55 protein-coding genes and 2 pseudogenes (1 of these 57 cut by a window edge) are annotated in these 56,011 nt (G+C 51.3%); 26 read left to right on the forward strand and 31 right to left on the reverse strand.

Annotated features, from left to right (window positions below; genetic code table 11):
* Positions 1 to 126, forward strand: a pseudogene (locus PsAD37_RS29075) (IS30 family transposase); the annotation flags it as partial.
* On the opposite strand, the gene PsAD37_RS08875 reads toward PsAD37_RS29075, so the two are convergent.
* Positions 78 to 326, reverse strand: a complete 249-nt coding sequence (locus tag PsAD37_RS08875) for a hypothetical protein (RefSeq protein ID WP_208991785.1) — start codon at positions 324 to 326, stop codon at positions 78 to 80. The pseudogene PsAD37_RS29075 and the gene PsAD37_RS08875 overlap by 49 nt on opposite strands.
* Positions 327 to 595: 269 nt before the next feature.
* On the opposite strand from PsAD37_RS08875, the gene PsAD37_RS08880 reads away from it, so the two are divergent.
* The 3 genes from PsAD37_RS08880 to PsAD37_RS08890 all read left to right on the forward strand — a co-directional run bounded on the left by PsAD37_RS08880 (position 596) and on the right by PsAD37_RS08890 (position 3,179).
* Positions 596 to 1,519, forward strand: a complete 924-nt coding sequence (locus PsAD37_RS08880; RefSeq protein ID WP_063295911.1) for an alpha/beta hydrolase — start codon at positions 596 to 598, stop codon at positions 1,517 to 1,519.
* A gap of 12 nt (positions 1,520 to 1,531) precedes the next feature.
* Positions 1,532 to 2,461, forward strand: coding sequence for a nuclear transport factor 2 family protein (locus tag PsAD37_RS08885; protein ID WP_063295838.1), 930 nt, complete (start codon positions 1,532 to 1,534; stop codon positions 2,459 to 2,461).
* Positions 2,462 to 2,531: 70 nt separating this feature from the next.
* On the forward strand, positions 2,532 to 3,179 hold the full coding sequence (locus PsAD37_RS08890) for an SDR family NAD(P)-dependent oxidoreductase (protein ID WP_063295839.1): 648 nt from the start codon (positions 2,532 to 2,534) through the stop codon (positions 3,177 to 3,179).
* Positions 3,180 to 3,205: 26 nt separating this feature from the next.
* Here the strand turns inward: PsAD37_RS08890 and PsAD37_RS08895 are convergent, their stop codons facing one another.
* Positions 3,206 to 4,201 (reverse strand): UDP-glucuronic acid decarboxylase family protein, encoded by a 996-nt coding sequence (locus PsAD37_RS08895; RefSeq protein ID WP_063295840.1) that lies wholly within the window; start codon positions 4,199 to 4,201, stop codon positions 3,206 to 3,208.
* Between the two features lie 290 nt (positions 4,202 to 4,491).
* On the opposite strand from PsAD37_RS08895, the gene PsAD37_RS08900 reads away from it, so the two are divergent.
* Positions 4,492 to 5,688: a benzoate/H(+) symporter BenE family transporter gene (locus tag PsAD37_RS08900; RefSeq protein WP_063295841.1), complete on the forward strand. Its 1,197-nt coding sequence runs from the start codon at positions 4,492 to 4,494 to the stop codon at positions 5,686 to 5,688.
* Positions 5,689 to 5,690: 2 nt separating this feature from the next.
* Here the strand turns inward: PsAD37_RS08900 and PsAD37_RS08905 are convergent, their stop codons facing one another.
* From PsAD37_RS08905 to PsAD37_RS08930, 6 genes are all read right to left on the reverse strand, one after another.
* Positions 5,691 to 6,098, reverse strand: coding sequence for a GFA family protein (locus PsAD37_RS08905; protein ID WP_063295842.1), 408 nt, complete (start codon positions 6,096 to 6,098; stop codon positions 5,691 to 5,693).
* 131 nt (positions 6,099 to 6,229) lie between these two features.
* Positions 6,230 to 7,090, reverse strand: coding sequence for an ATP-binding cassette domain-containing protein (locus tag PsAD37_RS08910; RefSeq protein ID WP_063295843.1), 861 nt, complete (start codon positions 7,088 to 7,090; stop codon positions 6,230 to 6,232).
* A gap of 2 nt (positions 7,091 to 7,092) precedes the next feature.
* A complete protein-coding gene (locus tag PsAD37_RS08915) occupies positions 7,093 to 7,947 on the reverse strand; it encodes an ATP-binding cassette domain-containing protein (protein ID WP_063295844.1) in 855 nt (284 codons plus the stop codon).
* 11 nt (positions 7,948 to 7,958) lie between these two features.
* Positions 7,959 to 8,888, reverse strand: a complete 930-nt coding sequence (locus PsAD37_RS08920) for an ABC transporter permease subunit (protein WP_193778238.1) — start codon at positions 8,886 to 8,888, stop codon at positions 7,959 to 7,961.
* An 11-nt stretch (positions 8,889 to 8,899) separates the two neighbouring features.
* Positions 8,900 to 9,823: an oligopeptide ABC transporter permease OppB gene (gene oppB, locus PsAD37_RS08925; protein WP_063295845.1), complete on the reverse strand. Its 924-nt coding sequence runs from the start codon at positions 9,821 to 9,823 to the stop codon at positions 8,900 to 8,902.
* Positions 9,824 to 9,917: 94 nt separating this feature from the next.
* The gene (locus tag PsAD37_RS08930; protein WP_063295846.1) at positions 9,918 to 11,546 is read right to left on the reverse strand and encodes an ABC transporter substrate-binding protein; all 1,629 of its coding nucleotides are present in this window, start codon (positions 11,544 to 11,546) and stop codon (positions 9,918 to 9,920) included.
* Between the two features lie 499 nt (positions 11,547 to 12,045).
* Here PsAD37_RS08930 and PsAD37_RS08935 point away from each other — a divergent pair, with 499 nt between their 5' ends.
* A complete protein-coding gene (locus tag PsAD37_RS08935) occupies positions 12,046 to 13,524 on the forward strand; it encodes a UbiA family prenyltransferase (protein ID WP_084407705.1) in 1,479 nt (492 codons plus the stop codon).
* Entirely contained in the window at positions 13,524 to 13,973 is a 450-nt protein-coding gene (locus PsAD37_RS08940; RefSeq protein WP_063295847.1) for a GtrA family protein, read from the forward strand. Before PsAD37_RS08935 ends, PsAD37_RS08940 begins: the two co-directional genes overlap by 1 nt.
* An 8-nt stretch (positions 13,974 to 13,981) precedes the next feature.
* Here PsAD37_RS08940 and PsAD37_RS08945 read toward each other — a convergent pair whose 3' ends face one another.
* Positions 13,982 to 15,223 (reverse strand): hypothetical protein, encoded by a 1,242-nt coding sequence (locus PsAD37_RS08945; RefSeq protein WP_063295848.1) that lies wholly within the window; start codon positions 15,221 to 15,223, stop codon positions 13,982 to 13,984.
* Positions 15,224 to 15,527: 304 nt separating this feature from the next.
* Here PsAD37_RS08945 and PsAD37_RS08950 point away from each other — a divergent pair, with 304 nt between their 5' ends.
* Positions 15,528 to 16,790 carry a multidrug effflux MFS transporter gene (locus PsAD37_RS08950; protein ID WP_063295849.1) on the forward strand — a complete coding sequence of 421 codons (1,263 nt, stop codon included), beginning with the start codon at positions 15,528 to 15,530 and terminating at the stop codon, positions 16,788 to 16,790.
* Between the two features lie 29 nt (positions 16,791 to 16,819).
* Here the strand turns inward: PsAD37_RS08950 and PsAD37_RS08955 are convergent, their stop codons facing one another.
* On the reverse strand, positions 16,820 to 17,206 hold the full coding sequence (locus PsAD37_RS08955) for a hypothetical protein (RefSeq protein WP_057463865.1): 387 nt from the start codon (positions 17,204 to 17,206) through the stop codon (positions 16,820 to 16,822).
* Between the two features lie 112 nt (positions 17,207 to 17,318).
* Entirely contained in the window at positions 17,319 to 17,657 is a 339-nt protein-coding gene (locus PsAD37_RS08960) for a VOC family protein (protein WP_063295850.1), read from the reverse strand.
* Between the two features lie 130 nt (positions 17,658 to 17,787).
* Between PsAD37_RS08960 and PsAD37_RS08965 the strand changes: the two genes are divergently transcribed.
* A complete protein-coding gene (locus PsAD37_RS08965; protein ID WP_063295851.1) occupies positions 17,788 to 18,354 on the forward strand; it encodes an invasion associated locus B family protein in 567 nt (188 codons plus the stop codon).
* 8 nt (positions 18,355 to 18,362) lie between these two features.
* Here PsAD37_RS08965 and PsAD37_RS08970 read toward each other — a convergent pair whose 3' ends face one another.
* A complete protein-coding gene (locus tag PsAD37_RS08970) occupies positions 18,363 to 18,596 on the reverse strand; it encodes a hypothetical protein (RefSeq protein ID WP_063293025.1) in 234 nt (77 codons plus the stop codon).
* 113 nt (positions 18,597 to 18,709) lie between these two features.
* Between PsAD37_RS08970 and PsAD37_RS08975 the strand changes: the two genes are divergently transcribed.
* Entirely contained in the window at positions 18,710 to 19,807 is a 1,098-nt protein-coding gene (locus PsAD37_RS08975; protein ID WP_063295852.1) for an IS1595 family transposase, read from the forward strand.
* A gap of 273 nt (positions 19,808 to 20,080) precedes the next feature.
* Positions 20,081 to 21,862, forward strand: a complete 1,782-nt coding sequence (locus tag PsAD37_RS08980; protein ID WP_063295853.1) for an ABC-F family ATP-binding cassette domain-containing protein — start codon at positions 20,081 to 20,083, stop codon at positions 21,860 to 21,862.
* On the opposite strand, the gene PsAD37_RS08985 is transcribed toward PsAD37_RS08980, so the two are convergent.
* A complete protein-coding gene (locus PsAD37_RS08985) occupies positions 21,859 to 22,452 on the reverse strand; it encodes a TetR/AcrR family transcriptional regulator (protein ID WP_063295854.1) in 594 nt (197 codons plus the stop codon). The two genes, PsAD37_RS08980 and PsAD37_RS08985, sit on opposite strands and share 4 nt — an antisense overlap.
* Positions 22,453 to 22,522: 70 nt before the next feature.
* On the opposite strand from PsAD37_RS08985, the gene PsAD37_RS08990 reads away from it, so the two are divergent.
* Entirely contained in the window at positions 22,523 to 23,683 is a 1,161-nt protein-coding gene (locus PsAD37_RS08990) for an SRPBCC family protein (protein WP_063295855.1), read from the forward strand.
* Positions 23,684 to 23,757: 74 nt separating this feature from the next.
* Here the strand turns inward: PsAD37_RS08990 and PsAD37_RS08995 are convergent, their stop codons facing one another.
* A complete protein-coding gene (locus PsAD37_RS08995) occupies positions 23,758 to 24,594 on the reverse strand; it encodes a ferredoxin--NADP reductase (RefSeq protein ID WP_063295856.1) in 837 nt (278 codons plus the stop codon).
* A 375-nt stretch (positions 24,595 to 24,969) separates the two neighbouring features.
* Between PsAD37_RS08995 and PsAD37_RS09000 the strand changes: the two genes are divergently transcribed.
* Positions 24,970 to 25,815 carry a GyrI-like domain-containing protein gene (locus tag PsAD37_RS09000; RefSeq protein WP_208991786.1) on the forward strand — a complete coding sequence of 282 codons (846 nt, stop codon included), beginning with the start codon at positions 24,970 to 24,972 and terminating at the stop codon, positions 25,813 to 25,815.
* Positions 25,816 to 25,844: 29 nt separating this feature from the next.
* Here the strand turns inward: PsAD37_RS09000 and PsAD37_RS09005 are convergent, their stop codons facing one another.
* Positions 25,845 to 26,198, reverse strand: a complete 354-nt coding sequence (locus tag PsAD37_RS09005; protein ID WP_063295914.1) for a hypothetical protein — start codon at positions 26,196 to 26,198, stop codon at positions 25,845 to 25,847.
* 214 nt (positions 26,199 to 26,412) lie between these two features.
* Here PsAD37_RS09005 and PsAD37_RS09010 point away from each other — a divergent pair, with 214 nt between their 5' ends.
* Positions 26,413 to 27,651 (forward strand): serine hydrolase, encoded by a 1,239-nt coding sequence (locus tag PsAD37_RS09010; RefSeq protein ID WP_063295858.1) that lies wholly within the window; start codon positions 26,413 to 26,415, stop codon positions 27,649 to 27,651.
* Between the two features lie 88 nt (positions 27,652 to 27,739).
* Here PsAD37_RS09010 and PsAD37_RS09015 read toward each other — a convergent pair whose 3' ends face one another.
* A complete protein-coding gene (locus tag PsAD37_RS09015) occupies positions 27,740 to 28,462 on the reverse strand; it encodes an SDR family oxidoreductase (RefSeq protein ID WP_063295859.1) in 723 nt (240 codons plus the stop codon).
* A 121-nt stretch (positions 28,463 to 28,583) separates the two neighbouring features.
* Between PsAD37_RS09015 and PsAD37_RS09020 the strand changes: the two genes are divergently transcribed.
* Positions 28,584 to 29,483 (forward strand): LysR family transcriptional regulator, encoded by a 900-nt coding sequence (locus PsAD37_RS09020; RefSeq protein WP_063295860.1) that lies wholly within the window; start codon positions 28,584 to 28,586, stop codon positions 29,481 to 29,483.
* Here the strand turns inward: PsAD37_RS09020 and PsAD37_RS09025 are convergent.
* On the reverse strand, positions 29,480 to 29,974 hold the full coding sequence (locus PsAD37_RS09025; protein WP_063295861.1) for a hypothetical protein: 495 nt from the start codon (positions 29,972 to 29,974) through the stop codon (positions 29,480 to 29,482). The two genes, PsAD37_RS09020 and PsAD37_RS09025, sit on opposite strands and share 4 nt — an antisense overlap.
* 768 nt (positions 29,975 to 30,742) lie before the next feature.
* Between PsAD37_RS09025 and gshA the strand changes: the two genes are divergently transcribed.
* A complete protein-coding gene (gene gshA, locus PsAD37_RS09030) occupies positions 30,743 to 32,347 on the forward strand; it encodes a glutamate--cysteine ligase (protein ID WP_063295862.1) in 1,605 nt (534 codons plus the stop codon).
* Positions 32,329 to 32,859 carry a GNAT family N-acetyltransferase gene (locus tag PsAD37_RS09035; protein WP_084403632.1) on the forward strand — a complete coding sequence of 177 codons (531 nt, stop codon included), beginning with the start codon at positions 32,329 to 32,331 and terminating at the stop codon, positions 32,857 to 32,859. Before gshA ends, PsAD37_RS09035 begins: the two co-directional genes overlap by 19 nt.
* A 120-nt stretch (positions 32,860 to 32,979) precedes the next feature.
* On the opposite strand, the gene PsAD37_RS09040 is transcribed toward PsAD37_RS09035, so the two are convergent.
* Positions 32,980 to 33,687, reverse strand: a complete 708-nt coding sequence (locus tag PsAD37_RS09040; RefSeq protein WP_208991787.1) for a GntR family transcriptional regulator — start codon at positions 33,685 to 33,687, stop codon at positions 32,980 to 32,982.
* Positions 33,688 to 34,532: 845 nt separating this feature from the next.
* Here PsAD37_RS09040 and repA point away from each other — a divergent pair.
* From repA to repC, 3 genes are all read left to right on the forward strand, one after another.
* Positions 34,533 to 35,753 (forward strand): plasmid partitioning protein RepA, encoded by a 1,221-nt coding sequence (gene repA / locus PsAD37_RS09045; protein ID WP_063295863.1) that lies wholly within the window; start codon positions 34,533 to 34,535, stop codon positions 35,751 to 35,753.
* A complete protein-coding gene (gene repB / locus PsAD37_RS09050) occupies positions 35,750 to 36,823 on the forward strand; it encodes a plasmid partitioning protein RepB (protein WP_063287828.1) in 1,074 nt (357 codons plus the stop codon). The genes repA and repB overlap by 4 nt, the downstream gene beginning before the upstream one ends.
* 255 nt (positions 36,824 to 37,078) lie before the next feature.
* Positions 37,079 to 38,380 carry a plasmid replication protein RepC gene (repC, locus tag PsAD37_RS09055; protein WP_063295864.1) on the forward strand — a complete coding sequence of 434 codons (1,302 nt, stop codon included), beginning with the start codon at positions 37,079 to 37,081 and terminating at the stop codon, positions 38,378 to 38,380.
* On the opposite strand, the gene PsAD37_RS09060 is transcribed toward repC, so the two are convergent.
* The 8 genes from PsAD37_RS09060 to PsAD37_RS09095 form a co-directional block, all read right to left on the reverse strand.
* Positions 38,359 to 38,871 carry an NUDIX pyrophosphatase gene (locus PsAD37_RS09060; RefSeq protein WP_063295865.1) on the reverse strand — a complete coding sequence of 171 codons (513 nt, stop codon included), beginning with the start codon at positions 38,869 to 38,871 and terminating at the stop codon, positions 38,359 to 38,361. The two genes, repC and PsAD37_RS09060, sit on opposite strands and share 22 nt — an antisense overlap.
* Before the next feature lie 131 nt (positions 38,872 to 39,002).
* Complete coding sequence (locus tag PsAD37_RS09065) at positions 39,003 to 39,623, reverse strand: histidine phosphatase family protein (RefSeq protein ID WP_063295866.1); 621 nt, start codon at positions 39,621 to 39,623, stop codon at positions 39,003 to 39,005.
* A 49-nt stretch (positions 39,624 to 39,672) separates the two neighbouring features.
* Positions 39,673 to 40,182 (reverse strand): NUDIX pyrophosphatase, encoded by a 510-nt coding sequence (locus PsAD37_RS09070; RefSeq protein ID WP_063295867.1) that lies wholly within the window; start codon positions 40,180 to 40,182, stop codon positions 39,673 to 39,675.
* A 105-nt stretch (positions 40,183 to 40,287) separates the two neighbouring features.
* Positions 40,288 to 41,337 (reverse strand): ACR3 family arsenite efflux transporter, encoded by a 1,050-nt coding sequence (gene arsB / locus PsAD37_RS09075; protein ID WP_063295868.1) that lies wholly within the window; start codon positions 41,335 to 41,337, stop codon positions 40,288 to 40,290.
* A gap of 45 nt (positions 41,338 to 41,382) precedes the next feature.
* Positions 41,383 to 41,709 carry a helix-turn-helix transcriptional regulator gene (locus PsAD37_RS09080; protein WP_063293012.1) on the reverse strand — a complete coding sequence of 109 codons (327 nt, stop codon included), beginning with the start codon at positions 41,707 to 41,709 and terminating at the stop codon, positions 41,383 to 41,385.
* A gap of 130 nt (positions 41,710 to 41,839) precedes the next feature.
* Entirely contained in the window at positions 41,840 to 42,442 is a 603-nt protein-coding gene (locus PsAD37_RS09085; protein ID WP_063295869.1) for a peroxidase-related enzyme, read from the reverse strand.
* Between the two features lie 126 nt (positions 42,443 to 42,568).
* Positions 42,569 to 43,177 carry a sulfite oxidase heme-binding subunit YedZ gene (locus PsAD37_RS09090; RefSeq protein ID WP_063295916.1) on the reverse strand — a complete coding sequence of 203 codons (609 nt, stop codon included), beginning with the start codon at positions 43,175 to 43,177 and terminating at the stop codon, positions 42,569 to 42,571.
* A gap of 700 nt (positions 43,178 to 43,877) precedes the next feature.
* Positions 43,878 to 44,138 (reverse strand): SHOCT domain-containing protein, encoded by a 261-nt coding sequence (locus PsAD37_RS09095; protein WP_153039703.1) that lies wholly within the window; start codon positions 44,136 to 44,138, stop codon positions 43,878 to 43,880.
* Between the two features lie 252 nt (positions 44,139 to 44,390).
* Here PsAD37_RS09095 and PsAD37_RS09100 point away from each other — a divergent pair, with 252 nt between their 5' ends.
* The 3 genes from PsAD37_RS09100 (at position 44,391) to PsAD37_RS09110 (ending at position 45,922) form a co-directional block, all read left to right on the forward strand.
* Entirely contained in the window at positions 44,391 to 44,756 is a 366-nt protein-coding gene (locus PsAD37_RS09100; protein WP_063295871.1) for an STAS/SEC14 domain-containing protein, read from the forward strand.
* 31 nt (positions 44,757 to 44,787) lie between these two features.
* Entirely contained in the window at positions 44,788 to 45,204 is a 417-nt protein-coding gene (locus tag PsAD37_RS09105; protein WP_063295872.1) for a thioesterase family protein, read from the forward strand.
* Positions 45,205 to 45,313: 109 nt separating this feature from the next.
* Positions 45,314 to 45,922 (forward strand): hypothetical protein, encoded by a 609-nt coding sequence (locus PsAD37_RS09110; protein WP_063295873.1) that lies wholly within the window; start codon positions 45,314 to 45,316, stop codon positions 45,920 to 45,922.
* Here the strand turns inward: PsAD37_RS09110 and PsAD37_RS09115 are convergent.
* Complete coding sequence (locus tag PsAD37_RS09115; RefSeq protein ID WP_063295917.1) at positions 45,919 to 46,962, reverse strand: AraC family transcriptional regulator; 1,044 nt, start codon at positions 46,960 to 46,962, stop codon at positions 45,919 to 45,921. The two genes, PsAD37_RS09110 and PsAD37_RS09115, sit on opposite strands and share 4 nt — an antisense overlap.
* Before the next feature lie 78 nt (positions 46,963 to 47,040).
* Entirely contained in the window at positions 47,041 to 49,434 is a 2,394-nt protein-coding gene (locus PsAD37_RS09120) for a plasma-membrane proton-efflux P-type ATPase (protein WP_063295874.1), read from the reverse strand.
* A gap of 232 nt (positions 49,435 to 49,666) precedes the next feature.
* Between PsAD37_RS09120 and PsAD37_RS09125 the strand changes: the two genes are divergently transcribed.
* Positions 49,667 to 50,653 (forward strand): NADPH:quinone oxidoreductase family protein, encoded by a 987-nt coding sequence (locus PsAD37_RS09125; protein WP_063295875.1) that lies wholly within the window; start codon positions 49,667 to 49,669, stop codon positions 50,651 to 50,653.
* 2 nt (positions 50,654 to 50,655) lie between these two features.
* A complete protein-coding gene (locus PsAD37_RS09130) occupies positions 50,656 to 51,447 on the forward strand; it encodes an SDR family NAD(P)-dependent oxidoreductase (RefSeq protein WP_063295876.1) in 792 nt (263 codons plus the stop codon).
* A 156-nt stretch (positions 51,448 to 51,603) separates the two neighbouring features.
* Here PsAD37_RS09130 and PsAD37_RS09135 read toward each other — a convergent pair whose 3' ends face one another.
* From PsAD37_RS09135 to PsAD37_RS09145, 3 genes and pseudogenes are all read right to left on the reverse strand, one after another.
* Positions 51,604 to 52,719: an acyl-CoA dehydrogenase family protein gene (locus tag PsAD37_RS09135; protein WP_063295877.1), complete on the reverse strand. Its 1,116-nt coding sequence runs from the start codon at positions 52,717 to 52,719 to the stop codon at positions 51,604 to 51,606.
* Between the two features lie 11 nt (positions 52,720 to 52,730).
* Positions 52,731 to 53,910: pseudogene (locus PsAD37_RS09140) on the reverse strand (acyl-CoA dehydrogenase family protein).
* A 64-nt stretch (positions 53,911 to 53,974) separates the two neighbouring features.
* Positions 53,975 to 55,234 carry an acyl-CoA dehydrogenase family protein gene (locus tag PsAD37_RS09145; RefSeq protein ID WP_244272505.1) on the reverse strand — a complete coding sequence of 420 codons (1,260 nt, stop codon included), beginning with the start codon at positions 55,232 to 55,234 and terminating at the stop codon, positions 53,975 to 53,977.
* 347 nt (positions 55,235 to 55,581) lie between these two features.
* Here PsAD37_RS09145 and PsAD37_RS09150 point away from each other — a divergent pair, with 347 nt between their 5' ends.
* Positions 55,582 to 56,011, forward strand: partial view of an SDR family oxidoreductase gene (locus PsAD37_RS09150; protein ID WP_063295878.1) — the 5' portion only. 404 nt of this gene lie beyond the right edge of the window; 430 of the gene's 834 nt are visible here — the first part of the coding sequence; its start codon is at positions 55,582 to 55,584; its stop codon lies off the right edge, out of view.

Here is a 56,011-nt window from a genome sequence, read left to right on the forward strand (position 1 = left end):
TTATCTGTACACACGCAGCCTGAACTTGATGCAATAGCAAGGCAACTCAACCAACGACCCCGCAAGACCTTGCAATATCAAACCCCAGCTGAGAAGTTCTCACAGTGTGTTGCCGCGACCAGTTGAATCCACCGTCCATAGCCCGCAGCGTGCAGTATGCTTATCAATTTGGAAGCGCCACCGCCCACATCAATGAAGGTTTCGCCAAGTTTGAGATCCTGGGTGATGAGCTGATAGGACAGTGTTGGCTGGGTTTCATACCAGGTCAGATACTCTTCTTCACGAGCATCATAAACCGCATTCCAGTGCGCGACTTTCTCGTTCATCTCAGGCCTCGTTTATGCAACACGGCTTATATGGAAGTAGCCGGCTAAGAAAGCAATATATAATTTAGATGACTCTAAACTACAATCAATGGACTGCGCGAATGACCTTGCGTCCGGCTCTGATCCGCTAGGAGTTTAAGCGATTTTGCAGTGTTGGCGCAGCTACGTTTTTACGATGCGGACAAGCCCATGTTGCCTGTTAAAGGCCTGTTCTGGTCTTTGGTTGATCCTAGTCTATGACAGTTGCGCAAAGAACCAAGGATCAGCCAATGCCTGAGAGGAAGAAGCTCGGTAATAATCTGGACAAGGTTGAAGTACGGCCCGTGGAGTTTGAGTGTCACGGTGAAGTCTTGCATGGAGATCTCTACCTCCCGAAAAAAAGACCGCCCAACGGCAAGCTTCCCGGGGTTGTGGTCACTGGAGCATGGACTTCGGTGAAAGAGCAGATGGCTGGTCTTTACGCCTCTGAGCTTGCCATGCGTGGCTTTGTAGCGCTGGCTTTCGATTTTCGGGGTTGGGGTCTTTCTGCACATGATGGCAAAACCAAGTATCTGGAAGACCCTGTCCGCAAGACGGATGATATTCGCGCGGCTATTGATTTCATGGGACGATGCCCGGATGTGAATCCGGACAGGATTTGCGGATTGGGGATTTGTGCTTCAGCAGGGTACATGAGCGCTGCAACAGGTGGAAACCGGCACGTTCACTCACTGGCACTTGTTGCTCCATGGCTTCATAATTCGGAAATTATCTCAGAGGTTTACGGCGGTGTGGAAGGCGTCAGCAATTTGATGAAGGTGGGCCGCGATGCGCTGACCCATGATGAGCTGCGCTACATCGTAGCCGCGAGTAAAGTTGATGACACCGCACTGATGTTTGACGTGGAGTACTACACTGAGGAAGACCGCGGTCTAATCCCGGAGTTTGACAACAAGTTCAATCTGGCCTCGTGGGAAGCATGGCTGACGTTTGATGGTGTGCACACGGCGGACAAGCAAAATCAACCAACCCTGATTGTGCACAGTGAGGCTGCCGCGATCCCCAAAGGTGCCAAGGAGTTTGCGCGGCGTATGGGTGATCGGGCGACCACGTTGTGGTTTGAGGATGTCAGCCAGTTTGACTTTTATGACAAGACCCAACCCATTGATCGGGCTTTGGAAGCTGTCGCTGAACACTTCCTTTCCACGCTTTGAACAGGATCTTTGATGAGCGACCCGTCCGACCTTGAAACAGCAAAAGACACCGCCGCCATAACCACGGTGCTGGAAGGCGTTGTGAACTGTTTTGATCGGGGGGATTATGAGAGCCTTGGCCTGCTTTATAGCGACCACGTGGAGATGGATTACAGCTCGCTGCTTGGTGGCACAGCGCATAAGAAGACACGGGAACAACAGTTGATGGACTGGGCAGAGCTGCTGCCGGGGTTCGATCTGATGCGCCATTCTCTCAATGATTTCAATATCCGCATCGAGGAAGGCATCGCCAACGCCTCGTGCTCGGTTGCGGAGCAGCTGTATGTTGGTGACAAGGTTTGGGAGGTCGAGGGCCTCTATCAGTTCCGCCTGCATAAGCGCAGTAATCACTGGCGTATCTTCAAGCATAGTTTTGTGCTGAAGAGTGAGAATGGCAATGGCGATATATTGGAGACAGCCAAGAGCAGAGCCAAAGCTCATCCACCTGCTTTCCTGAAACGACGCAAGGCGCAAGCTGCTGTCGTTAAATTCCTTAAAGCCTTGGAAAATAAGGATATGGAGGCGCTTGCCGATGTCTGGTCGGAAAAGGCAGTGCAAGATATGCCCTACTCGCCTGATGGCTTTCCGGATGTGGTGGAAGGCAAGGCCAACCTGATCAAGCACTACAGCGCGTGGCCGGAAAATGCCGGAGAAGCGGATTTCACCTCCAATCTGAAATTCTACCCGATGATGTCGCCTGAATGGGTCTTTGCGGAGTTTACGGGGGAGGTCGAGATTCTGACTACAGGACGGGAATACAACCAGATTTATGGCGGCTTGTTCCACGTACCTCATGGCAAAATTCAGTATTATCGCGAGTACTTTAATCCAGAACCCTTCCGCTTTGCCTACGACTTTGATGAGGGAAAAGACCCAGATCATTTTCTGATTGGTGAACCTTGATGGTAATATGAAAATGAATTACTTATTTAATTCCAAGTGAATGTTGGTGTGAACTGAACAGAGGTGCCAGATGGCCAGACGTGCGTTGATTACCGGTGGTAACAGGGGCATTGGGTATGCCATCGCGAAAGGACTGAAAAAAGAAGGCCTTGAGGTCATTATTGGCTCGCGGAATGCGGAGGCTGCCAAGCAGCTTGACTGCGGGCATGTGCATCTGGACGTGGCAGACTTGCGATCCATCGAGCAAGCCTTTGATGATATTGGAATTATTGATGTTTTGGTGAACAACGCGGGAGTGCTCTATGAAGAGCCAATGCTGGAAAACCCTGCACAGTTTGAACAAAGCATGCAGGTGATGGTGCATGGTCCCTATCACCTGATCCGTCGCGCTGCTCCAGCTATGATCGACAGGCAATACGGGCGCATTGTGAACATGAGCTCCAACTGGGGGTCTTTCACTGAAGGATTAGCTGGCCCCGGCGCTTATGGGGTGGCTAAAGCAGCGCTCAATGCCTTAACCCTTGCGCTTTCACGCGAACTGCCGTCCTGCGTAAAGATCAACTCCATGTGCCCTGGATGGGTCGCAACCCGAATGGGCGGCGAAACTGCGCCACGGACACCGGAGCAAGGTGCCGAAACTGGGATATGGCTGGCCACACTGCCAGAAGCCGGACCAAACGGCGGCTTCTTCAGCGACTATCACCCGATGGGGTGGTAGAAAACTACATTTGCCAAAGAGCTACCCTACTCCGCAGGCATAAGCTTCTTTGCCTCTGTCTCTCCTTGCTTGGACATAAGCTGTTCAAAGAATTGGATTGTTTTGACCAGGCCCTCGCGCAGCTCTGTGGTTGGGCGCCAGCCCAGATAATCCCGGGCGCGGGTGATGTCAGGTTTGCGCTGGAGCGGATCATCCTGAGGTAGAGGCTCCCTGATGATCCGGGATTTGGACCCGGTTAGCTCCAGCACAAGCTCTGCGAGTTGCTTGATGGTGAATTCCTTGGGATTGCCGATGTTGACCGGCATGGAAATGTGGTCTGGCGCGTTCATCAGTTTGATCATCCCGTCCACCAGATCATCGCGGTAACAGAAAGAACGGGTTTGCATGCCGTCGCCGTACAGTGTGATCGGCTTGGTCGTCAGTGCTTGCATGATGAAGTTGGAAACCACGCGCCCGTCATTAGGGTGCATGCGTGGGCCATAGGTGTTGAAGATCCGCATAACCCTAATGTTGATGTTGTTCTGGCGGTAGTAGTCGTAAAACAGCGTCTCTGCGCAGCGTTTTCCCTCGTCATAACAAGAGCGTACTCCAATGGGGTTCACGTTGCCCCAGTACTCTTCTGGTTGCGGGTGAACCTGCGGGTCGCCATATATTTCTGAAGTGGAAGCTTGCAGGATCTTAGCCTTAATCCGCTTTGCCAGCCCCAGCATATTGATGGCACCGAGCACGCTGGTCTTGGTGGTCTGCACAGGGTCAAACTGATAGTGAACGGGAGAAGCCGGACACGCCAGATTATAAATTTCATCGACCTCAACAAACAGTGGCTGGCACACATCGTGTCGTAAAAGCTCAAACCGTTTGTGGTCCAGCAGGTGTTCCACATTCATGCGGGTGCCAGTGAAGAAGTTATCGAGGCACAGCACTTCGTGGCCCGCCTCCAAAAGTGTCTCACTGAGATAAGAGCCCAGAAAGCCTGAACCTCCTGTCACAAGAATTCTGCGCCGATCATCAAGTGAGAACATGAGGCCAATCCGCAATACCGCCAAAGATTGGAAAAGCCTATCAGCCTGCCTTCTGACGTAAATATTGAAAAACCTCTCCCGAAAATTGGGCCCCGATAAATTGCAATGTTTTCAACGGTATGAAAGCTCACAGGTGTTTGTTGAGCAAAATTCAAATAAATGTGCTGGTTGAAGGTTTGCTCACAGCGGCATGGCTGTTAGCATTACCCGTAGATCTTCTCACGCCTCGCGCGGCTTCTCTGTTCCCCAAATTTGAGAGGTTCACGCCAACAGCTTGTTGCAGGGCCTTAATGTCTTCCTCCCTTTCAGCTAGTGCGACCAGCGCTGGTATTCTTTCTGCTTTTGTTGGGTTTGCCAGTTCATTTGCCATTGTGTTGCATGGATTGAGCGGTGTTGGTGCAAGCGCGGAACAAGCCACCTCTGGCCTTATGGCACTTGCCATCGCCATGGGGATTTGCGGTATCGGCTTCAGCTTGTGGAAGCGTGTTCCCATTTCCGTCGCCTGGTCCACACCCAGTGCCGCGTTGTTGGCGACCTCCGGTCTTCCAGAAGGCGGATTTGCAGCAGCTGTCGGTGCTTTTGTGTTTGCAGGTGTACTTGTGGTCATAACTGGGCTTTGGAAGCCCCTGGGCCGCATTGTTGGCCTGATCCCGGTTACTCTGGCCCAAGCCATACTGGCAGGTGTCATTCTGCCGCTATGTCTCGTTCCCTTTGAGGCGGTGGCTGAGATCCCAGCTCTAGCTTTGCCTGTTGTATTGGCATGGTTTGTTGCGGGACAGATCAACAAGTTACTGGCCGTTCCTGCGGCGCTTTTAGCGTTCCTTGTTGTGCTTTATTTCCATGCAGATACCTCCAGCCTTAGCTGGCTGAAACTGGTGCAAGCTCCCGTGTTCGTCATGCCGGAGTTCTCACTCTCTGCTTTGATTGGGATTGGAATACCGATCTACATCGTGACGATGGCCTCCCAGAATATTCCGGGTGTCTCGATCCTGCGTTCCTTTGGGTATCAACCTGTTCCCGGACCACTGTTCAGTTGGACAGGCGTTGGTTCAGTCCTCAGCGCACCATTTGGTGGGCACGGGATCAGCCTTGCTGCCATCACAGCTGCCATATGTGCCAATGAAGATGCTCACAAAGACCCTGCAAAGCGGTATTGGGCCGCAGTGATTGCAGGAGTTGTCTATATCATCTTCGGCATCTTTTCTGCCGGGTTTGTCGGTGTGGTTGAACTGGCACCGCGCATTTTGATTGGCGGAGTTGCCGGACTGGCGTTGATTGGAACACTCACCGTCTCGGTTCAGGGCATGCTGAAAGACGTGCCAAGTCGTGAGCCCGCCATTCTGACCTTCCTGATCACTGCGTCCGGCCTATCCTTCTTTGGCATTGGGGCAGCATTCTGGGGGCTTCTGGTCGGTATGGGGCTAATGTTCTGGATGGACTGGAAGCAGAAAGGCCTGCAGAGTGAACAGGCTACAGACAAAGCCTAGGATTACTCAGGGAACTTATCAAACTTCGTGACGTCTTCCAGATGATCATCCCAGCTCGCCTTGCTGGCCATGAAGATGTGCGCAGTCGGCTGGGTATCGACAGGCGTGTCCAGTGACCCGGCAGGCACAACGAGGAAGTTGTTTTCGCGGTCATGTGTCGGCACTGGAGAGCCGCATTCTTCGCAAAAGCTTCTGCGGTGCTGGGTGGACGTCACATTGTAGGACTTTATGGAATCCTCTCCACTGGTACAGGCGAAGTCTGCATCAAAGGAAAAGAGATTGGAGCCGTGAACGGAACTGCTTCCTTTGCGACAATAGCTGCAGTGGCAGAAATAAAACTTCTTGAACGTGGCTTGAATCTGAAATTGAACGGTCCCGCACAGGCAGGAGCCTTTATGAGTTTCGCGCATAATGATGGCCTTGAAGGGCAGATATAATTAGTTGGAGTCGCAATGTGGCAGCGTCAATCTTCAAATGCAAAACATAAAAAAACGGCGGAGCATTTGCCCCGCCGTTTGTTGTATCTAGGATACAAATTCTTTTAGGCTTTTGCCTCCAACGCACGACGTTCTGCGATGCGTTTGCGTTCCGCAATAGGGTCAGGGATCGGCACCGCATTGATCAGCTCTTTGGTGTAAGGACTCTGCGGATTGTGGATCACGTCGTGTGCTTCGCCGATCTCAGCGATGTCACCAAACTCAAGAACCATGATGCGGTTACTGATGTGCTTCACCACGCTCAGATCGTGCGCAATGAACAGCAGAGACAGACCAAGCTCTTTCTGCAGATCCATCAGCAAGTTCACCACCTGTGCCTGAACAGATACGTCGAGCGCAGAAACAGGCTCGTCGCAGATGATCAGCTTTGGATTTGTGATTAAGGCACGCGCAATACCGATACGCTGACACTGTCCGCCAGAGAACTCGTGCGGATAGCGGTTGATCATCCGTGCGGACAGACCAACTTTTTCCATCAGTTCACGCACTTGCTTCTTTACTTCATCCTTAGATGTGCTCGGATGATGCGTTTTCAGCGGTTCCGCGATGATCTGACCAGCGGTCAGGCGCGGGTTAAGCGATGCGAGAGGATCCTGAAAGATCATCTGGATTTCCTTACGGATCCCCAGCAGGCCTTTCTCGTTCATCTTCATCAGGTCGCGACCCTGCCAGAACACTTCGCCGCCCTGAGACGGGATCATACGAATGATCGCGCGGGCAAGAGTGGACTTGCCACAACCGGATTCACCAACGATGCCGAGGGTTTCACCTTCCGCCAGATCAAAGGATACACCTTTGACCGCCCGCAGAATTTCCGGCTGATGCCAAGGCAAAGCATTTTGCTTTTTGATCTTGAATTCCACCCGCATGTCGCGAACGGATAAGATTGGCTCTTTCGTGCTCAAAATCAGCCCTCCGCCATTTGGGTTTCAAAGCTGCGGTCCAGCGTAACCAGACGTTCTTCGTCCTGGTTCAGACGTGGAACGGCGCTCAGCAGACCTTGCGTGTATGGATGGCTCGGTTTGCCGAAGATATCGACAGTTGAGCCCTGCTCCATCACTTCACCCTTGTACATCACCATAGTGCGCTCACAGGAGCCTGCCACGATGCCAAGGTTATGCGTGATGAGAACAATCGCCATGTGAAACTCTTCCTGAAGTTCCACCAGTAGATCCATAATACGCGCCTGAACGGTCACATCCAGTGCGGTTGTCGGTTCATCTGCAATCAGCAGCTTTGGACGACACAGTAAAGACATTGCGATCATCACACGCTGGCGCATACCACCGGAGAACTCATGCGGGTAAAGATGAATGCGGTTTTTTGCATTCGGGATCTTCACCGCTTCGAGCATCCGCACACATTCAGCAATCGCATCTTTCTTCTTCATGCGCTTGCCGTTTGGCGAGTTGTAAATGAGCGTCTCAGCCATCTGGTCCGAGATGCGCAAATACGGGTTCAGGGAGGTCATTGGGTCCTGAAAGATCATCGCGATCTCGTTGGAGCGAAGCTTGTTCATCTCCTCATGAGAAAGCCCGATGATTTCCTGTCCCTGGTACTTAATCGACCCGGAGACCTGCGCGTTGTGAGGCAGAAGCCCCATGGTCGCGAAGGCCGTCTGGCTTTTACCAGAGCCGGATTCACCCACGATCGCGAGGGTCTCGCCCTTGTCGATCTGCAGGTTTACGTTTCTTACGGCTTCTACTACTCCGTCCGGAGTGTCGTAGGTGATCCGTAGATTTTGGATATCCAAGAGTGCCACGATTTCACCTCCTACCGGTCTTTAGGGTCAAGCGCATCGCGCAGACCGTCGCCGATAAAGAAAAAGCTGAACAGAGTGATGATGAAGAAGAACATTGGGAATGCCAGCTGCCACAACGTGCCATATTGCATTGCTCCAGCGCCCTCAGCAATCATCGCACCCCAGCTGGTGTTAGGCTCCTGAACACCCAGACCAAGGAACGAAATGAAGCTCTCGGTCAGGATCATCTGTGGGACCAGTAGGGTTGAGTACACAACCACAACACCCAACAGGTTCGGGACGATATGGCGAAGGATGATCGTGATTGGCTTCACGCCAGTCGCGACTGCAGCTTCAACAAACTCTTTGTTTTTGAGAGTAAGAGTCTGTCCACGTGCGATACGAGACATATCGAGCCAGGAGATCAAGCCGATACCCACGAATAGCATGAAGATTGAACGTCCGAAGACAACCAGCAGCAGGATCAGAACGAACATGTAAGGAATTGACTGCAGAATATCGACGATACGCATCATCACGTTGTCGACTTTACCGCCGGTGTAGCCAGCAATTGCACCGTACAATGTACCAACGACCACAGCAATCAAGGCACCAACGATACCCACCATCAGTGAGACCTGTGTTCCTTGGACCACGCGAGCGAACAGATCGCGTCCAAGTTGATCTGTACCAAAATAGTGACCGTTTTCTATGCTTGGCGCACCGAGCTCAGCGATCTGTCCCAGAATGCCCCAATCGATCTCTTCGTTGGACCAGGCAGTAATCATGTGACCGAAGATTGAGAACAACAACACGGCGCACAAAATAATCAGGCTGACTACTGCAGCCTTGTTTTTGAGAAAGCGGCGGCGGGCATCCGCAAAGAGAGAACGCCCTTGCACTTCTTCTTGAACAGCCAGATTGTCTGCCAACTGCTCCATTTTTTGAACATCTACCATCATGTGCTCAGCCCTCAGTATCTAATCTTCGGGTCGACCCAAGCGTACAGGATATCGACAATGAGATTGAAGAGAATGGTGAGACCACCGATGAGGATCGTGATACCCATCATCACAGCGTAATCTCGGTTGAGTGCTGAGTTCACGTAGAACTGCCCGATACCACCGGTTGAGAAGTACATGTCGATGATAACGGAACCTGTGATCATGGAGACGAACGCAGGGCCGAGATAAGACATGACTGGCAGCAATGTAGGCTTAAGCGCGTGCTTAAAGATAATAACTTTATACGGCAGGCCTTTAGCCATTGCTGTGCGGATAAAGTTGGTATGCAACACTTCCAGCATGGAGGACCGCGTCAAACGCGCGACTGATGCCATGTAGCTGGTCGAAAGTGCGATCACCGGAAGGATCAGGTGGTTCCACTGTCCGTCGTTCCAGCCGCCACCAGGCAACCAGCCCAGCCACAGAGTGAACACGAGGACGAGGATAGGTGCCATAACAAAGTTAGGTAGCACTTGTGCACCGATAGAAACACCAACGGCAAAGTAATCAAGCCAGCTGTTCTGTTTGAGCGCTGCTGCGATACCTAGCGCGCCTCCAACAATGACTGCGACTGCAAACGACAGGAAGCCGTAAGTCAGTGTGACTGGGAAACCGTGTGCGATAATGTCATTTACACTTCGGTCCTTGTACTTAAAGGATGGGCCGAAGTCGAATTCTGTAATGATTCCACCAATATAATTGATGATTTGAACGTATATTGGATTATTCAGGCCATACTTGGCCTCAATATTAGCAAGAACCGCAGGAGGGAGCGGACGCTCGGATGTGAATGGGCCACCGGGAGCCGCATGCATGAGCAGGAATGAGATTATTATGAGCAGCAGCAATGTTGGTATTGCGATGGCTACTCTTCGTAGGATGTAGCTGAGCATTGTTATTAGTGTCTCGTATGAAGAACGGGTGTTTCAGCAACAAAAACATGCAAAAACACCGATGTTAGAAACACCGGTGCTCTTGATTGCTGGTTTACTTTGCAACTTTGTAAAGATTCTTCGCATACCAGTTTTGTTCAGCGTTTTTGATTGGCCAGTTCTTCAACTGAGCGTTCATCATGAACGTATTGGTGTAGTGATAGATCGGAATAACAGGCATTTCTGCAGCCATGATCTCCTCAATACGTGTGTAATTAGCCTGTGGCTGCGTAGAGGATTTTGCATCTGCCAACAACTTATCAACTTCGGCATTGTTGAATTTGCCGTCGTTGTAGCCAGACCCGGAATCCATCAGATCCAGGAAGGTCGACGCTTCGTTGTAGTCACCGCACCATGCACCACGAGCAAGCTCAAAGTTCTGGTTACCACGCTCATTCAGGAACGTTTTCCATTCCATGTTGTTCATGTTGACTTTAACACCGAGCTTCTGCTTCCACATCTGGGTCATCGCGATCGCGATTTTCTTATGGGCTTCAGAAGTATTGTAGACCATGTCGAACTCAAGCGGATTGTCTTTGGTGTAACCAGCTGCCGCAAGCAATTCCATCGCCTTTGCGTCACGCTCAGCTTGAGACCAGTCAGCAAAGTCCACCTTTGGAACTTCGAAGCCAGCAGTTACAGCAGGCGTAAAGGTGTAGGCTGGGAACTGGCCGCCCTGTATAACAGCGTCGGTGATCACACGGCGATCAATTGCGTATGCCAGAGCCTTACGAACCCGAACGTCTTTGAACTCTTCAGGACCTGAATCGGAAACATTGAACGTGTAGTAGTAAGAACAAAGGCGCGGGAAGACAACCGCCTGATCAGGGTATTCTTTTTTCAGACGTGGGAACTGACCAGCAGGTGCTTCTGTACGATCGGTTTCACCAGCAAGATAACGGGTCAATGCAACGTTTTCATCATTCATAACAAGGGCTTCAACCTTGTCGATAATGGTACTTTCATTATCCCAGTAATTGGTGTTGCGCACCATGCTGACAGTTTCCTGCGGAACGTGTGTTTCCAGTTTGTATGCGCCGTTGGATACGATGTTGCCCGGCTTGATCCACTCAGCTCCATGTGCTTCCACAGCCCACTTTGGTGAAGGGAAAGTTGTTGCATGTGTTGTCATTAAAGCGAAGTAAGGCAAAGGCTGTGTCAGTCTGACTTCCAATGTATGGTCATCAATCGCTTTCACACCAAGCTTGGAAACTTCCATATCTCCGGCAATGATTGCTTCTGCGTTTTCCAGAGACATGAGCTCCATGTACCAAGCATATGGAGAGGCATTCGCGGGATCAGCTGCACGTTGCCAGCCATACACGAAGTCTCCTGCTGTTACAGGCTTACCATCAGACCATTTCGCATTGTCACGCAGCTTGAAAGTGTAAGTCAGGTTGTCATCAGAAACGGTGTGGCTTAGAGCAACACCTGGAACTAGATTGCCAAGGTTGTCCTGGTTGTACAGACCTTCAAAAAGGTTGCGAACGAGTTCAGAACCAGAGACGTCCTCTACAATAGCCGGATCGACAGAAGAGTGCTCATCAAGAACGCGGTATGTAAATGTCTGGTCGTCGGCGAGTTTCTCGCCTGTTTCTGGATGAACACCCGCAGCAAATGCAGATGTAGATAGCAATGCGGTGCCGACCACGCTCGCCAAAAGAGAGCTTTTGCTGAATTTCATCTAGGAATCTCCTCACTACATCGGTCGCCTGTTCCCCAACAGCGCCGATTTGAATACATTATCTCAATAGGAATTGGAGTTCACCTCAACTGAAGGGCAAACCCAAAAAATTGCATATTTTCCTGAGAGCAACGCAAAATAGAAATTATTTCGCCCATTAGCAGCTCCCCACGAGTGGCTTTATGCTCAGTTCCCCTCACTGCTGGCAGATACGCATTTCCCGGTACGCACTCTAACGTAGTTTCTCTCTTATTCAATTGTATTCTTCGCAAGAAATGCTCGCTGCATCATATCCTGGGGGAAATGTAGCTAGATCGTTTGGCTAGGAAGCTTGCACAATCCTAGGCTTTGCAAGCTTTTTAAGTAGTTTTGCGTCCAATAAAATTTCCAAGGAAAAACATCTGAATCATTCGGAGTCACTATTAACCAAATTTGAGAGTAATTAGTTAGGTATTCATAACCCATACTCTTTGTAGGGCAGAGTCTTCGGGTGGGGCATATGGAAGATATTCAGAGACTTCAGAGGTCGGGGGAACCTGAATTACAACTCCCGCTTATATTAGATCTTGATCACACGCTGATACGGACGGATTGCTTTTTTGAAGCACTTATTCTGTTCCTCAAATCAAACCCTTTGAACCTATTCGTAGTTTTTTATTGGCTCATTCGCGGGCGTGCCTATGTAAAACAGCAACTGGCTATTCGTGTAGATTTAAAAATCGATAATTTACCATTGAACGAAGATGTTGTTGCCTATGCTCGTGCAGAAGCTGGCAAAGGACGTGACGTTCATATGGCGACTGCTGCTGATAACGTTCTGGCCATCGCAGTTGCCAGTCGGCTCAGCTTTGTTGATGAAGTTCATGCCAGCAACGGCAAGATCAATCTAAAATCAGGCAATAAAGCTAGCTATCTGGAACAAAGGTTTCCGGATGGTTTTGCGTATGCTGGTGATAATGTTTCCGATCTGCCTGTCTTTAAAAGCGCTGTCCGCTCCCTAATTGTCCACCCCTCCGACAGTTTATCTCAAAAAGCGATGCGATGTGGTGAGGTAGAAAAGACTTTTGTAAGACCTGATGGTTTTTTTCGGCCTCTCCTGAATAGTTTGCGCCTCCACCAGTGGGCAAAGAACACGCTGCTCTTTGTGCCTCTTATTCTGGGTGGTCAGGCTTTGAACCCTGAAGCATGGGCGAGTGCGGTACTGGGCTTTGTGGCTCTCGGCATTCTTGCAAGCTCCACTTATTTGTTGAATGACCTTTGGGATCTTGAAGCGGATCGCCAGCATTGGAGCAAGAAGGCAAGGCCACTGGCATCGGGCAAGCTGAAGATCGCCCATGCTATGTTGGCCATCCCTCTGGGGTTTGCTCTAAGCTTTGCCATCGCGGCGATGTTAGGGCCCTTCGTCGTACCGGGGCTTTTCGCTTATTTGGTAACAACGGTTGCCTATTCCTTTTATTTGAAGCGCGTACCATTGCTCGACACCGCTGTTCTGGCCGTGTTGTTCACAATGCGTCTTGGGGTTGGTGTAACGCTGGTTGATGTGCCGCCCTCCCCCTGGCTCTTTGTCTTCTCTATGTATTTGTTCCTCTCGCTGTCTTTGGCAAAACGCCATACGGAGCTTGGTCGCCATGTGGAGGCTGGTACAAATGGGGAGATGTCCGGGCGCGGGTATCGAAACAGAGATTTGCCGATGTTGCTTGCACTCGGCTCGGCAAGTGGATTGGCAGCAACGCTGGTTATGGTGCTTTACCTAACCAATGAAGCATTCAACGCCAACTTTTATTCTGCAGCTGTGCTTTTGTGGGGCATGCCACCCATTTTGTTTCTTTGGCTTGGTCGCGTCTGGCTGAAATGCCAGAGACTGGAACTGAACGATGACCCTGTGGTCTTCGCGTTAAAGGATAAGCAGAGCCTCGTGCTTGGCGGTATGCTGGCCATTCTGTTCTTGTTTGCCTGGTTCGGAGGCTATTTGATCTGATGGTTGCCGCTCGCCTTGCCGCGCTGAAATCTTCTTATGACACCAGCCCAGAGTTCAGGCAGATCATCCGCTTTTTGTTAGCTGGTGGTCTTGCTGCTTTTGTAAACTGGCTGTTGCGGATTGCACTGTCTGTGTTCATGCCGTTTTGGCTGGCGGTGTTGCTGGCCTATTTCATCGGAATGAGTGTCGGATACGCCCTCTATAAGCATTTTGTGTTTGTAGGGGCGCAGAAACCCGAAAGCATCAAACGACAGGTACTGATCTTTCTTGGGGTGAACCTGTTCTCTGCTCTCATCGTGCTTGGGCTGTCTGTTGGTTTAAATGCAATGCTTATGACAACCCTGCCGCTCTTTATCGCGCAGGCACTCGCACATGGTGTTGCCATCGCGGTTGGAGCGGTGACAAACTATCTGGGTCATAAGGTGATCACTTTCCGCCAAACTCGATAGAACCTGGTTCAACCGTTTGCCACAAAAGCAAGCGCTTGCATGGCGACGTTGAGAAACAAAGCTTGCGCCACAAGCATAGCGAAGATCCCCATGTTGTCTTGTCGCACGGTGCGCACAACGAAGAGCATCATGAGCGGGAGCCAGTCCAGCACGTAGCGCTGCACGGAATACTGAGAGAAGCCGTTGGAGTGGTAGAACAGTGTCATTCCTGCGATGAGAGCGATTGTTAGCCCTGCAAAAAGGTATTCCCGGTTCCATTTGGCGAGGAAGAAGTAAAGCAGGAACGGGGCGCCGATGAAGAGCGCTATGCCCTTGTCGCCAAAGCCGCTCATTTGCGTCAGGTATTTGCCTGAAAACTCTATATCCGGTCCTTGCACGAAGAAGTGGACCAGGTTGAAGAGCAGATAATCCCGATGGAACAAGCCCAGCTCTTGAACACGATCCTCAATCCATGACGCAGATGGATCACCCAGAGCATCCCATTCTGGTGGGAAAATGTATGCATACCCAGTTTGCATAGGATCGCCGAAGCGGGCGTAATTGTAAGCAAAGTAGATGCCAATTGCGATTGCAGGAAAGACTGCGAGTTTGAGCAGGCGCCCAATACTCTCAGCATTGATTGCAAAGATGGACCTGTCTGGTGGCGTCATCAAAACAAAAAAGAACGGCATGTAAAGAATGCTCATCTGCCGGGTGAGGAATGCGAGACCGATAAACAATCCCACAAGCCAAGCATTTCTCTTGATGAGCGCTGACCAGAGTGCCAGTGACGTCAACATTGCAGCAACGGCTTGCGCAAAGAACCAGACACCATCGGCGCGGAGCACAGTGTATTGCAGCGGTGTTGCAAAAAGAAACGCTGCGACAAGCAATAGAGCCAGTCGGTAGTCTGTCTGGTAGTTGCGCGTAATTTGCCACCACAACAGTCCGGTAATGAAAAAGCAAATCAGCCCCAGAGCAATAAAGTGATGAAACCCTACACCCAATACGGCCACAAATGGCAGAGCGATCAAGGCTGGTACAGGGGGGAATATGACAAAGATCTTGTCTTCGAAAAGCGCACAGTCCAGATCAAAGCAGCGCGAAGCCTCAAAGCGGCCTTGCAAAAAAGCCTCTGCAAGCAAGGCGTAAGAATTGCTTTCTGGCTGCTCCCCAATCATGCGGAAAACAATGACTGCCAGAAGAATGGAAACCAAACCAGCAAGAATTGTTGTGAGGAGTGCGCCTCTAAAACGTTCAATCGAAATCATAATGCCCCCCAAATATGGGAGAGTAATAACATCAAGAATCCTAGTGTCTTCTTAAAGGGGTGCAAGAGGACTAAAATTGGCACGAAGCTCTCGCAAAAGTAACCGAGATAAAAACATTCTCGGTGCTAACTCCTCAAAGAACATCATTGATTACAATTCATCTCATTTCTTGATTTCATGTTTGTTGCCTGATAGGTGAAAGGTGTTGCTCCCACAGACTTTGCCGCAATCGCGGTAGATCCATGGTGTTGGGTTTTTAAAAATAAACCCGCAAATTTGCCAGGATTGAAACAGGAATATCCAGATGTCGGACTCTCCGAAAACCGCAGGTGCGAGCCTGGGAACGGTTGAATTTGTTGCCCTCATGGCTACGTTGACCAGCTTGACTGCGCTTTCGATTGACGCCGTGCTGCCAGCGTTTTCAGTCATCGGCAAAGATTTAAATGTCGGAAATTCCAACAACGTCCAGCTCATCATTTCTGCGCTGTTTCTTGGATTAAGCTTGGGTCAGTTTGTTTTTGGTCCCGTCTCTGATCGCTTTGGCAGAAAGCCGGCGGTTTATGCAGGGTCTGTTGTTTTCGCAATTGGTGCCGTCCTTGCAGCCACGGCGACATCATTGCCAATGATGATTTTCGGGCGTCTGCTTCAAGGTGTCGGAGCCAGCGCTCACCGTACGGTCGTTATGGCAATTGTTCGCGACAAGTATGTCGGCGCGGAAATGGCCCGCATCCTGTCGTTTGTAACAGCAGTGTTTATTATTGTGCCCACATTAGCGCCGTTGATTGGTCAAGGCATCCTGTTTGCTGCGGGATGGCGGGCGATCTTTGTCATCATGCTGATTATGGCGTCTGTTGGCTGCATCTGGCTGGCAATGCGTCAGCCAGAAACACTGAAACCGGAAAACCGCCGGGTAATCACGCCCAAGGTGCTTTGGGAAGGTCTTGAAGAAGTCGTAAGCCATAAGGCGACGCTGTATTACACCGCGGCTTCAGGCTTTGTTTTTGGTACGATGATGACATATCTGAGCACTGCTCAGCCGATGTTTGCAGATATTTTCAACGTCCACGAAACATTCCCGCTCTATTTCTCCGGAATTGCCGTTGTGTTTGGCATGGCGTCCATCGTCAATGGCCGTATTGTCAGACGTATCGGCTTGCAGAACATGTGCCGTGCTGCGCTGACAATTCAGATTGTCACCAGCCTCAGCTTTGCGATGTATCTGCTCCTCATTGATACCACGCCTGATCTGTGGTTGTTCATGACCTATCTTTCGCTGGCATTCTTTTGTCAGCCGATGTTGAGCGGAAATCTGAACGCCATGTCCATGGAACCACTCGGGCATATCGCTGGCTTGGCTGCAACGCTGGTTGGCGCGACCACCACGTTTATTGCGCTCATCCTCTCTGTGATTGTTGGCCGTTTCTACGATCAGACCTTGCTGCCCTTGTCCTTTGCGTTCTGCGTTTTTGGCGGAATCGCACTTGTGCTGGTGGTTATTGGCGCAAGGGTGCAGAAAGCAGAAAAGATCGCGTTGTCAAACACGACCTCAGCTGAAGCCAACGCCTAAGCGCTGCTAAGATGTTCAAGAAATAGGGACTACTGTTTCTTCGGAAGCGTCCTGACCCAGGAGACAGTCGGCATTTCTACGCCTGCACCGGGGTACCAGTCATCGCGAACTTCCTCGTGGCCTTCCTTTGTGCACACGATTTGCGCGTCTTTGTATTCCTTTGGAATGACGAGTTGGCCGGGGCTTTTCACGTGCAGGTTTTCAGCAAACCCATCCAGGATGCATTGCGCGCCAGATGGCTTGGTTTCGATAGAAACAACATAAGCATCAGAAGGAGGGTTTGACGGATCAGGTCCAAAAACATTGGATTGGCATCCGGCGAGGAGCACTGCAGATGCAATGAGAACTCCGAGGGAAGCCCCTTTAGAACTGAGGGGGCTGAACTGACCGGCGTCTGATGCTTTGGCGAACCGCACGCGAATCTCCTGAGAAACTAGATTTCGCTTGGAAGCTACGCCTATTCATAGAGAAGGGTGAATCCCTCAATTCACTCCCACTAATATTGCAGGTCAGCGATGCCTTCGCCTGTTATTTGTCTGACCACACAGCAAGCTCGTTGTTGTTCGGGTCAAGAAAATGGAACCGGCGCCCACCCGGGAAGGTGAAGATCTCGCGGCAGATTTTTGCGCCGTTTTTCACCTGTGTGTCCTGCAGAGCTTCCAAATCTTCGGCATAAAGCACCACAAGCGCCGCACCGCTTGCGGTGGAGGACGACAGGTCTGCCTTGAAGAAACCGCCATTGAAGGCAGCGTAGTCAGGGCCGTAGTCCTCGAAAGTCCAACCGAGTGCATTGCTGTAAAATGTCTGTACGGCTTCCAGATCAGCAGCTGGCAATTCGATGTAATTGATTTTTCCAGATTTCATAATTTCAAATCCCTAAGGAAGCCGAGGGGCTCTTTCCAAAAGGCCTCCCGCAAATCTCCAATATTGCAACAAAATTAGATTAGTGAGATAGATAATTCAGTCCTATCGTTATAGTTGCAAGCAAGATATTCAAATGAAGATTTTTGGTTTTCTCCTTCGTACAATTGCAGCTCTTGCTCTGGGAGTTGTTGCTTTTCTTGGTGCTACGCCGGGCTTTGCTCAATCAGCCCCCAAAGGCGATGCGGCTGTTGCCAGCAGTCCCAAGGTTACCACGCAGCAACACGGAGACTGGATGCTGGAGTGCTATGACCCCGCCGTGAATGGCATGAGCTGCCAGATCAAGCAGCGTGTGGTTCATAATGAGAGTGGCCAGAATATTTTGCTGATGACACTCACCTATAGTCCGAAAGAAAAGAGCGATATGGTGCAATATGTATTGCCGCTCGACTTTCTGTTGGCTCCGGGTGTTGGGGTGAACATCGGTGATTTTCAGGCAGTTGCGCGGGTCAATCGCTGTATGGCGCAAGGCTGTGTGATTGAAGGCAAAACCGAAGAGGCCTTCATCAACGCGATGAAAGCTGCAAAAGATCAAGGACGATTTGTGATGATGTCCAGAGCAGGCAAAAAGGTTGGCATCAACTTTTCAGCCACCGGTTTTACAAAAGCCTACAACGAGATGCGAGCGCAGAACTCAAAGTAAGCTCGTGGTCACTGCGCAGCAATGCAGTTCCATTCACCGCGAAGACCCAAAACAGCTGTAGCGCCGGCAACGGTGCAATGAGAGACTTCAGTGTTGGCAAGATGCAGCTTTGAAGCCGGGTTCGGATTTGCAAGATAGGCAAGGCCAATTGCAGCTGTAAGAGCAAGAGCGGATGCGGCAACGGAGAATACCACTCCAATGCTCTGCTTGGGGTTTGATGAGGGTTGCATAGAGGTCGTCATGTAAGCTTTCTGTTCTTTCAAATGCTGGAAGGGCATTATCAACCAAAGACAGCTATTTCGCTATATTAGGCTATTTATGCTATCCTGTGTCAATCGTGAGATGAGAGGTATGCATGTCAGAAACATTGTCTTTAGTTCTGGAGTCCATTCGTACTTTAGATGATATGGTTCTGGCTTTTCAGAGCGAGGACAAATGCAGTCAGCTTGTTGAGAGCATGGTATGGCCTAAAGGGCGGATTTGCCCTGCATGTGGCTATAAGCATTCGATCTCACTTGCTGATCAAGATAGTGGCCGAGGACGATTACGACCAGGCTTGTATCAGTGCTCAAACAGTCATTGTCGCTTCCAGTTTACAGTCACCACGCGCACGCCGTTGCATGCTACCAAGCTCCCGTTGCAGATCTGGTTGAAAGCAATGTGGCTCATTTTACAGTCTGATAAGGGCCTGTCTTCCGTACGGCTGGCAGAAGCTTTAGGTGTTAGTCAGCCAACAGCCTGGCGTATGGGGCACGCTATTCGTTTGCTGACCGCGCAGGAGCATTTGCTGGATGGCACTGTCGAAACAGATCACTTTTATCTAGGTGGCAACCCTCCGAAAAAGCGGAATGTACCGCCTCCTGGACGTGGAAGAAAAGGGAAGAAGAAAACCGCTAAAACACCAATTCTTTCAATGGTTCAGAGGCCACAGTCAACAGAAGTTGGTAGCCCTGCAGGTCATGCCCGCGCAAGTGTCGTTGCTGATCTTTCAGCCGTGGAGGCAAGTCGTGTCTTTGGCCAGGAACTGGACCTGCAAGCGAACTTGATGAGCGATGACTGGACAGCCTTTGCAGCCCTTGGTCACAACTTCAGCGACCATCAAACAGTAAATCACTCAAAGGATGAATATGTTCGCGGAGCGGTACATATAAACTCCAGTGAGGGTTTTAGCTCCAGAGTCAGACGAACCGTATCCGGTGTTTTTCATCATATCAGCACGGCCCATGCTGATCTTTACATGCATGAAATTGGCTTCCGTTGGTCACAACGTGTTGTAAAGGGGCAGGCTGTCAGGCAAAGCCGCAATGGCAAGAAAAAACTTAGAACCATATGGTCACGTGTTCCTCCTGCCCTGCAAATCGCAAAACTGCTGCGCAATGCTGTTGGGCGTCAAATGCGACGGACCCAGCAAGGTGGTATTTCCGTCAGATCCGAGATAGCTGTCTTTGGTTGATAATGGCCTGCTGGAATTTATGGCAGTGACACGCCATCAGTCTTTTCTGCAATGTAGAACAGCTCTGCAAACCGCATGTGAGCAAGATCCCTAGTTTGCAGCGGTTATTCAAGGGATTTACACTGTTTTTTGTGATTATGTGTGACGTGAAATCCTCTGTTCTCGCCTAAGTTGAAGTGCCTTTGCTGTATTACACCTCTCGCCCTCTTGGAAGCTGCGTAATTTTTCTCTAATCCGTTTCCTAGTGTTTTATGTGTTGGGAGGCACGGTCCCGTGGCGAAGTCCAGTAGCAGTCCATTGATAACCGGCAGTGGTCTTTGGCAGCAGTCGCCTGAGCGTGTGTTGTTTGAAAATCTTTCCTTCGGGCTTAATACAGGCGACCGGATTGGGCTGGTAGGCCACAACGGATGCGGTAAGTCGACGTTTCTCAACATCCTTGCTGGTCGCGGTGAGCCTAGCGAGGGCAGCATCTCTGTCTCCCGTGCTGCTGTCGTTTCCTGTGTTGAGCAGCATCTTCCCAAACAACTGATGGAACTGACGCTGGCTGAGGCGATTCGTGAGGCGTTGCCGAAGGACAAGCGCGACTGGATGGACTGGAAGGTGGATGTGATGCTGCCGGAAATGGGGTTCGAGCCTCACCAGTCCGCAGTGCTTTGTAAGGACCTCAGTGGTGGTCAGATGACACGCCTCATGCTGGCACGTGCTTTGATGACTGAGCCGAACCTGTTGTTGCTGGATGAGCCAAGCAACCACTTGGACCTGCCAACAATCATGTGGCTCGAAAGCTTCCTGAAATCGTGGAAGGGCAGCTTTCTAATGATCTCTCATGACGCGACATTGCTCGATTCCGTTACCAATCGCACCTGGATCCTTAAGGATCGCAAACTAAATGCCTTTGACCTGCCCTGCACGAAGGCCTTGGCAGAACATGAAGTTTTGACCCAAGCACGTATCGCACGACGTGACACTGAGGAAAAAGAGATCAAGCGCGTTGAGGCCAGTGCCAAACGCCTCGCGGATTGGGGGCGGACGTTCGACAACGAGGACCTGTCACGCAAAGCCAAGTCTATGGAAAAGATGGTCGACCGCATGAAGGACGACCAGACTGACGCCGTTGAGGCTTATCCGTGGAACCTGTCTATTGCCGGAGAGCAAATTCAGGCTGACCGCCTGGTTCAGTTGAAGGACCTGACCGTGACGCCGCCTGTGGCGGATGTGTTCCTATACAACGTCGATGACATTGCTGTGCGGCCCGGTGACCGGATTGCGGTTATGGGCGCGAACGGGACGGGTAAATCCAGCCTGTTGCGCTGTTGCTGGGAGAAGCGGACGAGTGAGGCGGGCGACGTGCGGGTCCATCCACGATGCCGGATTGCGTTTTATGATCAGACACTTCAACAGCTTCCAGGGGAAGCTAATCTGGTTGAGGGGATGGTGTCAGTCGGAGAAGCTCTTGGGGTGGATCTACGAGTTCCTGATTGCGAGAAGACCATTATTGCGGCTGGGTTCAAATACAATCAACTATCGCAGAAAGTCTCTCAGTTGAGCGGCGGTGAGCGCGCGCGTTTGTTGCTTGTCTCTCTGTCTCAGGTGCAAGCCAACCTGATGATGCTTGATGAGCCGACCAACCATCTGGATCTTTACGGGCGTAATGAGCTTTCAAATCAACTTCAGTCGTTTAACGGTTCTTTCTTGTTGGTTTCGCACGACAGGCATCTGGTGGAAGCGACATGCAATCGGTTCTGGGTCGTGCAAAATGAGCGTTTGCAGGAAGTCAATGATGTGGATGCCGCGTATGCCTTGATCGCAGACGTTCAGGTGAAAGCTGCCAAAGCTGCTGCCATTGAGCAACCTGCTGTTGAGGCTAGGATTGAGGATACGGCGCCTGAAACAGATCATTCCGGGGAAGATGAACTGCTAGAGCGGTTGATTGAGTTGGAAACGCTGATGGAAGCGGATCTGTCGCGGCGACCGAACCGGCAGTCATCTCACCTGCAAGTGCAATGGAAAGATGAGATTGCTCAAATTCACGAGCGGCTTGAATTGAACGGCTAAACTGGGTCCTCCTCCAGATCAGCAAGAGCCGCACGGAGTTGTGCCTGATGCGTCTCTTTGAGCACGTCGAAAGCTTCTTTTCCATACATGCCCTTGAGTGTGGTCTGTGAGATAGCAAAATGTTGGATTGAACCGATGTGCTGGTAAATCCAACAAAAGAGCTCAGCATCTGAGGCTTTTGACCATCGCTTCATCTTGTGAGCCAGCGCGCCCAGTGCATCCAGAAATGGCTTCATAGGCCAGTTTTCGGAGGTGGTCTGGGCGTCCAGCAGAGCTCTTGCGACCAGTTGTGTGTCCTCCACTTTGCAAAGTGCGTCCTCTGAGAGTTGGAGGAAGAATGTGCGCAACTTGGTTTCTGGCGTAGTCCCCTCGACGTTTTCGATTGAACACAGCAACCGATCAGAAAGCGCGCTGAGCACTTCCTCATAAAGCACTACCTTTGAGCCGAAGAAATGAAGCAGTGCTTGTTTGGTCACCCCAAGTTGGTCTGCAATGCCTGCAAGGCCTGCTGCGTGATACCCCTTCTGTGCGAAGACCGCGCTTGCCGTTGTGATGTAGCGTGTTCTGGGGCTGTCTGCGTGCTGATCCAAATCCTGCTCCCTTTGCGTTCTGTATAGGATAAACTTGACAACTTACCAAGTGGTAAGTGGAGGGTTTGCCATGACGCGAGATGAAGAAATTAGCTTGGTTGCTGAGTTGCTTGGGTTGGATGCTAGGAACGACAAGTTTCTGGATGAGAAAGTCACGCATTCCCCGGTGGAGCGTTACAGCTGTCCTGATCTCTTCACTCAGGAAATGACCACCTTGTTCCGCAGTAGGCCTGTCGCGGCTGCGCAATCTGCTGAGCTGCCAGCAACAAACGCTTTCCTGAGCCGGTCCGTTTCCGGCCTGCTTGTTTTGTTGACCAGAGACGCCACGGGAAAAGCTCATGTATTCCTCAACGTGTGTCGCCACCGTGGTGCGAAGTTGGTGAGAGAGGAAAGTGGCTGCAAGCAAAGGTTCTCATGCCCCTATCATGCATGGACATGGTCGAACCAAGGTGATTTGGTTGCTGTGCCTCAGGAGCAGCAAGGCTTCCCGGATTTAGACCGCTCCCAACATGGTCTCAGGGAACTTCCAGTTCTAGAAGCCCATGGCTTTATTTGGATTATTGCCAATCCAAACTTTATAAATGCAGAGGAAATCCAGCAATGCCTAGCGCCACTCTCCGAAGACTTGTCATGGTTGGAGCTTGCTGATCACCGGATCGCGGTTGAAGAAACCTTTGAAATTGCTGCCAATTGGAAGACGCTGATTGAAGGTGGGATCGAGGCCTATCATTTCCGTGTGGCTCACCGCAAAACGATTGGTCCGTACTTTCCAGATAATCTGTCCAGCTATCAAATGCTGGGGGGTAACATGCGGTCTGTGTTGCCGCGCATCAATCTGTTTGAGTTGAGAGATAAACCTCAGGAGGAGTGGAGCATTCGTGAGCATGCCAACATCATCTATTCTGTCTTACCCGGAACGCAGCTGCTTGTTCAACAAGATCATGTTGTCTGGGTGCATTGTGAGTCGCTTGCCGTTGACCGCACACGGGTCCGATTGGCGACACTGGTCCGGAACTCCATGCCGCAAACTGATGAAATGCAGAAGCATTGGGTTCGCAATCAGGCAATCACCTCAACGACCCTGACTGAAGACTTTGAGTTGGGAGAAGAGATTCAGCAAGGGTTTGCTTCCGGCGCCAACACGCATCTTACTTTTGGCCGCTTTGAAGGTGCACTTGATCGCTTTAACCAAGTCCTTGAAGATGCAATGAAAGTGACGGAAGAGGTATAGGCTGCGAAGTGCAGATAAAAGAAAAGCCCGCTGAATGAACAGCGGGCTTCTCGCAAAATTCCGAAGCAAATGGCTTAGCCAACGAACGCGCGCTCAACCACGAATGTGGATGGGGCTGCGTTGGAACCTTCTTCAAGGCCATGCTTTTCAAGGATCGCTTTAGTATCGTTGATCATTTCCATAGAACCACAGATCATACCGCGGTCAATCGCAGAATCAAGCTTTGGCACGCCAAGGTCTTCGAAGAGCTTGCCGTTTTCGATCAGAGTGGTGATGCGTTCCCGACAAGGATATGGTTCACGGGTTGCTGCTGTGTGCAGGCGCAGTTTTCCAGCTGCGAATTCACCAACGAGTGGATCGTTCTTCACTTCCTCAACCAGTTCCTTCGCGTAGGTGAGTTCATTCACTTCGCGGCAAGTCTGGGTCAGAATAACTTCCTCAAACTTCTCATAGGTTTCTGGATCACGGATCAAGGATGCGAACGGAGCAACACCAGTACCGGTAGAGAACATGTAAAGACGACGGCCTGGTATCAGGGCGTCATTTACGAGCGTGCCGGTCGGCTTCTTACGCATAAGAACGGTGTCGCCTGGCTGAATCTTCTGCAGATGTTCAGTCAGCGGACCGTCCTGAACTTTAATGGAGAAGAACTCCAGCTCTTCGTCCCAGGATGGGCTTGCGATGGAGTAAGCGCGGAAAACCGGCTTCTCAGCATTTGGCAGGCCGATCATAACAAACTCGCCAGAACGGAAACGGAAAGAGCTTGGGCGCGTGATGCGGAATTTAAACAGACGGTCAGTGTAGTGTTTAACGGACACTACTTTTTCAGCAAATACGTTTGCTGGAATAGGAAATTCGGTCTTGGCTTCCTGATCAAGCACAGGAGCTGGGGCCAACGCTGCGTCGGTCATTTGCAATCCTTAGATTGTTTTGATTAGGCCATAGCCCGATACTTGGCCAATTGTTGCCTCCGCTTTATCCGAGCCAAGGCCCGAAAAGCAACCATTTTATAAGTAAAATTTCAGAAATTTACTCGTGAAAGTGACTAAATCACCGTCGGAGCTCAAAGAACTGTCAGTTTCTGAAAGAAAGCTTGTAAGATGAGCTGACATGAGAATTCAGCAATAGGTGGAACTACTCAAAGCAAGTCGCTAGTAAAGATGACTTGAGTTTGTTCATGAATCAGCTTTGCGTGCCTGCTCTAAGGTCAAGATAGCAAGATATGTTCAGCCCCTCTGTGTTGTAAGGGTGGAAATGATGACAGGCAGAGGAAACGGGACGTGAAAGTGGAGCAGAACAAGGCAGCCTATGAGAAGCGAATGCTGCGTGTTCTTGAATATATCTATGAAAATCTGGATGGAGATCTAAGCCTTGATGCTTTGGCTGATGTCGCCTGCATGTCGCGCTTTCACTGGCATCGTGTTTTCCAGAGCATGCGCGGTGAAACGCTGGCGAGCTCAATACGTCGCATTCGGTTGAACAGGGCTGCGTTAGATCTTATCCAGACAAAACAAGCTGTTACCGAGATTGCGGAGAGATATGGTTACCCGAGTGCACAGAGTTTTTCTCGTGCGTTTAAGGGAGAGTATGGCGTTGCACCCGGCCAGTTCCGTGAAAATAAAAGCGCGGCTCCTGAGATTGCCTCCGAGAAAAACAGTATCTTTTCAATGCATCCAGTTGAAATTAGAGATGTGCCTGAAAAGAGCTTGCAGGTCCTTTGCCATCGCGGTTCCTATTCTGACATGGGAGTTGTGTATAGCAAATTGGCGGCAATGCTGTCTTCTCGTGGTGTGATCCGTAAATGTGGGCCGTTTGTTGGCATTTATTATGACGATCCTTCAATCGTCCCACCAGATGAATTACGCTCACGTGTGGGTGCAGTTGTTCCACCGCAGTTTGAAAATACTGAGGGACTTGAAGCACATAGTATTCCAGCTGGACGCTGTGCTGTGCTGCGTCATCAGGGGCCGTATGCAGGTTTGCAGGCGGCTTTCTGTTACCTTTATGGGGTGTGGCTGCCGAACTCAGGTGAAGAGGCCGCGGACCACCCGTGTTATGAGGTGTTTTGGAACAGCCCAACCAACACCGCTCCTGAAGATCTCGTTGTCGAGATCTATTTACCGCTGCAATAACAATATCTTATAGAAGCATACGCCCGTCTTCAATTCTGTAGGATATTGTCCTCTTCCTGGGTTTCCTGCTTCTCATTGATGTTGCCATCCTTGTTGATTTCCTTGATGCAAGCCTCCTGATCGGCAGCAGACATGTTGGTGAAACCAAAATTCGGCGGATACCCCAGTGGATCGGAGCCAGCGCCGCCTGTGCGGTATTTTTCTGCAATATCGGGACAATCAGAAACTGGGCTCACGATGTCGGGGTATTCGGACTTCAGAGGATTGGCGTTTTCGTTTGCGACGGGGTTGTCAGCAAAGTTGTTGATTTGCGCGGCGCCATAACCTGTTGAAAATGCGAAGAAACTCAATGCTATAAGTGTTGTTATTGCTTTTGCTTGCATGTCAGTTGCACCCACCACTCGGAGAAAAGAAGGTCGGCTGCATTAAACAGGAAACCCACAAAGGTTGTGTGAGCGCTTATGTTTTAATTGCGTTTATTTGGGTAATACACCGCTCTTAAGTTGCCAGCGGCTCGCTTTACAAGCGCTTAACCTATGCGTAAGGTTTGGGTTCGCTCTGGAGGTTTTGACCTTTCACCGCGAATGGGGGGACGTCATGTTGAAGAAGATTGGCTGGGGTGTTCTGGCCGTTGTGTTGCTGTTGGCAGCGGGTGCTTTTTACTTCCGGCAAGACATTGCCGAGATCCGCGCCGTGATGGCTTATGCGGATGCATTCAAACCTGAGAACATCGATCAGAAATTCAGATCGCTTTACAAAGAGTATTCCAGTACCTCGGTAAAAGCGCCAAATGAGACCTATGAGTTGCCTCGGGCGCATCAGGCTTCGCCGATGCCAGCGACCTTTATGTACAAGGGCGAGGCAGCCTCTACGGCAGATTATATTCTGGATTCTCACACCACCGGCCTTGCCATCATGCACAATGGTAAGCTGATCCATGAGTACTATGATCGCGGCAACACTGCTGAGACACATGCCATTCAGATGTCCGTCTCCAAATCCATGGCTTCCATCCTTGTTGGGGTGGCGCTTGATGAAGGGCACATCGAGAGTGTGGAAGATCAGGTCGTCAAGTATGTGCCGGAGCTCAAGGGAACGGCCTATGACGGTGTGCGACTGAATGACGTGCTGGAAATGTCGTCGGGTGTGCGCTGGAACGAGAACTACGCTGATCTGAATTCAGACATCGTCCAGTCTGTCGTCGCAATCCTGCTGGGTTCTCAGGATGAGTTCACCAAGGATGTGCCGCGTGAGCTGGAGCCGGGAACTTACAATCGCTATTCCTCTATTGATACGCATGTTGTGGGCTGGGTGCTGCGTGGGGCGACCGGCAAACCCTATAAAGAATGGTTCAACGAGAAGCTCTGGTCCAAGATTGGCGCTGAATCCTCTGCTGAAATCATGGTGGATCAGGAAGGTGAACCGGTTGTCTTTGGCGGGGTGAACATCCGCCTGCGTGATATGCTGCGGGTTGGGATGGTGCTGGAGCGTGGTGGTTTGAACCACAAAGGCGAGCGTATCGTGTCGGAAGAGTGGATCAACACATCGGTCACGCCAGATGAGCCGCGCTTGATGCCCGGCTACAACAATCCGCAGAGCCCCTCACCGCTTGGCTACAAATACCAGTGGTGGCTGCCGCTGGAATCCGATCAGGGTGACTTCACCGCAATCGGCATTCACGGCCAGTTCCTCTATATCAACCCGGCTCGAAATGTGGTGATCGCCAAAACCTCGACCTATCCGTCCTATCAACGCGATAAGGAGATGGTGAAGATGAAGTCGATCGCGCTGTTTCAGGCCATTGCCCGCCATTTGAGCGACGTGCCGAACTCTTAAAACGCGTTCTGATTGATAAGAACTCGCTTCATAGAAAAAGCCGGCTCAGGGAGAGAACCGGCTTTTATAAAATCGTGGATGCTCTGCGTTATGCAGGCTGGCCTGTTGCTGCAAGCAGAACTTCGCGGATGTTGACGTTCTGTGGCTGCTGGTAAACGAACATCACGGTGTCTGCCACGTTCTGTGGGTCCAGTACGCCGCCCATCTCTTTCTTCCACTGCTCGTAACCATCAATGATGTCCTGAGATGTGGTGTGAGACAGCAATTCAGTCTGCACAGCGCCCGGAGCAATGGTCATGACGCGCACGTTGTCTGCTGCCACTTCTTCACGCAGGTTTTCGCTGATGGCGTGAACGGCAAACTTGGTGCCGCAGTAAGCTGCGTGTGCCGGGAATGTTTTGCGGCCTGCAATGGAGCTGACGTTGATGATGGAGCCGCCTTTACGCGCTTTCATGCCTGGCAGAACTGCGTGGATGCCATTGAGAACACCTTTCACATTCAGGTCGATCATGCGGTCCCATTCAGTTGGATCCTGAACGGACAGATCACCCAGCAGCATGCAGCCAGCGTTGTTGACGAGTGCGTCTGCAGGGCCGAACTTGTCTTCAGCTTCCTTTACAGATGCAATCAGCTGCTCACGACTGGTGACGTCAACGCCGCGGCACAGTGTGTTTGGAAGACCCAGAGCTTCCATCTGCTCAACCCGGCGAGCAAGCAGAAGAAGTGGGTGGCCAGCTGCGCTGAAAGACTTCGCAATCGCTGCACCAATGCCGGAACTTGCGCCAGTGATAATGATAAGTGGCTTTGTCATTTTGTTTTCCTGCCTAGTTAGCTTTTTCTTGAGCAAGATGAACTTGCGTTGTGTTGAGGCGATTGTACAAAAATGATCACGCTGATAAATATGGGTAATCCGAAATGATTGTTAGGCTGAAATGAACAATATCTACTGGAATGGCCTTCGCTCGTTTCTGGCTGTGGCAGAATATGGCAGTTTTACCTTAGCCTCTGATGAAACGGGTCTTTCAAAAGCAAGCTTAAGCCAACAGGTGAGTCAGCTGGAGGAGCAGCTGGATGTGCAGCTGTTGTTTAGAACCACCCGCAAACTGCGCCTGACTGAAATTGGTGAGCGTTACTATGAAATGTGCCGCACCGGCGTGAAGCAGATTGAAGATGCATCTGATTTGGCATCGCAGGCGACGGACAGCCTGACGGGCCCCATTCGTATGAATGCCGTAGGTGGTTTGATTGGCGAGGAGCTGATTGCACCGCTGGTGATTGAGTATCAGCACGCCAATCCGGGGATTGAGGTGAAACTGGATTTTTCCAGCATCCGGGAAGACTTGCTGGAGACCGACTACGATCTTGTGTTGCGGATGGGAGATTTAGAAGACAGCACCCTGATTGCCCGCAAGCTGTATACCATCACAACACGCTATGTGGCGTCCCCGTCCTTTGTGGCGGCTCATTCCAAAATCCGCCACCCTTCTGATCTCAAAGGCCTTCCTTTCATTTCCGGCAGTGTGCAGGAATGGATTTTCACGCGCGGACAAGAGCGCATTGTGGTGCAGGCGGAAAAGGGATTCCAGATCTCCAATGGCCGCGTCATGTGTCAGGCAGCGGCAGCGGGCTTGGGTGTTGCGCGCCTTGCGGATGTTTACACTGATGCACTCATCAAACGCGGCGAGTTGACGGAAATGCTTTCTGGATGGAAGCAGACAACACCGCTTTGGCTGGTGAGCCCGCCAACACGGCACCAACTGCACCGGGTGCGGGAATTGATGAATTACCTCACAGCCAACTTCAAAACCCGCTATGAGGCGGTGCTGGGTTAGCGGCGGTAGGTGCCAACAAAGTCATCTGGCACAACAGCGCCTGCGGGGCTGGAGTTGGGGACATTCACGCCAACCGGAATGAAGACACGTTGGATGATGATCTTGTCGCCATCTGGCGGTGGTGGGCCGGGAAGCACGGCGCCTTGCGTGGTTTTGTAGCCTTTCAACTCGCAAATGAGATTTCTGCTCTCAAATCCGGCAGGAACAACCATCGGGCCGGGCGTGTGCTTTACAAAGATGGATGACCGATACCCTTCCAGAAAACAGAAAGCACCATCAGGCGTGGTGTTGACCGTAATCAGCGTTGCCCCCGGTGGAATCTCTATGGAGGGCGAATAGGCCTGTGGCAGGCGCTCTTCATCAGAAACGCACCCTGCTAATAGGGGAAGAGTGATTGCGAGAGTGCTTAAAGGGAGCTTGATTTGCAAGTTGTGGGCCTCTTCAGGACGATCTGCAAAAGGTAACGGGCACATGAAAAGGATGACACCCATAAGAATTGCTGAGGTTGTTTTGCTGATAGCCTCAAAAATAGTGAGGAGTGGTGGTGACCTCTCCGAAAGACAAGGAGTTATCCAACACTGGATCCACTGAAGATTTTGCAAGCAGACCCGCCGTAACTCTCGATAATACTCACAAGGATCAGACTGTTTTATGCGGGATGAGCGACTGTTACTTTCCTGAGAATGCTTCAGCTTAAAGCCTGCAAAGTTTAGATGCCGAGTAAGGTTTGAATGGAAGTTTCTGGCTATGCAGCGTGATGCACGGCGTTCGAAATATCAGATAGAGTGTTCAAAATGCACACGAACTTTGTAAGGCGGATTAGGAATGCTCGGTTTTTTTATGAACCAGAGGATTGTATTTCGGTGCATGCAAGTGTGCTGTTTCCTGTCCTATGTCTTTGCGGGTGAAGATAATCTGGAGCTTTCATGGTGAAATCAGCAGTTTAGGTCGTGGATAGGTGGTGCTTTGCCGAAGTATATTTTTTTTGATTATTGAAGCGGGTTAAGGAATACATCTTGTTGGCATGTTGATAGTCAGACAGGTAATTTCTTCATTTTCTCAGTTTAATTTTATTCTCGAATTGAACTTGGTTCACGCATTAATGATGGAAGTTGCGCATAAAACACTAAGGAAAATTCGACAGGTTTTGTACTCTTGCATCCACGAAATTAGGAAGTATCTATGAGAGAGTGAACCGAAAGGTGCACAAGGATACTTTGAGCCCATATAGCCGTTTTGCGCAGATTAACGGAACGAGAATGACAAAATTAGGTGAAGCCACGCTGAAGCTGTTGGAAAATAGCACAGTACGAAAAGGTCTTGCTGAACTCCGCGTGGGGATCGAAAAAGAAGCTCTGCGTGTTGGCAGAGATGGCTTTATGTCATTGCGTGATCACCCGGAATCTCTGGGTAAAACGCTAACGCACAAGTTTATCACGACAGACTTTTCTGAGGCTCAGGTGGAGTTCATCACACCTGCTGTGCATTCTGTTGCAGAGAGCCTGGATTTTCTGAAAGAACTGCAGGCTTTTGCAGCGCGTAAGACGGATGATGGCGAGTATTTGTGGAATGCGTCCATGCCGCCGGAAATTGCCGGTGATGAGACGATCCGCATCGCGGAGTATGGAAACTCGAATGCGGCGCAGATCAAAACGCTGTACCGCAAGGGACTGGCGCATCGCTATGGCAAGCGTATGCAGACGATCTCCGGGATCCACTACAACTTCTCCATCTCCGATGGCCTTTGGCACGAGTTTCATGAGCAGTGTACCTCCGGCGGAAGCCTTCAGGACTTCCGCAGTGCAGGGTATCTCGGCCTGATCCGTAACCTGCAGCGTCATGGCTGGCTGGTGCTTTACCTGTTTGGAGCTTCTCCTGCCGTCGACAAAAGCTATCTGGCATCCCCGCATCCAACCCTGTCTATGCTGGGTGATGACACTTATTTTGGCGAATATGCAACGTCTCTGCGCATGAGCGATCTGGGTTACACCAGCGTCGTGCAGAGTGAGCTGGACATTCACTACAACTCTCTTTGCGATTACATTGAAGGCCTGCGCGGCGCTCTTGCAACGTCTGTGCGCCAGTACGAGCAAATTGGTGTGGCGGAAGAAGGCGATTACAAGCAGATCAACACGCACCAGCTGCAGCTTGAAAACGAGCTGTACGGCTCTGCACGGCCTAAGCGAAACACCAAGGAAGGCGAGCGCCCGATTGCTGCGCTGTGTCGCCGTGGTGTCGAATACATCGAATTGCGCTCTCTCGACATCAATCCGCTCAACCCGATCGGGATTTGTGAGCAGCAGGCTCACTTCCTCAATGCCTTCCTGACCCATATGACCCTTGCTCCGTCTCCATGTATCTCCTCTGGAGAGCAGCAGGCGCTCAACGATCAGCAGCGCATGGTTGCCTGGCAGGGTCGTCTGCCAAACCTGATGCTACCTGCCTACGGGGATGGTGGTATGGAACTGCGTGAAGCAGGCCATCAGGTTCTTGATGATATGCGTCTGACAGCTCAGATCATGGATGAAGTGTACGGTGGTACAGGCCATACAGACGCTGTGAACGCGCAGGCGGCTAAGCTGGACAATCCTGAGCTCACACCATCCGCTCAAATTTTGAAAGGCGTGAAGCAGAAGGGCTCTTACACCGGCTTTATCGCTGATCTTTCCAAGAACCAATCTGATCACCTGAAAGCCATGCCGCTGTCTGGTGAGCGTCTGAAGTTCCAGGAAGCGATGGTTTCTCAGTCCCGCGCCGCTTATGAGCAGGTTGAAACGCAAGCGGGTAGCCACAGTTTCGATCATTTCCTGGATTCGCAAAACACAACAGAAGTTTTGCCACCAGAATGTCTGGACGGCCAGTGAAGCCTGCCCCTGAACACGGAAGGCAAGGCTTGCTCCAAATCCTGCCCTACACATCTGATGACCACGACGTGCTCGCTGCGCTCTATGAGAGCGTGGCGAGCCGTACGTTTGCCTATGATTACACCAGCCTCGTAGATGCCAGCCAGTTTCAAAGCCTTGTTGAGGGGGAGGATGTCTGGGTCTTGAAGTATGCAGGAGAGCGTATCGGCTTCATTGGGTATTTCACGCCAGAGCACTTCCTGCATTCGCTGTACATAGACTACGCCCACCACAAACGCGGGTTCGGGCGACAGGCACTTCAGTTTTTGCTGGAAAATTATGGCTGCAGGCACGAGTTGAAAGTGCACCGCATTAATCAGCCTGCGTTGAAGTTTTACAGCGCGCTTGGATACGAGGATATCACTGCACAGGCCGATGCTCATCAAACCTGGCAGCGTTTGCGCTCTCCAGAGGCAATTCTGGATCACTCACCGGCTATTGCGGTGGGAGAGCAAGCCTCTCACCGACAATAAATTCAATATATCAAACTATTAGAGCACGCCGCGTTCATTAACATTCACGCATCGCGCTCTAATATCTTTGGTGGAGCGAATTCTTGTCGTTTGATTGAAACCAATCAAACGGAACGCGCTCTAAGATGGCATGCAAAGAGCAGGTAGACGATCAACATGTGCTTTGATCGTTTGCTCGGCCAGTTCACCGTCCCCAGTGCGCACAGCATTGATCAGTTGAGTGTGATCATCCTGAACGCCTTCTGAAATAAACCCGGCACGGCGCATCGCAGCGCGGTAGCGGGTGCACTGGTCATGAAGCATATGCAGGAACCGGCTTGCCCAACTGGAGCCTGCTCCCTCAACCAACGTCATATGAAATACGCGGTTGGCTTCTTCCCATTCATTCCAGAAATCACGCCGTGAAGCTTGCCATGTCCGCTCAATTTCCTGCAGTGCATGGTAGGCATCCAGCACGCTTTCGCGCCACTGAGCGTCGCCCTTTTCAACGGCGGTTCTTACCGTTGCGCTTTCAAGAAGGCGGCGCTGATCAATAATATCCTGAAACTCTTTTTGCGAAAGTTCTGGAATATAAAATCCCTTATGAGATTGCGTGGCAACCAGTCCTTGAGACACCAGACGGGAAAGTGCTTCGCGTACAGGTGTAGGCCCAACATCAAATGTGCTGCACATCTCGCGAATGCGCAATTTACTGCCCGGCTCAAGCTGGCCAGACAAAATTGCCGCCCGCAGGTGCGCGTAGGCCCTGTCAATGAGAGAGGCGGATGACGGGACGTTTTGTGCAATGACCGATGTTACGGCTCTTTCTAAGGTATCCTCTATTTTCAAAGTTATCTGCCTTACAATTATTATCTATGCAATTCGGCGTTTCTTTTCGTAGCTATGGAAACTATGTCATTTGTTTTCTTGTCCGACCAAGTTAAATTGCAAATATGAATTGGCCTTCTTATTACATCAATTGTAAAACAATATCTGAACTATAAAAGCAATGAAATTGCGTAGGAATGACATAACTTTCCAATAAAACAAAAGTATTTTATGGAAAATAATGTCGAATTATCGATTATTTTTACAAAAATGTGTATGTGCGGTCTTATTCACTGAGCATATGAATCAGACTTACTTAGAGTTTGATGAGCAGAAATGGAGTTTATTCGCCATTTTAATAAAATATTCTCAACTATACTCTGTAGGCTCATTTCCTCGCGTATAAACGGCAGAAACTATTAGCAACGCTCTAAGTGGAAATCACTTATAGATCGCAAAATGTCTCCCCCCAATACGCGATGATTTGCTCAGCTTATCTCTGGTGTTTCAGAAAACTTATCCCCCCTGCCTCACGCAGTGTTACTGATCAGTGAGGAGGCGTGAGAATCAGGAGCTGGATGATTGAGTCGGAGCGAGCTGACGCATGAATATGTTTCTGGAGAAATGGATCGGTTGTTTTGTCGATTTTATGCACGCCTCGTTTTTAAGTTTTTGAGACAACCTAACTATCTGAAATTAATAGGAATTATGCCTCTTTATGAGGCGATGGTCATAAGTGTTAATGAGGATTAACCAAAAAGGGATTGAACTGAACTACAGGTTGGTTACCCTTTCGACGCAAACACGGGCCATATGGGCGCACTTTCCGTTTGTGGATGACTAGAACCGTTTGAGGGCTAAGCGAAGTGGAATACGGCAACAACACTCTTTTGCGTGAGGAAACTCCGTCTGAGAAGATCTCCCGTTATTCGCAGCTCCTTTCTGGCCAGCTGCACCGGTTAAGACAAGAACTTTATCCGCCTGAAGCGCATAAATTGCTGCGCTCGTTCTCTTCTGTCGATGTTGCCCGTCTTATCGGCGTTTCTGAAAGCACCATTCGCCAGTTGGATCTGGACGGAGAAGGCCCTACACCAACCCGCCTTGCCAATGGCCGCCGCAGCTATACGTTGCAGCAGATCAATGCGATCCGTGAAGTGCTTGCCGCCCGTAAAAAGGGCGATGAAGCCGTAAATATCCTGCCGCGCCGTCGCGACGGTGAAAAGCTGCAGGTGATCGCATGTGCCAACTTTAAAGGCGGCTCCGCAAAGACCACCACCAGCACGCATCTGGCGCATTATCTGGCGCTGCGCGGCTACCGCGTTCTCGCGATTGATCTGGATCCGCAAGCCTCGCTTTCCGCGATGTTTGGTGTGCAGCCTGAGTTTGATGTTGAGCCAAACTGCACCTTGTTTGGTGCACTGCGTTATGATGAAGGCCGCCGGACACTGGGTGACGTGATCCGCCCGACCTATTTTGACAATCTGGATCTGGTTCCGGCCAACCTTGAGCTGGCTGAGTTTGAGCACATCGTTCCGACAGCGATCGCTTCTGGTGCGTCTACCGGCGAAAACATCTTCTTCCGCCGCATCCGCAACGTTCTGAACGAAGTTGATGATCGCTACGATGTTGTTGTGATCGATTGTCCGCCACAGCTTGGCTTCCTCACTCTGGGCGCGCTGTTTGCATCCACCGGATTGCTCATCACGCTGCACCCGCAAATGCTGGACCTTGCAAGCTGTAACCAGTTCCTCGGCATGAGTTCTGACCTGATGGCCGTGATTGAGAACAATGGCGGCGAAATGAATCTGGATTGGATGCGGTTCCTCGTGACCCGTCACAATCCAAATGACAGCCCGCAAACCCGTGTGGTTGGTTTGTTGCGTGCCCTCTTTGGCGAGGATGTGCTGACATCGCCAGCTTTAGAATCCACCGCGGTTGCTAATGCGGGCCTTGAAAAGAAATCGCTTTATGAACTGGAACCAGGAGCCATTGGCCGCGAAACGCTTAAGCGTGCGCTTGAATCCATGGATTCGGTAAACCGTGAAATTGAAGATCTTCTCCGCAGCTCTTGGGGTCGAGCACTATGAACAAAGCTAAGGACCGGAAAAACGCATTAGACACGCTGTTTTCAGGCGGCGGTATGGCCGGCATGGTTGCGGATGCAACTGCGCCGCGCCCCCGCTTGTCTTCCGGTGCTATTGGCGCAGCCGAGATCAACCTGATCAAGGACGAACGCGACAAACTGCGTGAAGAATTGAAAACGCTGAACACGCAAATGGCGACCTCCGATAACGTGGTGGAACTGAACACTGAACAGGTTCAACCGTCCTTTGTTGCGGACCGTATGGAAGTTGCGTTTGATCCGGCCTTTGAGGCGCTTAAAGAGTCTATTGCGGAAACCGGACAGCAAGTGCCAATTCTGGTGCGTCCTGCGCCAGATGAAGACGGCATCTACCAGATTGCCTATGGCCACCGTCGTTGGAAAGCCTGCCGCGCTTTGGGCAAGCCTGTCCGCGGTGTCATCAAACCGCTCTCTGATGAAGAATTGCTGGTTGCTCAAGGCCAGGAAAACCACGAACGGAAAGACCTGAGTTTCATTGAAACCTGCCTGTTCGTTTTCCGCCTTGCGCAAGATTACCCGCAGACGCTTATTGTCAAAGCCATTGGTAAAGACAAGTCTCTCGTTTCCAAACTCCGCAAGCTGGCGGCAACCATGCCTGAGGAGTTTTTGCGTGTGATTGGGCCTGCCCCAAAAATCGGGCGGCCACGTTGGGAAGAGATGGCAAGTTTCTTCCACGAGGGCCAGTTGGCGCCAAACCACGAAAAAGCGATTGCCTCGCTGTTTGCGCTGGATTCATTCACAGAGCTACACAGCGATGAGCGGTTTAGCGAAGTGTTGCAGCTGCTGCAGGAAACGCCAAGCGAGATGGAGGCAGGTTCTGCGTCCTCTTCTGGTGAGATTGCTGTTGCAGCTCATACCCGCGCGGCCAAATCCTCTGAATGGCTTGGAAACAAGCATGTGCTGGTCAAGCACACTGGCAAAGCGACCGTCTTCTCCGTTGATAGCAAGACGCAGAGTGACTTTGGCTCCTTCTTGCTGAAAGAGCTGCCGGGCTTGATTGCCAAATTTGAAGACACGAAGGGGGAGGATGCCTGATGGTGTAAACCTCTGAATGACGAAAGGCCCTGCTGACGGCAATCAGCAAGGCCCCAAAATCGTCGCCCAAGAGAGTGAAGAGCACTCGTCGAGGACCATCTTTAGCACGATCATCCTACGACGAACGCGCGGTGCGAATCAAGTCAGCAATGCTTTCTTGAAACCCTTTGTAGCGCATTTTTGCTTTTTCGGGCGCTCAATCCCCAATCTTACTTGGATAACACCTTGGGTCTTCCCTCGGTGAATGGGTTAGCTATGCAAAGCACCGGTGTTGCGTCCTTTCGCAAAATGACACCCGGCATGTTGGAAAGTCAGCGACTGGCAATGGCGAATGACATCGTCAAAACAACAAAAGCCGAGGTGGCGATCACGTTAAAAAAGGCGGCCCCTGCTCTGGGGATCGATGGTACCGCCTACCATATTCTCGATATTCTGATCGGCCTGACACGGGCAGATGACTGGAAACAGGACCGCCGTCCGCTGGTCGCGATCTCCAATGACAAGTTGGCTGAATACGTGTGCCGCTCCACGCGCACCGTTATCCGAGCACTTAAGCGACTGGTTGAGGTGGGCATACTGGCATACCGCGACAGTTCAACAGGCCGTCGTTTTATCTACCGCAATGGTGCAAGTGGTGAGATTGACCGTGGATATGGTTTTGACTTTTCGCCGGCACGCCAGCGGATTGATGAGATCAAACGGATCGGGGAAGAGTTTCAGGCACGTGTGCGGGCAGAGCAGGAAGCAAAGCGGACTGTTAACCGGTTGTCTCGCGCAATCGTTGATGCTTGCCGGACCGGGCAAAGCGAAGGCGTGGATTGTACCGTGTTCCTGGAAGAACTCTCTGCCATTATGGAAACGCCAATGCTGCTTCTTGAGCGGGCAGGCAAGGTCTCAAAACTCTATGAACTGGTTGTGGAAGAGCTCGCAGAAGACAAAACCGGAGACGAGCAAACTGCCTCAGATATCAATGAATATGCCAAAATGTCAGGCGACCATGACATTCATGTCACCCCTTATAATAATACAACCCATCAAACTCCTATAAATAGTAAAACACGGCAGCCATCTAACGATGACTACTCAAATATTAATTCCGCTTCTAACGAAGCTTCAAAGATTGCTCTTGAAAAAGACCAATCAAGCAAATTCTCTGCCAAATCCAATGCTCCAGCTCAATTGCAATCTCGGCAATCTGGTCAGTTAGATAACGGTTTAAGTGAGCATTTATCTGCTATTTCTATTGGTTTGATTGATAGCGCAACAACGGAAACCCAGGAAATGCTGGGCATGCAGTTTTCAAGCTGGTTCGAGCTTGCGCAGTCTGGCGAACAGCTTCGTTTGGCGATTGGCCTTTCGGAAGATGGCTGGAAACAAGCGGTTGTGACACTGGGCGAAAAAATGGCTGCGGCGGTTCTGGTGGTGACGGTTGAAAAAACCCTGCGCGATCCTGAAGGCATTTCGCGACCGGCGGGTTACTTCCGCGCCTGTGTTGACCGCGCCAAGGACGGAAAACTCGCCCTGCACAAGTCGCTTTATGGACTGGCTCTGGGGTAAGGGTCTGTAATACCGGTTTCTTGCGGATGTGGCAGATGGATCCGCAAGTGTGGTGTTGGCGTGCGGGTGATGAATTCTTCTTCGATAAGGTCAAGCATATTGCGTTGTTCCCGAAAACTCACCAACGCCTTTGCATCCGCAAAGGAAAACCATTGATAGGCATCGTGCTCTTCATTGATCGTAATTGAGGTATCGTGAGGTACATCTGCAACAAACACTGGGAGAATTGAGAAGCTGTTCATTTCTGGAACGTAGAAACGAATATCGGCATCTGCGGACCAAAGGTTATTGAGGACTATGCCGGTCTCTTCTCTTACTTCGCGCAGCATTGCTTGCCAGGCGGTTTCTCCTTCTTCGATACCTCCAGCAATCTGACTCCAGGTATTAACTGGCGGTTTGAGGCGGCGAAGTAAGAGAACTTGCGGCTCTTCGGTGTTCTTGTCGATGAGAAATACTGTGGCGGCACGGCAAAAAACAGGAACTTGGGACATAATGGTCTCATTGAAAATGGTAAAGGATTCAGATTAGCGTTATATGCAGATCAAGCCAAGAGAAGTAGATTTGGCGCTTATCCGGATGGTCAATTAACCCGCCTCCTCCTAGGTTAAACCGAGATCTTTGGTCATTCCATCAGATGGCTTACATCGTTTAATTTTATAACTCTGGAAGAGCCATCCTTCTCTCGTTTCAAATGAGTGAGACTGCAGGGTCTGATGTCGTGCATAATATTCTGCAGGTGAGTATCACTTGAAAGGCCAAGCCACCAATTGATGATGCAAATTATAGAGTTGGCATGACTTATGATTATGAGCTTCTCTATACTAGTAGTCGCCAAGTACTCCATGTAGGTCGCTATTCGAGAGTACAGCATCCTCCAGCTTTCTCCTTGATCATAGGGGATCCAATCGAGAATGGGTTCGGTTGGGGAGATCCAAATCTTCTGGGCCTCTGCTTTTGAGAGGTCCTTTGCCACGCCGTTGTTCAACTCACGCAGCTGGCGGGCTTGGAGGAACGTCTTTCCGGTTTTCGCAGTTATCCATTCCGCAGTTTGCACTGCGCGTGTCAGATCGCTGGTAAAAATTTGGAAGGCATGTGTTGGAACAGACTTTGCCAAGTAGTCGGCAGTCTGCTTCGCTTGAGTGACGCCAAGAGGCGTAAGTATCGAATCTGTCCAACCTCCCACAACACCTTTCAGCATGTGCTCACTTTCACCGTGTCTCAGAAGAATGAGTTCGTTCAGCATTCAACACCACCGGAGTTCCGGCACTTCCATGAATAGAGAATGTGGAGTGTCAGGAGCTCAAAACTTCGCTGGCGTCCTCATTCTGCTGTGTCGGTAACTCGATCCGAAGATGTGGGCTTGCTTTGCGTGTTACGAACTCGGCATGGAGATATTCAAGAACGCGGCGCTGGCCGGGAAAGCTGAAGAGCTCCATGGCATCATCAAATGAAAACCATTGATAGGCATCGTGTTCCTCATTGATGGCGATTGGCGTTTCGCTGGAGACAAAACTCACAAACACTGGCAGTTTCTGGATGATGTTCTTTTCCGGAACATAAAATTCTTCACACAGATCAGCAGACCAGAGTTCGGTGAGGACCAAACCGGTTTCCTCTTTCACCTCTCGCAATGCTGCTTCCCAGCCGGTCTCATTTGGTTCAACCTTGCCTGCAACCTGACACCAGGCGCCGAGCAAAGTATCAGCGCGGCGCATAAGCAAGACCTGCGGCTCCTCTGCATTCAGGTCGAGAAGAAAAACGGAAACGCCGTTGCTGAGAACGGGAATATTGTTGGGGGTCATAAGTTGCTCATAAAATAACTGGTGCAATAGACCATGAGCATACTCAGAGAAGAACGAAAAACCAAGAGAGACGAAGGGCAGGAGATCACTCCCCTGCCCTCACGCTTAAGTTTTGGAATGGGCTGTTGAAGCTGGGACCTGATCGTCTTTAGAGAACTGACCGCGTGTCCGGTTGGCATAAGAGACCAGCACCAACATCACCGGCACCTCAACCAGTACACCTACGATGGTTGCCAGGGCAGCTCCGGAGGTGACGCCGAACAAGCTGATTGCCACAGCGACGGCCAGCTCAAAGAAGTTCGACGCACCGATCATCGCGCCGGGCGCTGCAACATTGTGCGGCTGGCGCCACTTCCGCATCCAGAAGTATGTGACGAAGAAAATCAGGACAGTTTGGATCAGAAGCGGAATCGCGATGAGAACGATGTCAGCTGGTGATGAAATGATGTTGTCCGCCTGAAGACCAAACAGCAAGAACACCGTGCCCACCAGACCCGCAATCGAGAATGGTTTCATCCCTGCACTGAATGAAGAAAGGTGCTCTTTGTCTTTGAGGCCGAGCCGGGTCACCCACCCTGCCCCCAATGGCAACGCAACAAACAGTGCGGTTGAAACCAACAATACATCCCATGGGACGATGATGTTTGAGACATCCAGCAAAAACGCCGCGATTGGCGCGAAAGCAAAGATCATAATCAGGTCATTGGTTGCAACCTGAGCCACCGTATAACTTGCATTGCCCTTTGTTAGATACGACCAGACAAACACCATCGCTGTGCAAGGAGCAACGCCAAGCAAGATCATGCCTGCGATGTATTGATCCGCCAGATCTGCCGGAATGAACGGCGCAAAGATATGGCGCATGAACAGCACGGCCAGAGCTGCCATGGTGAAGGGTTTCACCAGCCAGTTCATGGCCAGCGTTACTATGAGGCCCTTTGGTTTCACAAAGCAATTGCGAACCTCGGTGAACTCGACCTGCACCATCATTGGATAGATCATAAGCCAGATCAGAACCGCGATGACCAGATTGATCCCGCCGACCTGCAAGTCACCGATGATCTGAAAAAGGCCAGGTTGAAGGAGGCCTGCCCCTACCCCCAGAGCCATTGCAAGACCTACCCATACTGAGAGGTAGCGTTCAAAAGTACCCATGATTTCTCCTGCCTATCGTCGATAGACGATGAATTTCGACAAATTTTAGAGCTTGAAGCTGCTCTCAAAGAGGAAGTTGAAGTTCTTCAACTCAGACCGATTGACTGAATAACAAATGCGCGGGCGCTGTACTTCCGCCAGTATGAACCCTGCATCCTTCAGGATTCGGAGATGCTCGGACACTGTGGACTGCGCCAGACCGATAGAGTTCACGAGATCTCCACCGACACAACCGGGTTGAGCCGCCATAATTTTCAGCAGACGGACACGTGCTGGATGCGCCAGGGCTTTGGCCTGGACGGCGAGCTTTTCTTCTTCTGCTTCATTCAAAGAGGCAGGTGCGAATTCAGTAACGCAGGTGTTTTCTGTCATCGTTGATTCCGTATATCGTCGATACACGATATACTCCTCTCCTCATTCACTGGCAAGGCCTTTCTGTGTTGACAGCTGTCAACTTTTTTGAAGCTGAGTTGACAGCTGAAACTCCCCTCCCCTGCTCAGACTATCGTGCTGTGGAGTGATACTCTGGGTTGGGCTGCATGCCTGTTGCAGAGGCCATGCGGTTGGACATGGAGAAAAAGGCCGCGACTTCGCAAATGTCCCAGATATCTTCTTCCGAGAAGCCAACATCCCGAAGGCCTTGCCGGTCACCCTCAACAATCTCAGAGGACGTCTTCGCAATCTTTGTAGAAAAGTCGAGCATCACACGCTGTTTGTCAGTCAGATCGGCATAGCGATAGTTCATCACCATAGCTTCACCCAGTTCCGGTTTATTGGAATACTCCCGAACAGCAGCGCCATGGGCAACCTGACAATACCAGCAGGAATTGATCGACGAAACGGTGACGGCGATCATCTCTCGTTCCAGTTTGGAAATGCCAGAGTCCCCGAGCATGAGCTCATTGTACATCTGAGAAAACGCCCTGAGCTTTTCTGGTCGATGTGCGAAGGCAATCAGCACGTTCGGAATCAACCCGAGTTTGCTCTGACATTTACCAAAAAGCTCCTGAATATCATCAGGTAATGGATCCGGCAGGCTGAGCTTCAAGGCAGTCGGGTGCGTAAGGCTTGCGCTCTCTATTTTCTGAAAATCGGTTGTCGTCATTATATGGTCCCTCCTCCATTTCAGCAGCTTACCCGTGAATGAAGGGACTGTCCTCACTACAAAAGGAGAGCAAAGAAAAACCCGCCTTTGGGAAGAGGCGGGCTTAGTTGGAGGCTTGCTTGGGATTTAAGCGTGGGCGGAGAGCTTACGCTCTTTTCGTTTATTGGTGACGTGCACATATCTGTAGAGCTCTAGGAGTAGAAGCGGTGTGAAATGCACCAGTGCTGGTCCAACTTTATAGTCTACCAGGACCCAATGGGCGAACACGAGGACTGCTGCTGCGTAGACAAGTTTTTGCAGATTCTTCCATCTAGACCCGAGCTGGGCGATGAACCAAGCGTTGCTGGTAACTGTGAGCGGTATGAAAATGAGAGAAGCCAGCCATCCAGTCCAGATCCCGATTTTGACGAGGTCTTGCAAGATAGGGCCTAGGGATCCCTTATCCAGCAAGTAGATAGCAACATGCAGCGCTGAATAGCAGGCCGCTGCTACGCCGATATACCGCCGCCGTTCCATCAACCAACGCACCCAGCGTTGACCGTTTGTCAGGAACATCAGCGGCGTGATCATGAGGCTTATGATCAGAAAACGAGCGACAAACTCTCCAGTTGGATGGAGAAGGTGCTCCAACTTGTCGCTTTCACGGAGAAGCTCTCCGATGATAGCTAACCCCGGGAGCGCAAGGATAAACCAGAAGGTAAATGGTGAGTTCCAAAATGCTCGAAGGTAAGACATGGTCGCCCGGATGAGTTTGCACTGAGTTGTAAGGTGCACACTGCTGATTTCTCAGTGTTGGGGTACGTGGGAAGTCAGCAGTGTGCGGCCGATTGCGACTGCGGTGTTCGCGTTCAACCTTGTCCAAACACTGGATTAGCTCTGACTTTTCCGCAAGAAATCAGATGTAACAAAATGTCTTGGGACTTGGTTGAGTTAGAGATCTAGCTGCTTCGTGGTGTCGGTTAAGTTATGGCCCAACCTATTGGAGGCATTAGGTAATTTAAGAAGCCCCGGCAATGACTCTCAAATCGTCCTTTCTGCATATGTTTATTGAAAGGCTTCCTCTATTACACTTTAACATGAGTTGCGTTGTTTTTGATGCAAATGTGGTTGCAAACAGCAACAGCAGCTGACGGTGCTCTGAAAAAAGCTCTGCCGGAAACCTGTGACAGATTGTTGAGTGAGTTGTGTGCTGCGAATGTTGGCTGGGACTGAATGAAGGGAAAGAATGAAGGGAAAGAATGAAGGGAAAGCTGGGGCTCAAAGCATCGGATTGATACTCAGCTTTCGGCTTTGAGCGAGATGTGCAGGTTTTAGATCTACCAAACGGACGGGTCTTCAGAGCTGTATACGTGTGAGTTGCCAACTGACAACATTGGTCTGGAAGGGATATCGGCACTCAGGTTGCATGAAAGGAGTGCCGATGTTTGGCGGGATGTTACAGGTTTAAACGCAAGACCTGAGATCGCTTCTGGAACTCTTCCTCATCTATTTCACCAGTCGCAAAACGTCTGCTGAGTATGTCTAGCGCTTCGGAAGTTTGGGACTTTGGCTCTTCAGGTTCAGCCTTGCGGGCGCTGTTTATACCTCCGAAATAACCGTAGGACCGGGCGATTAAAAAGCCGATTACGAGCAAGAGAATAAGAGTGATTGGGAATGGGAAAAAGTGAAATCCGTGCATTCCTGCTTGATGAAACATGGTGATCTCCTTGGGATATTTATTAGATATCTCTAGAATGGAGAGTACCGGCACGGCTTTCAAATTACATTTGTAATCAACTGTCTCAATCGCTTCACCTGCGGATAACGGTTACACTTTTATAAAAGTGGACAGCTGTCAACTTTTCGAATTGGTGAGAGATTTCCAATTTACGTCGAAACTATTCGCCGAATGAAATAGGATGGAAGGCGTGGCTCAGGTAGCATACTGACAGGAAAAAGAGGTGCCAGAATGATCAAAAAACTCCCAGAAAGTTCGGAGAACATCCTCGGTTTTGAGGTGGATGGAAAAGTCGATCTTAACGAAGAAATGGAGCTGATTTCGCAGGTTGAGAACGTCCTCGACAAACATGCGAATGTCAGTGTGCTGGTGATTTTGAATGACCGAGCGAAGTGGGGCATCGAGGCTGGCTACGAAGATTTGAAATGGGCGATGACCCACATCAAGAGTTTTCATCGCATCGCAATCGTCTCTGATCGGAAGATTTGGGAGTGGCTCGTCGCGATCGATAGTCCGTTTGCGGCCATGCTTGGTATAGGTGAAAAGCACTTCGATATGGCAAATCTCGACAAGGCTTGGGAGTGGGTCAGAGAATAATTAGAGCCCTTCGGGAGGTGAGGATAGAGCGTTGATAGAGACCTATCGCGGTGTAGTTTACCCCTACCAGTTGGACCATATGGGACACATGAATGTTCAGTGGTACACCGAGAAATTCGATGAGGCCAACTGGCATCTGTTCTCACAAGCCGGGCTAAGCGCCACCTATTTTCGAGAGTACAACAGGGGTATGGCTGCCGTTCAACAAACCACAAAATACCATACTGAAGCGCTGGCGGGAGACTTGCTTATGTGTCGATCCAGGGTGACGGACATTCATGAAAAGACGCTCTATATCCTCCATGAAATGCATAATGCTGAAACGCAAAAATTGATTGCGACCACTGAACTGATATGCGCGCATCTGGATAGGAAAGCCCGCCATGCGTGCCCGTTTCCGCCAGACGTGCGGGCGGCGGCTAAGGCGCTTCTTATCGAGGGTAACTAAGTCCTCCATCGCGTTTCAGGAAGGCTTTTCTGGTCCTAATTCGCGTTCTAGGTCGCAAGCATCCCGCCAAACTCCCATGGTTCCAACAGGCAAATCATGGAGTTATCAAATGGCAACAAAGCACAGCACCAAAGCCCTTATCGCGATTGGCGTAATAGCGATTGCGGCATACGTCACATTCTCATCAGGCATGGAAACCTCTGAGACTCTCAGCCTTGAAGGTGTGCATTCAATCGCGATTTCAGGAAGCAATCTAGGTCTGCGTATCGTCGGAGGCAATAGTAGTTCAAGCGACATCAAGCTTGATACAAGCGATGCAAGAGGCTGCTCTCTAACCGCTACAACATCTAAAAATGAAGATGGTCTTATGACCATTCAATTTGAAAGAAGCGGGTCCTGGAGGCTTGGGTGGTGTGACCCCGCAGCGACGCTCAGGCTGCCGAATTCGATGAACATCAGCGTTAAGATGGACAGATTAGCGGGCGACTTTGTGGGGCAGTTTAAGGACTTCGCTATCACCTCAGAGAAGTCTGTCATCTATTTCGACGGGAGCGTTTCGCGCTTCGATTTGGTTGGAGAGATGGCCGCGGTCTATTTGAAATTTGATGCAGATGTTCCAAAGGAAAACATCCGCATCAATGTTGAGAAGCTCGTGTCCAGCATCAACTTGGCGAAGGGGTGGAAGCACGCCACGAGCATTCTGCTAGAGATCTTTTAGGCTGTCTCCACACTCTGCGCGGTACGGCTCTCCTTCCGCCATACACTGGGGCTCTTGCCTGTGACACGTTGGAACTCGCGATTGAAGTTGGACTTCGTTGTAAAGCCAACATCGTAAATGATCGTGGTGATGGGCTTGTCCGTTGTCTCTAACAGAAGACAGGCTTCAGCCACTCGGAACCCATTGGTGTATTGTGGTAGGTTGATCTCACGCACTGTGTTGACAGCTGTCGAGATCTGGCGAGCCGGAACACGGAGTTTGCGAGCCAACCTATCGAGGGAGAGGTTTTCGTCCCGGTACAGATGCTCGTTCTGCATGAGTTGATCGAGTGCTTCGACCAGCACAATCTGTTCCTTGGTGGCTGATGCGGTCGTTGTTTCAGGTTCTGGCAACTGCGGTGTAGCCGCAGGTTTACGAGTAAACAGAATAGCGATTGTGACCAGCGCAAGCAGCATGAATAGGTTTGCAGTGCCTACGATGGTTGCTGCATTGGTCCCCTTGTTCACGGCAAAGTCCGCTGCTACGACGAGGTCAACAAGTGCGGAGGTTGAGAAAATAGCGCCTGCGATCAGCTGTGTCTGGCGTGCCGGGAGCATTTGATCGATGGGCAGATGGCTGGCCCATTCCCACTGCCTGGTCGTCGCAGACCGGAAGAACAACAGACCGTAACCGAGATAGACAACGACACTTGTAAGGTCGATCAGCACTGGGGCGTTGAAAGCGGGTGCCAGAGTGAGAGAGCTAAGAGAGGCAGCTGTTGCACCTATCGTCCAGCCGACAGCTTTCTTCGAAAGGCGATCAGTGAGTTGAAGAAATGAGAGCCAGGTCGCAGGCGGCAACAACAATGCCAGCCCTATGAGCGACCAGGGTGGGAGACCACCCATGCCCCACTTGATACCAAGAAGAAACGACTGGATTGCATAAAGGCTGATGGTTGCAATAAGCAGCGACGGAATTTTGCGTCCATACCCCACCATAAGGCGCAGCAGGATGAAGCATAAGAACAAGGCAGTAAAAAAGGGAAGGGGTAAGCTCGGCAACGCGCCAACTCCAATTGCAGACAATGCTCTATATCTAGTCTGTCTGCGTTAGGAGTAAAAGAGCGTACTGTATTTCTTTTAGCGGCAGAGCTTTCGGGCAACATTGAGCACAAACATCCAGAGGATGGCTTGCGTCCAGACGATGCCGATCAGATCCCAACTGATAGCGGGAACAAGGAAGCCGGATCGACATATGACAACCGCGAGTAATTGAGTGGTGATTATTGCCATGAGCAATTTCGCCGAAGGGCGTGGTGCCTGCCAGAACCAGTGATCGTGTCTGCAGACAAACAGGAGTAGATGTCCGGCCACAACCAGCTGCAAGAACATGACGCTCTGTAATTCAGCAGCGGGTACATCCAGCCAATGCCGCGCTGCCATCATCAGGGCAAAGTTCTCGACAACTGAAATGAGCCCAAGCACGGTTGCCGTGCGCAACATGTTTCCGAGTTGCCATTCCATTGGCGCTGGTGCAGCCTCCGTGTTGTCGTAGGCGATGGTGATGATTGGGATGTCATCCAGCAGTGCCAGCATCACTATCATGATGGCTGTCAGAGGCACCTCTTCCAACAACAGCACGCTGGCAGAGACAAACACCATCAGGTTGATTGTCATGGCCACGCGATAATCAACGTAGCTGATCATCCGTGCGAAGATTTTGCGTGCCTCTATAACTGCATCGGTGATGACGGAGAGGCCAGGCCGTGTCAGGATCAGATCAGCGGCAGATCGGGCGGCATCTGTTGCACCTGAAACGGCAATGCCCACATCAGCTTGTTTCAATGCTGGAGCATCATTCACGCCGTCACCCGTCATGGCGACGTAATCTCCGGATTGCTGAAGTGCTTTGACAATGCCGTATTTGTGCTCGGGAAAGACACGGGCGAAGCCATCTGCGTTGACGATCTCCTCGCGAATGTTGGCTGGTAGGTTGTCCATATCCTTGGTTTCAGAAAACACTTGGCTGGCGCTTTCAAGCGAGGTGCCAAGTCCGAGCTGTCCGGCGATCTCTCGGCCAATTGCAACATCGTCGCCTGTCACCATCTTTACCGCGATGCCAGCATTCTGGGTTTCTTCAATCACCGCTTTGGAATCATCACGGGGCGGATCAAAAAGAGAGAGGATCCCGAGCAGGCGTAACTCGTGTTTCTCGTTGGTCTTGGCGATGCCGAGTGCACGCAAGCCTTTGACGGCAAACTCGTGCACGGCACTACTGGCAGCGGCTTTCTCCTCTGGTGCATTTGTGCAAAGATCAATGACGACTTGCGGTGCACCTTTGATGACCTTGAACGCTCCGCTTGGACCAGAGACGCCCGCTTCTGTTCGTTTGCTCACGGGATCAAACGGAGTGAATGTGTTTTGCTTGTAAAGTTCCAGCACGCCCCGTTCGGCTTTGCTGACAATCAGTTGGTCTATGACGTCCTTTTCAATGCTACTCGAGGCAAGAGCTGCCATAACGACCAGTTCTTTCTCGCTCTTCGCGTCAAACAACACGGGCTCGCCAAGTGTGAGTTCGTTTTTGGTAAGCGTCCCGGTTTTGTCAGAGCACAGCACATTCACGCCTGCCAGCTCTTCAATTGCCTGAAGATGCGAGACGATGGCTTTCTTCTTTGAAAGCGTGAGTGCGCCAAGAGCCATAGTGACAGATAGAACTGCGGGCATCGCAACCGGGATTGATGCGATTACCAGTACGAGCACCAGCTCAATGATACCCAAAATGCTCTGCTGCAGATAAAGCTGTTTGATGATGATGAGTGCCGCAAGCAAGGCCGTGCCGAGAATGAGAAATTTGCCAATACCCAGAACGCTTTTCTGGAAATGAGAAATGTTGCCCGCGGACTGAACCAGCTTTCCCGTGTTACCAAAGAATGTGTTGCCACCCGTCGCAGTCACAAGTGCCTGCATGGTGCCTTGCTTAATGATTGAACCGGAATACGCCACATCACCGATCTGCTTATCGACCGGGAGAGACTCGCCCGTCAGGGCTGCCTGGTCGACGGCAAGGTACGGTCCGCGTTCCAAAATACAGTCTGCCGGGATGATGTCTCCGTTTTCCAGATTGATGATATCACCGGGAACGATTTCCTCTGCAGGAATGTCAGCCCACTTCCCGTCTCGTTTTACACGGGCTTTGAGCGCCATGGATGATTTCAGCGCCGCCAGCGCGTCAGCTGCTTTGCTGCTTTGAACAAACTCGATGCCAGAGTTGAGGATCAGCATAAACAGGATGATCGTGAAGTCGGCCCAGTGCTCGATGATGGCTGACAGGATCGCCGCAATTTCGATGAGCCACGGGATAGGCCCCCAGAATGTCAAAAGCAGCTGAGCCAGTTTGCTGGTCTTCTTTTCTTCCAGCGCGTTGGGGCCATATTGCTTCAGCCGGTTGGATGCGGTTGATCCCGTCAGTCCTTCCGATGAGCTTTCCAGGCGTTTGAATTCATCAGCTAAGCTGGGCTTATCCTGTTCAGCCATCCGGTCTTTCCATGGATTGAGCACTCATCATGGGAATATCTTCGCTGTTGCATGTAAACGGATGGTGAGAACAAGGAGAGCTTCCATGAACCGTGGTTTCCTGATTGCGAAGCGGCTTGCTCAAATTATTCAGGTTTGCGAGAGGGGAGGGGACTTGCACCTAGCGTCGTGGTTGCGCTGACTGTGTTTCCGTAACATACTCATGGGTATGTTTTGATTTGGGAGGGAAATCATGCGTGCCGTTGTCTGCTCAGAATACGGACCACCAGAAGCTCTGCGTGTGGAAGATGTTGAACGCAAGGAACCGAGGAAAGGACAAGTGCGGATTGCGGTGGAAGCTGCAGGCGTCAACTTTCCAGATACGCTGGTGATTGCGGGTAAGTATCAGATCAAGCCACCAATGCCGTTTGTTCCAGGCGGTGAAGTTGCGGGCAGAATTGAGGCCGTAGGTGAAGGCGTCACTCAGTTTGCACCGGGTGATCCCGTGATGGCTCTTCTGCTGCAACAAGGTGGCTATGCCGAAGAAGTTGTCGTTGACGCTTCAGCTGTGATGAAGCGGCCAGAAGCGATGGCTGCTCATGTTGCCGCCGGCTTTACGATGACCTACGGCACGTCCATGCATGCGTTGAAGCAACGTGCGCAGTTGCAACCGGGCGAAACATTGCTGGTGCTGGGCGCTGGCGGTGGTGTCGGGCTCACGGCTGTTGAACTGGGCAAGGTCATGGGCGCCAAGGTGATTGCCGCTGCCAGTTCCGCTGAAAAGCTGGAAGCCGCGCGGAAAGCGGGTGCAGATGAATTGATCAACTATTCCACGCAGGATCTGAGAGAGCGTCTTAAGGAGATCACGGGCAAGGCTGGCGTTGATGTTGTGTATGATCCGGTTGGCGGAGAGCTTTTCGAACAGGCACTCCGCTCAACAGCCTGGAATGGTCGCGCATTGGTTGTAGGCTTTGCTGCTGGCGATATCCCGTCAATCCCCACCAACCTGCCTCTGCTGAAGGGCTGTGCCGTTATGGGCGTGTTCTGGGGTGCGTTCCGCATGAGGGAGCCGGATAAGGACCTTAATAACTTCTCAGAGCTGTTTAAATGGTTCCAGGAAGGCAAAATCAACCCGACTGTTAGTAAGAGCTATTCTCTGGAGGAAGCCCCTCAGGCACTTCGAGACCTCATGGATCGACGTGTGGTAGGGAAGGTCGTTCTGGAAACCGGGAGGGAATGAAGATGCAACCCAGATTTGCAGGTCAGGCAGCCCTGATTACGGGCGCAGGCAGCGGCATTGGCCGCGCGACCGCGATCCGACTGGCGGAAGAAGGAGCTGCAATCGCTCTGGTGGACCTGAATGAGGACGGCCTTGATGAAACCGCAGGGCTGTTGCCAGAAGGTTGCCGTGCGCGGGTCTATGTCGTTGATGTTGCGAATGAAGAAGCGGTTGAGAGCTGCGTGGAGGCGGTTGAGAACACCTTTGGCGGTATCAGCGTTCTTTGCAACAATGCCGGGGTCATCTGCGAAGGCTCGTGGGGCGGAAGCCATGAGGACTTCAGCGACTGGCTCAAGGTTTATGAGGTGAATGTACTCGGCGCAATGCTATTCACCAAGTACACCCGCGAACAGCTCAAGGCTTCAGGTCAAGGTTCTATTGTGAATACTGCATCCGTTGCTGGAATCAGAGCCGGCGCTGGCGGCAATGCCTATAGCGCGTCCAAAGCTGCGCTCATCAATTTTACAAAAACATCCGCCTGTGATTTTGGCGAGCATGGTGTGCGTGTGAATGCGGTTTGTCCGGGGCTTATTGAGACCGGTATGACAAAACCTGTGTTTGATCACGCTCGCAGTGTTGGCAAAGAAGACAGGCTCGGCTCAAGAGCGGAACTGCGTCGGCACGGTGATCCTGCTGAAGTTGCAGCAACAATCGCTTTCCTTGCCAGCCGCGATGCCAGCTTCATCACCGGCCAGGCCCTCGCCGTTGATGGCGGAAACACATCCTCCCTCAACATGCCGGGTATGAAGATCTGAGATGATTTTGGTTAGCCAAAAATAGAAAGAGCCAGTCTGCAACACCGGGCAATGCTGTTGCGGACTGGCTCTCGCTGATCCAAAGGGGTGGACCAGATGGCTTCAATTATGAAGTTACTTTAGAAATAATCACAAGTAGAATTACGGATTATACAGTTAAAGACCCCGTGTTTTTAGCAGAAAGTCTATATGGTGAGCACTGTCACCCAGCATCTCTGTTAACACCCGGTCGTGTTTCATGAACAATCCGACGTCAACTTCGTCGGTCATACCGATTCCACCATGCATCTGCACCGCTTCTTCTGTTGCCACGCGAGAAACTTTAGCAACCTTGGCTTTGGCTGCTCGGGAAAGAGCCTCTGCATTATCTGAGATTGTATCTATTGCACGTAACGCGGAGGAGATGAGTGAAGCTGTTTGTTCAATCTGGCAATAAAGGTCGGCCATTCTGTGTTGAAGTGCCTGAAACATGCCGATTGGAACACCAAATTGTTTTCTTTCATTCAGGTATGCCGTTGTGCGCTCTGCAACTTCTCTTGCAACTCCAAGTTGCTCTGAGGCTGCAATCGAACGACCTAAGCGGAGCGTGGCTTCCAGAACGGTCGCGCCCTTATCAAGCGGACACAGCAAATCCTTGCCATCCAGATGCAAATTGCTGATCTGAATGTTTGCGGCATTGCGGCTGTCCAGCATGGCGTTGCGCTCTACCTCAACTTCAGTCGTGCTTGGATCTACCAGAAAAAGCCCGGTGTCTTCGCCGGTTTTTGCAACAACAATCAGCCGGTCGGCGTTGTAACCATCAAACACCGCGCGTTTTCTGGCGTTGAGAATGAAGCCGTTGCCGTCCGGTTCTGCCGTGGCTTTGATGCGGGACGGGTTGTGCTTTGCTCCCTCATCTATGGCCAGTGCGATGACTGCGTCGCCAGTAGCGATCTTCGGTCCCCACTCGCTTAAATGCTCGCCACCAGACTGACGCAGTGCAATTGCGCTCAAAACAGCGGTGGAGAGGAACGGAGAGGCCGTCAGGTTGCGACCCATTTCCTCAGCCACAAGGCCCGCAGCGCGGTGGCCAAAGTCGTATCCGCCTGCGTCTTCTGGCAGCAATATGCCAAACCAGCCCATGTCGGCCAATGTTTTGTGAAGCTCTTGATTGAAGCCAAGCGCCTCTTTCTGGTCGCGCAGATCACGCAGTGCCTGAACCGAGGCATTTTCTGCCATAAAACCAGAGGCTGAGTCCTTCAGAAGGGTTTCTTCAGAGCTGAAAAGTTCCATATTTTCTCTCCTTAACCCAGTGATGGCAGGCGCAGCACTGCCTTAGAAATGATGGAGAGCATGATCTCCGAAGTGCCGCCTTCAATGCTGTTGCCCTTGGAACGCAGCCAAGAGGCAGACTGATTGCCGATGCCGTTGTTCTCTTCCGGCCCAGACAAGGCTTCCAGCCCTCCAGCCTGTACAACGAGGCTCTGGCGGCGTTTGTTCAGTTCTGTGCCGAGATACTTAAGCTCTGCAGAACGGGCGCCCAGCTGGTTACCTGCGCGGTGGAAGTCTTTTGCAGCTGCAAGATGTGCGGTCAGCGCCATCTCATCAATCAGGAACTCCCCGATATCAGCACGAAGGAGCGGATCATCCAATCGGCCTGTCTCATCCAGCCCGATTGAGTCGATCGCAGTCTCATAAAGGCCAGCGGAACCGCCAAAAATCGCATCCAGATTGCTGACCATTTCGCGTTCATGGGTCAGCAGATACTTGGCGATTGTCCAGCCGTTGCCGCGCTCATCAACCACATTCTCCATAGGCACCTTCACGTCATCGAAGAAGGTTTCACAGAACGGAGAACTGCCGGAAATGAGGCGGATTGGTTTGGTGGAGACGCCTTCGCTGGTCATATCAAACAGCAGGAACGAGATGCCCTTGTGTTTCTTCGCATCCGGCTCTGTACGCACCAAGGCAAAGATCCAGTCGGCTTGATCAGCGTAGGAGGTCCAAATCTTCTGGCCGGAGACGAGGAAATGATCGCCCATGTCCACGCCTTTGGTTTGGACGGACGCCAGGTCGGAGCCGGAACCCGGTTCTGAGTAGCCCTGGCACCAGCGAATTTCACCGCGTGCGATTTTGGGCAGGTGCTGCAGCTTTTGCTCGTGAGAGCCGTATTTCAGCAGAGCGGGACCAAGCATCCAGATGCCGAAGCTTTCCAGTGGAGACATGGCGTTGATGCGCGTCATCTCCTCTTTGAGGATCTTGGCCTCGTCACCGTTCAGGTCACCGCCGCCGTACTCTTTTGGCCAGCTTGGTACTGTCCAGCCACGCTCGGCCATGCGTTCCAGCCATTGCTGTTGTGCTTCGGGCTTAAAGGTCCAGTTGCGGCCACCCCAACAGATATCGCTCTCTGTGGTGACTGTCTTGCGGGCAGTTCTCTTCCAACCAAGCCCTTGTTTCTATGCGGAAGTCATCAAGTGATGTCATTGCGTTCTCCCTGTTTTGGAGTGCAGATGCAAAGGATAAGGAGAGCGGTGGTTCTCCTGCCGTATCAGATTTTTTCCTGAGTGTGTTTGCGCAGCTCAGAGCGGCCAATGAAGTTGCGGTGCACGGCATCAGGACCATCTGCAAAGCGCAGGGTGCGCAGGTTCATCCAGTTGGTTGCCAGTGGGGTATCCTGAGAGATGCCCTGACCGCCAAACATCTGCATGGCTTCATCTGTAACTTTAAGCGCCATGCGCGGTGCAACAACCTTGATCTGGCTGATCCAGAACGCCGCTTCACGGGCGGAGGCATTGTCCATCATCCATGCGGCTTTCAGGCAGAGAAGGCGGGCTTGCTCAATCTCCATGCGGCATTCGGCTATGATGTCGAAATTGGCGCCCAGTTTGTAGAGCTGCTTACCAAAGGCTTCCCGGTTGATGGAACGCTTACACATCAGCTCAAGCGCTTGTTCCGCTTGTCCAATTGCTCGCATGCAATGGTGGATGCGGCCCGGGCCGAGGCGACCTTGTGCCACTTCAAAGCCGCGTCCTTCTTCCAGAAGCAGGTTTTCGACAGGAACGCGTACATCCTCAAACCGCAGGTGCAAATGTCCGTGAGGGGCATGGTCATGGCCAAACACCTGCATCGGTCGTAGCTTGGTGATGCCCGGTGTGTTGGCGTCCACCACGATCATCGAATGCTGCTGATGCTTGGTGCCGTCTGTTGGCGTGTGAACCATGGTGATGTAAACCGCGCAGCGCGGGTCACCAGCACCGGAAGACCACCACTTCTCACCATTCAGCACGTAATGGTCACCATCACGCACGCAGGACATGCGGATGTTGGTGGCGTCGGATGAGCCGTGGTCTGGCTCAGTCATCAGGTAGGCTGAGCGAATCTCGCCGTCCAGCATGCGCTTCAGCCAGGTTTCTTTCATCGCCTCGGAGCCGTAGCGCTCAAACACTTCCATGTTGCCGGTGTCAGGGGCGTTGCAGTTGAACACCTCTGGTGCGAGCGGAGATTTGCCCATCTCTTCAGCCAGATAGGCGTATTCAACAGTGCTGAGGCCGTAGCCGCGCTTGGAGTCTGTCAGCCAAAAATTCCAAAGGCCTTTGGCGCGTGCGCTTGCTTTGAGGCTTTCCAGAATTTCTGTTTGCCGCGGAGTATGTTGCCAGCGGTCTCCCACCGGAATCTCATCATGAAATTCATCCTCGAGGGGCATGATTTCATCGCGAACCATGCTGCGCACTTGTTCCATGAGTGGCGCTACACGCTGGCTTACCCCAAGGTCCATAGCTGGACGTTCGGCTAATAAAGTGTCGCTCATGATTGACCCTCCCAAGACATCTGAGCTCTTTTGTCTTTACAGACCCGTGGGGAAATTCCACTTATTATCAGAGGGATAGGTGATCATGAGCTCCCACACAAAATCAAAATCCCAGGCCGGAGAGACAAAAGAAACGAGCTAAAAATTTTGCTTTACAACTGTTGATATACGGAAACATACTACTGAGTATGTTGTCAACTGCGCGTGAAGATGAGCACGCTTGACCATTGGTTTAAGGTGGCCTCCCCAAAACGTGGGTGGCGGTATCTGAATGAAGAAACGCCTGAATCAAGTCGCGTGAGATGCGGTGGCAGATCGAAGAACACTATGGGAGGTAGGGTGTCTTCATGGGATATCTTGAGGAACTGTTTGGTGTCGCTGGCAAAACAGCGCTGGTAACAGGTGGTGGAACCGGCATTGGCCGCATGGTCGCCACTGCACTGGCAGAAGGTGGCGCCCGCGTCTTCATCTGCTCGCGCAAGCTGGATGTGGTTGAAAAAACAGCACAGGAGATCAATGCAAACCTGAAAGCCAACAATCCGGTGGCTGCCGGATCTGTTGAAGCGTTTCAGGGAGATGTTGGCTCTGAAGAGGGCGTGTTGGCTCTTGCTGAAGCTGTACGTGAGCGCAGCCCAAAGCTTGATATTCTGGTCAACAATGCTGGCATCACCTGGGGTGAGCCACTGGGCACCTTCCCGTACTTTGCGTGGAAGAAGGTGATGGATGTCAACGTGGCAGGCCTGTTCCATCTGACGCAGACTCTGTTGCCGGAGTTGA

It is taken from the genome of Pseudovibrio sp. Ad37 (assembly GCF_001623075.1).
Taxonomy (GTDB): domain Bacteria; phylum Pseudomonadota; class Alphaproteobacteria; order Rhizobiales; family Stappiaceae; genus Pseudovibrio.

What these genes read in the sequence shown, in the direction of transcription:
- PsAD37_RS08875 (WP_208991785.1), bottom strand. Translation starts at nt 326, where the DNA reads ATGAACGAGAAAGTCGCGCACTGGAATGCGGTTTATGATGCTCGTGAA.
- PsAD37_RS08880 (WP_063295911.1), top strand. Translation starts at nt 596, where the DNA reads ATGCCTGAGAGGAAGAAGCTCGGTAATAATCTGGACAAGGTTGAAGTA.
- PsAD37_RS08885 (WP_063295838.1), top strand. Translation starts at nt 1,532, where the DNA reads ATGAGCGACCCGTCCGACCTTGAAACAGCAAAAGACACCGCCGCCATA.
- PsAD37_RS08890 (WP_063295839.1), top strand. Translation starts at nt 2,532, where the DNA reads ATGGCCAGACGTGCGTTGATTACCGGTGGTAACAGGGGCATTGGGTAT.
- PsAD37_RS08895 (WP_063295840.1), bottom strand. Translation starts at nt 4,201, where the DNA reads ATGTTCTCACTTGATGATCGGCGCAGAATTCTTGTGACAGGAGGTTCA.
- PsAD37_RS08900 (WP_063295841.1), top strand. Translation starts at nt 4,492, where the DNA reads ATGTCTTCCTCCCTTTCAGCTAGTGCGACCAGCGCTGGTATTCTTTCT.
- PsAD37_RS08905 (WP_063295842.1), bottom strand. Translation starts at nt 6,098, where the DNA reads ATGCGCGAAACTCATAAAGGCTCCTGCCTGTGCGGGACCGTTCAATTT.
- PsAD37_RS08920 (WP_193778238.1), bottom strand. Translation starts at nt 8,888, where the DNA reads ATGATGGTAGATGTTCAAAAAATGGAGCAGTTGGCAGACAATCTGGCT.
- oppB (WP_063295845.1), bottom strand. Translation starts at nt 9,823, where the DNA reads ATGCTCAGCTACATCCTACGAAGAGTAGCCATCGCAATACCAACATTG.
- PsAD37_RS08930 (WP_063295846.1), bottom strand. Translation starts at nt 11,546, where the DNA reads ATGAAATTCAGCAAAAGCTCTCTTTTGGCGAGCGTGGTCGGCACCGCA.
- PsAD37_RS08935 (WP_084407705.1), top strand. Translation starts at nt 12,046, where the DNA reads ATGGAAGATATTCAGAGACTTCAGAGGTCGGGGGAACCTGAATTACAA.
- PsAD37_RS08940 (WP_063295847.1), top strand. Translation starts at nt 13,524, where the DNA reads ATGGTTGCCGCTCGCCTTGCCGCGCTGAAATCTTCTTATGACACCAGC.
- PsAD37_RS08945 (WP_063295848.1), bottom strand. Translation starts at nt 15,223, where the DNA reads ATGATTTCGATTGAACGTTTTAGAGGCGCACTCCTCACAACAATTCTT.
- PsAD37_RS08950 (WP_063295849.1), top strand. Translation starts at nt 15,528, where the DNA reads ATGTCGGACTCTCCGAAAACCGCAGGTGCGAGCCTGGGAACGGTTGAA.
- PsAD37_RS08965 (WP_063295851.1), top strand. Translation starts at nt 17,788, where the DNA reads ATGAAGATTTTTGGTTTTCTCCTTCGTACAATTGCAGCTCTTGCTCTG.
- PsAD37_RS08970 (WP_063293025.1), bottom strand. Translation starts at nt 18,596, where the DNA reads ATGACGACCTCTATGCAACCCTCATCAAACCCCAAGCAGAGCATTGGA.
- PsAD37_RS08975 (WP_063295852.1), top strand. Translation starts at nt 18,710, where the DNA reads ATGTCAGAAACATTGTCTTTAGTTCTGGAGTCCATTCGTACTTTAGAT.
- PsAD37_RS08990 (WP_063295855.1), top strand. Translation starts at nt 22,523, where the DNA reads ATGACGCGAGATGAAGAAATTAGCTTGGTTGCTGAGTTGCTTGGGTTG.
- PsAD37_RS08995 (WP_063295856.1), bottom strand. Translation starts at nt 24,594, where the DNA reads ATGACCGACGCAGCGTTGGCCCCAGCTCCTGTGCTTGATCAGGAAGCC.
- PsAD37_RS09005 (WP_063295914.1), bottom strand. Translation starts at nt 26,198, where the DNA reads ATGCAAGCAAAAGCAATAACAACACTTATAGCATTGAGTTTCTTCGCA.
- PsAD37_RS09010 (WP_063295858.1), top strand. Translation starts at nt 26,413, where the DNA reads ATGTTGAAGAAGATTGGCTGGGGTGTTCTGGCCGTTGTGTTGCTGTTG.
- PsAD37_RS09015 (WP_063295859.1), bottom strand. Translation starts at nt 28,462, where the DNA reads ATGACAAAGCCACTTATCATTATCACTGGCGCAAGTTCCGGCATTGGT.
- PsAD37_RS09020 (WP_063295860.1), top strand. Translation starts at nt 28,584, where the DNA reads ATGAACAATATCTACTGGAATGGCCTTCGCTCGTTTCTGGCTGTGGCA.
- PsAD37_RS09025 (WP_063295861.1), bottom strand. Translation starts at nt 29,974, where the DNA reads ATGGGTGTCATCCTTTTCATGTGCCCGTTACCTTTTGCAGATCGTCCT.
- gshA (WP_063295862.1), top strand. Translation starts at nt 30,743, where the DNA reads ATGACAAAATTAGGTGAAGCCACGCTGAAGCTGTTGGAAAATAGCACA.
- PsAD37_RS09035 (WP_084403632.1), top strand. Translation starts at nt 32,329, where the DNA reads ATGTCTGGACGGCCAGTGAAGCCTGCCCCTGAACACGGAAGGCAAGGC.
- repB (WP_063287828.1), top strand. Translation starts at nt 35,750, where the DNA reads ATGAACAAAGCTAAGGACCGGAAAAACGCATTAGACACGCTGTTTTCA.
- repC (WP_063295864.1), top strand. Translation starts at nt 37,079, where the DNA reads ATGCAAAGCACCGGTGTTGCGTCCTTTCGCAAAATGACACCCGGCATG.
- PsAD37_RS09060 (WP_063295865.1), bottom strand. Translation starts at nt 38,871, where the DNA reads ATGTCCCAAGTTCCTGTTTTTTGCCGTGCCGCCACAGTATTTCTCATC.
- PsAD37_RS09065 (WP_063295866.1), bottom strand. Translation starts at nt 39,623, where the DNA reads ATGCTGAACGAACTCATTCTTCTGAGACACGGTGAAAGTGAGCACATG.
- PsAD37_RS09070 (WP_063295867.1), bottom strand. Translation starts at nt 40,182, where the DNA reads ATGACCCCCAACAATATTCCCGTTCTCAGCAACGGCGTTTCCGTTTTT.
- arsB (WP_063295868.1), bottom strand. Translation starts at nt 41,337, where the DNA reads ATGGGTACTTTTGAACGCTACCTCTCAGTATGGGTAGGTCTTGCAATG.
- PsAD37_RS09080 (WP_063293012.1), bottom strand. Translation starts at nt 41,709, where the DNA reads ATGACAGAAAACACCTGCGTTACTGAATTCGCACCTGCCTCTTTGAAT.
- PsAD37_RS09085 (WP_063295869.1), bottom strand. Translation starts at nt 42,442, where the DNA reads ATGACGACAACCGATTTTCAGAAAATAGAGAGCGCAAGCCTTACGCAC.
- PsAD37_RS09090 (WP_063295916.1), bottom strand. Translation starts at nt 43,177, where the DNA reads ATGTCTTACCTTCGAGCATTTTGGAACTCACCATTTACCTTCTGGTTT.
- PsAD37_RS09095 (WP_153039703.1), bottom strand. Translation starts at nt 44,138, where the DNA reads ATGTTTCATCAAGCAGGAATGCACGGATTTCACTTTTTCCCATTCCCA.
- PsAD37_RS09100 (WP_063295871.1), top strand. Translation starts at nt 44,391, where the DNA reads ATGATCAAAAAACTCCCAGAAAGTTCGGAGAACATCCTCGGTTTTGAG.
- PsAD37_RS09110 (WP_063295873.1), top strand. Translation starts at nt 45,314, where the DNA reads ATGGCAACAAAGCACAGCACCAAAGCCCTTATCGCGATTGGCGTAATA.
- PsAD37_RS09120 (WP_063295874.1), bottom strand. Translation starts at nt 49,434, where the DNA reads ATGGCTGAACAGGATAAGCCCAGCTTAGCTGATGAATTCAAACGCCTG.
- PsAD37_RS09125 (WP_063295875.1), top strand. Translation starts at nt 49,667, where the DNA reads ATGCGTGCCGTTGTCTGCTCAGAATACGGACCACCAGAAGCTCTGCGT.
- PsAD37_RS09130 (WP_063295876.1), top strand. Translation starts at nt 50,656, where the DNA reads ATGCAACCCAGATTTGCAGGTCAGGCAGCCCTGATTACGGGCGCAGGC.
- PsAD37_RS09135 (WP_063295877.1), bottom strand. Translation starts at nt 52,719, where the DNA reads ATGGAACTTTTCAGCTCTGAAGAAACCCTTCTGAAGGACTCAGCCTCT.
- PsAD37_RS09145 (WP_244272505.1), bottom strand. Translation starts at nt 55,234, where the DNA reads ATGAGCGACACTTTATTAGCCGAACGTCCAGCTATGGACCTTGGGGTA.